The following is a 54,643-nucleotide window of genomic DNA, read 5'->3' as shown; positions in this document are numbered from 1 at the left end:
GCCGCGGCGATGCGCGCCCACGTCACTCAGATCGAGGTCGCCGAGCCGTACTTCGCGTTGTCCAACGCCCTCGCGCAGCCCCTTTTCACCACGGAGTACTACGAGTTGGTGGGCCATGAGCACACCGGTGCCCGCGAGACGGATCTGTTCCAAGGAGTGGCCCCATGACGACACCGGGCAAACAGTCGAGCGCACTCGCACAGCCCCTGAGCCTGCCCTCGGCCGGCCGGTCGGCCGCCTATCTCGGGCTGCTGGTGCTCGGTGCGGTCGTCGGCGTGGCGGGCGGTCTGGTGCAGGGCGCCTGGTTCCCCGGCGGACTGCTCCTCGCGCTCGCGGGCGCGGCCGGGCTCTTCCTGGGCGGTGCCCAGGTCACCGGGTCCCGCGCGGGGGCTCTCGCGCCCGCCGCCGGGTGGATGGTCGCCGTCGTGCTGCTCACCGCCAGCCGTCCCGAGGGGGACTTCCTGTTCGGCGCGGGCGCCGGCTCGTACCTGTTCCTCCTCGGCGGAATGGCCGTGGCTGTGATGTGCGCCACCCTCGCCCACGGGCGGCAACCCGGTCGCCCCGGCGCCCGACTTGGCAAGTGACGTACCACTTCGTCGCTGCGAGTCATGGGATGTCCCCCGGAAAACGCGGTGCGGACGTGGGGGTCCCGTGCGGGTTTCCCTCGCGGGCGCGGTCTACGTGGCGCAAGCGGCCAGTATGGTGGTGCGCGCCGCCGAGCCTCCCCCACGCTCTCGGCTTCGCTCGAGCAGGGGGGACCCCCACCTGTTGAGGTCGAAACAGGCGGTGGAGCCAACCGGGAGAACCTGCCTTGAGTCGTGAAACTGACAGCTCGTCCGCCGGGCCCAACGGGCGTGGCCCAGCCGCGTACCCGTCGGGGACGCCGCCGTACGGGACCCCCGTGGCTGCCGGGGACGGTGTCGACGCGAGCCGTCCGGCCTCGCCGTCGGAGGAACGCAAGACCGAGACCACACTGACGACCCGCATCCGGATCAACATCCCCGGATCCCGGCCCATTCCGCCGGTCGTCGTGCGCACCCCCGTCGCGGACGCCGACAGCGCGGCGGACGAAGCGGGCTCCGACACGCGGGCGATGAGCTCCGTGAGCGCGCTCAGCAGCTTCGACCCGCCCGCCGAGCCCGCCGCGCAGGCCGAGGAGAAGACGGCGACGAGCGACTGGTTCGCGCCGCGCAAGCCCGCGGCGGCCAAGGGCGCTCCGGGCAGTGGGTCGACCAACGGCGCCGGTATGCCCGGGGCTTCGGGCATACAAGGCGCGGGCGGCGCGTCGGGCGCGGGGGCGCCCGGCGAGGGCGCTGGTGCCGGCTCGCGGGGCGGCAACGGGGCGTTCGGCGGCCCGGGTGCGCCGAGCGGTCCCGGCGCGGGCGGCACGCGGCCAGGTGGTCCGGGCGCGAGCGGCGCGGGTGGCGCACGTCCCGGCGCTTCCGGTGCGCCGGGCGCACGGCCCGGAGAGCGCCCGGGCGCGAGCTCCTTCGGCGCACGCCCGGGCGGTACGAACGGCGCGGGGCTCCCGGGTGCCACCGGCGCCGGGCCCGTCGCGCCGGGGCACGGCGGCGGCACCGGCTCCTTCGACGTGTCCGACGCGGTGGCGGCCAGCACGGCCTCCTTCCCGGTGATCGGCGCCGACGAGAGCCCCGAACCCCGCCGCGACGACCTTCCGTACTTCTCGGAGCCGGGCCGACGCGGCCCCTCCGGCCCGACCAGCGGCCCCGTCACCGGCGACAGCACGGTCGCCTCGGGCCCCGGCGGGCCCGGCCTGACCGCTCCCGGTACGGGCCCCGGCGGCCCGGGCCTCCTGGCACCCGGCATCCAGAGCACCACCGGCGGACCGCTCGGCCCTGGAGCCCCCGGCGCGCCCGGAGCCGCCCCGGGCCAGGGCCGTCCCGGCGGCGGGCTCAGTGACGACACCGCGATCCTCACCCCGCAGAAGCCCGCCCCCGAACCGGGACCCCAGGGCTTCGGGGGCCCCGGCGGCAACGTCTCCGGGCACACCGTCACCAGCGGCATCCCCGTCGTCCCGTCGGGCGACCGCAGCGGTCCGTTCGGCGCGGGCTCCCCGTTGGAGGCGCCGACGCCGCACACGCCGCCGAAGCTGCCCGATCCGCCCAGGCAGCAGAACACCGGTGCCGCGAAGCCGGCCAAGAAGAAGGGCCGCAGCAAGCTGGTCCTCCTGGGCGGCGGCGTGGTCCTCGTCGCCGGTGTCGCCTACGGCGCCGGACTGCTCATGAACCACTCCGACGTGCCCAAGGGCACCACGGTGCTCGGCGTCGACATCGGTGGCGGCACCCGGGACGAGGCGGTCGAGAAGCTCGACGCCGCGCTGGGCGGCCGGACCGACAAACCCCTGCAGCTGTCGGTCGACGGCAAGTCGGTCCCCCTCAGGCCGGACCAGGCGGGCCTCCAGTTCGACAGCAAGGCCACCGTGGCGGCCGCCGCGACGAGCGACTACAACCCGGTGTCGGTGATCGGCTCGTTGTTCGGTCAGCATCGCGTGGTCCAGCCCGTCATGCCCGTCGACGAGGAGAAGCTGCAGGCCGCCCTGCAGCGGGTCGCGGGCGGCTCCGGGTCGATGGTCGAGGGCACGATCAGGTTCGAGTCCGGCCGGGCGGTCGCCGTGTACGGCAAGGCGGGCAAGGGGATCGACGTCGCCGCGTCCGTCGCGGCCGTCGAGGAGGCGTACCACACCCAGGTGGAGACCGGCTCCGGCACGCCCGTGCGGGTGGCCACCACGACCCGGCAGCCGACGGTCACGAACGCCGAGGTCGACCGGGAGATGAAGGAGTTCGCCGAGCCGGCGATGTCCGGCAAGGTGACGGTGCAGACGGACGCGGCGCACTCGCTCCGGATGAGTCCGCAGAAATCGCTGTGGAAGTTCCTGAGGGTGACGGCTGTCAACGGCAAGCTGGTCGACAAGCCCGACCTTGCCGCCCTGAAGGCGCTCTACGGCCAGGCGTTCGACGGCGTGCTCATCACGCGGGCCAACGGCCAGAAGACGCCCGTGACACCCCAGGACGTCTACGTCGCCCTGCGCCCGGCACTGCTGAGCAAGACCAACCGGGTAGCGGTCATCAACACGAACCCGAGCTGACGGCACCGCACACGGGGGGCGTCCGGCGACGACCGGGCGCCCCCCACGTCACGCCGCAGACATGACATCTGTCATGCCGGAGTGACGACACCCGGCACTGCCGTGCACGCCCCCGGCCCCGGGACGATGGGCCCATGACGACGACAGTGGCGGCCACCGACGTGGTGGTCGGGTTCGAAAAGGTGACCAAGGCCTACGGGGACGTACGGGCCGTGGACGGCCTGTCGCTCGAGCTGCACCCGGGGGAGACCGTGGCCCTGCTCGGGCCCAACGGCGCGGGCAAGTCGACCACCCTCGACCTGCTCCTCGGACTGAAGCCGGCCGACAGCGGCTCCGTGCGCGTGTTCGGGGCCGCCCCGCGCGAGGCCATCGTCGCCGGGCGCGTGGGCGGAATGCTCCAGAGCGGCGGCCTGATGGACGAGGTCACGGTCGCCGAACTGGTCAAGCTCGGCTGCGCTCTGCACCCGAGGCCGTACAAGGTCACCGACGTCCTGGCCCGCGCGGGCATCGCGCAGATCGCCGACCGCAAGGTCAACAAGCTCTCCGGCGGCCAGGCCCAGCGCGTCCGCTTCGCCCTCGCCACCGTGGGCGACAGCGACCTGATCGTGCTGGACGAGCCGACCACCGGCATGGACGTCTCCGCCCGCCAGGCCTTCTGGGCCACCATGCGCGAGCAGGCGGACCAGGGACGTACGGTCCTGTTCGCCACGCACTACCTGGAAGAGGCCGACGCGATCGCGGACCGCGTGCTCGTGCTGCACCGCGGGCGGCTCCTCGCCGACGGCACCGCCGCCGAGATCAAGGCCAAGGCCGGCGCCCGGCGCGTCCGCTTCGACCTGGAGGGCCCGATCGACGAGGCCCCGCTGCGCGCGCTGCCGTTCCTGACCGCCATAGACGTGTCCGGGCAGACCGTACGCATCCAGTCCTCCGACGCCGACGCGACCGTCCACGCGCTGTACGGGCTGGGCGTCTACCCCCGCAACCTCGAAGTCGCCGGGCTCGGGCTCGAGCAGGCGTTCGTCGCCATCACCGAGGCCGAGGAGGCCAAGCAGTCATGAACGCGCTCATCAGGCTGGAACTCAGCCGCGCCCTGCGCAATCGCAAGTTCCTGTTCTTCTCGGTGATCTACCCCTCGATCATCTACCTGATCTTCTCGAGCAGCTCCGGCTCCAGCCAGAAGGTCGGCGACACCGGCCTGACCGTCGCCACCTACCTGATGGTCTCCATGGCCTCCTTCGGCGCCCTGACCGCCGTCCTGATGGGCAACAGCGAGCGCATCGCCAAGGAGCGGGAGAGCGGCTGGGTACGGCAGCTGCGGCTGACCACCCTGCCGGGGCGCGGCTACGTCCTCGCCAAGACGGCCAGTGCCGCCGTCGTCAGCCTGCCGTCGATCGTCGTCGTCTTCGCGGTCGCCGCGGCCGTGAAGCACGTCCGCCTGGACGCCTGGCAGTGGCTCGCCCTCACCGGCGTCATCTGGGCCGGCAGCCTGGTCTTCGCCGCGCTCGGCGTCGCCATCGGGTACGTCGCCTCCGGGGACGCGGTCCGTCCGATCACGATGATCATCTACTTCGGGCTGTCGATTCTCGGCGGTCTGTGGATGCCGTCGACGACCTTCCCGCAGTGGCTGCAGGACATCGCCAAGTGGTTGCCCACCCACGCGTACGCTGCCCTCGGACAGGCCATCGAACAGAGCCAGGCCCCGCACGCCCGGGACATCGCCGTCCTGGTCGTCTTCTTCGCCCTCTTCGCGGGCGGCGCGGCCTGGCTGTACCGGAAGGACACGCTGAAGGCGTGAGTGCCATGACGGAAGACCGACTGCACGAAGGGGTCCGGGTCGAGCGGTTCATGCGCATGGGTGAGCCGCCCCGCAGCCTGGCCGAGGCGCTGCGCAAGCTGGTGTGGATCGTGCCCTGGCTGATCTTCCTCAGTTCGCCGGTGAAGGACCTGACCTCCGGCCACCACTCGGCCGCCGCCGACGCGGCCGGCTGGGTGGGGTTCGTGACCTTCGTCGGTGTCTACCTGGCGGTCGTCTTCCGGAACATGGGCCGGCCGTTCTCGGGACGGACCGTCGCCTCCCTGGTCGCCCTGCTCGCCGCGCTCGCCGTCGTCCTGTGCCTGGCCCTCGGCGGCAACTGGATCGGCCTCTTCGTGTACGTCGCCGTCACCTGCGGCGCGACCCTGCCGCTGCAGATCGCGTACTGGGTGATCCCGCTGAACAGTCTCACGATGCTGCTCGTCGGCCGGTACACCGGCGTGACCGGCATGTGGAACCTCCTGTTGATGGTGACGCTCCTGGGCTTCGCGATGACGGGCGTGCGGCAACTGGTGCGTACGACAGTGGAGCTGCGCAAGGCCCGCGCCACCGTCGCCCAGCTCGCCGCCAACGAGGAGCGGCTGCGCCTGGCCCGCGATCTGCACGACCTGCTCGGCCACTCCCTCTCCCTGATCACGCTGAAGAGCGAGCTGGCCGGCCGTATGCTCCCCGACCACCCCGAGAAGGCGGCCCAGCAGGTCGCCGACATCGAACGGGTCAGCCGACAGGCCCTCGTCGACGTGCGTGAGGCGGTCACCGGGTACCGGCGCCCGCGCCTGTCCGCGGAACTCGCGGGCGCGCAGGTCGCCCTCACGGCGGCCGGAGTCACCGCGGACATACCCGCGGAACCCGACCTCACCGGGGTCGCGGAGGAGAGAGAGTCCGTGCTCGCCTGGGCGCTGCGCGAGGCGGTCACGAATGTCGTACGGCACAGCGGCGCCGGCCGCTGCACGGTGGAGGTGCTGCAACGGCAGACCCTCGACGGGCCCATGCTGGAACTCTCCGTCGAGGACGACGGATCGGGAGGGGCGGGCAACGGCCCGGGCAACGGTCTGACGGGTCTGACCGAGCGTCTTCAGAAGGTCGGCGGCACGCTGGAGGCGGGGCGCGTCCGGCATGGTTTCCGGCTGGTCGCACGCGTGCCCGTGGGCGCCGCGGCCCGCGTAGGATCCGGGGCATGAGCCGTACGATCAAGGTCCTGCTCGCCGAGGACCAGTCGATGGTCCGCGAGGCGCTGGCCGCGCTGCTGGGCCTGGAGGAGGACATCGAGGTCGTCGCCCAGGTCGCCCGCGGTGACGAGGTGCTGTCGGCGGCGCGCGCTCATGAGGTGGACGTGGCACTGCTGGACATCGAGATGCCCGGCGCCACCGGGATCGAGGCGGCGGCCCAGCTGCAGCGCGAGCTGCCGGCGCTGAAGGTGGTCGTGCTGACGACCTTCGGCCGCCCCGGCTATCTGCGCTCCGCGATGGAGGCCGGCGCCGCCGCGTTCCTGGTGAAGGACGCCCCCGCCGCCCAACTCGCCGAGGCGGTACGGAAGGTGCTCGCCGGAGAACGGGTCATCGACCCCACGCTCGCGGCGGCCGCCCTGGCCGACGGCGCCAACCCGCTGACGGAACGCGAACGCGAGGTCCTGCGCGCGGCGGCGAACGGCGCGACCAACGCGGAACTGGCGGCGACGCTGCATCTGTCCCAGGGGACGGTCCGGAACTACCTGTCCACCGCCATACAGAAACTGGCGGTGCGAAACAGGGCGGAGGCCGTGCGAATGGCTCGTGAGAAGGGCTGGCTGTAGCCGCACCTCGTCAGTTGAGCATCGCTCGTGCAGCCCGGGCCTGCCCCCGCACCCGCTCCCCGGCCGCGTCATCGACGGCGGAAACGACGTCGGCGTAGGCATCCAGCTCCGCGGCCCCCCGCAGGAACTCCCCCCGCTGCACCAGAAGCTGCGCGTGCTCGTACCGCAACCGCGCCGGATGCGACGGCACCAGCAACGACAACTCCACCGCCCACAGTGCGACCTCCGACCGCTCGGGCCGTGCCGCGGCCCACGCCCGGATGTTGTTCAACACCCGCAGCACGACATCCAGCGGATCGGCAGGGGTGAGCATCGAAGGATCGAGCGGCGCCCCCGTGGCGCCGACGACCAGCATCTCGGCGTCACCGCCGGTCAGCACCCGGCCGCCGTCGAACGGATCGGCCAGCACCTGTTCCTCCGGCGGCCCGAACCCCACGACGAAGTGCCCGGGCAGTGCGACCCCGTACACCGGCGCCCCCGCCCGGCGCGCCACCTCGATCCACACCACCGACAGCAGGATCGGCAGCCCGTGCCGCCGCCGCAGCACCGCGTGCAGCAACGACGACTCCAGGCGCTCGTAGTCCGCGGCGGAGCCACGGAACCCGCAGCGGCCCCCGAGGACGTCCGCCAGCGCCTCGGCCCAGGCCCGCGGCCCGTCCGGACGGAACGGCACCAGCCCGGCCAGCCGGTCCAGCTCGATCTGCGCGGCGTCGATCCCGGCCTCGTCCAGCTCCCCGTCCGCCGCCGCGCCCACGAGCAGGCACAGCGTCGCGAGATCCGGCCGTTCGGACCGCGCCTCCTCGCCGAACCGCCGCCGCACCTCGGCGGCCCGCTCCGGCTCCGGGGGACGGGAGCCACGCATCACAACCTCGCACCCCTCACGTCACCGGTCCGCGAGAGCCCTCCGGCTCCCGGTAGTGGTGATATGCATGATGCGCCCCGAAACCCAGTCCCGCGTACAGGGCCCGCGCACCCTCGTTGTCCGTCTCCACCTGGAGCCAGGCCGCCGAAGCGCCCTCGTCCAGGGCCTGCCTGGCCAGCGCCGCCATCACGGCGGTGGCCAGGCCACGCCGACGCTGCTCCGGGTCGACCTCGACCGCCGCGAAACCGGCCCACCGCCCGTCCACCACGCACCGCCCGATCGCCGCCGGAGGGGCGCCCTGAGCTCCCGGCACCGTCGCGAACCACACCGAGGGCCCGCCGCCGAGCACCTTCAGAGCCACCTCGCTCAGCCCCTTGCGCTGGTAGCGGGCGAGCCACGCCTCGTCGGCCGTGCGGGACACCTCCACCCCGGGCGCCTCGCGGTCCGCGAGGGGCGCCAGGGAGCCGGTCCACAGCTCGGCGGTCACCTCCCGCGTCCAGCCGCGCGCCTCGAGCTCCGCGCACAGCAGTTCCTGCGTGCCCTCGGCTCCGGTCGCGAGCTGTATGTAGGCGGGCAGGCCACGCTCCGTGTACCAGCGCCGGACGGCCGTCAGGGCCTCGTCCAGCGGCAGCCCGGGGTCGCCGAGGGGCAGTGCCGAGTTGGCCCGCCGCGTGAACCCGGCGGCCGCCCGCAGCTCCCACTCACCGAGCCGCTCCCGCTCCACCGGCTGCCAGGCCCGGGCGGCGATCCGAACGAGCTCCTCGTAGGACGCCGCGGGACCCCTGCGACGCGCCGGAGCTGCGGGGACGACCTTGGCCGCGACCAGCGACGATTCCGCGATCCGGACGCTTTGGCCGTCCCGCCGTGTGATCAGCAGCACACCTTGATCCCATGATGTGAGAACTCCGACCGTGTCGGTGAACTTCTCACCCTCGGCGGCATGTTCGTTCCACCGCCGTACGGAGACGCGTTTTCCCACGTCAGCAGCGGTGATGCGGATCTCGAGCCGTCCGCCCGCAGAGATTTCCACAGGTCAGTTCACCCCTCCTGTTCGGATCATGCCCCGGAACGGAGATACTAGGTGCGGGCATCGACGACGCCGCGCTCCCGCGCGCCAGGCGGCGGAGCCTGAGGAGGCCCGCCAGCGCCCTACCGAGGAGGAACGACAGCGTGACCTACGTCATCGCAGAGCCTTGTGTCGACGTCAAGGACAAGGCGTGCATCGAGGAGTGCCCGGTCGACTGCATCTACGAGGGCCAGCGGTCCTTGTACATCCACCCGGACGAATGCGTCGACTGTGGGGCCTGTGAACCGGTCTGCCCGGTCGAGGCGATCTTCTACGAGGACGACACTCCCGAGGAGTGGAAGGACTACTACAAGGCGAACGTCGAGTTCTTCGACGAGCTCGGCTCGCCCGGTGGCGCCAGCAAGCTGGGGCTGATCGAGCGCGACCACCCCTTCATCGCGGCGCTGCCCCCGATGAACCAGTAAGCGGCCCGGAGGCCAATTGTTCCGGTCCCGTGCGGTGCCCGCCGGGCGCCGCACGGGACCGAGGCGTTTGGCGCACCTCCGTTCGCAGAGGGCGCCCGCCGTAGCAGAAAGTGAGCCCGATCCCGTGTCCGCAGTCTCCGACCGCCCTCCCGTCTCCCGCCAGCACCCTGCCAAGGAGTCGGTTCGCGACCGCCTTCCCGTCTTCCCCTGGGACAAGCTGGAGCCGTACAAGAAGACGGCCGCCGCGCACCCGGACGGGATCGTCGACCTGTCCGTCGGCACCCCGGTCGACCCCGTGCCCGAGCTGATCCAGAAGGCGCTGGTGGCGGCGGCGGACTCCCCGGGCTACCCGACCGTCTGGGGCACGCCCGAGCTGCGTGACGCGATCACGGGCTGGGTGGAGCGCCGCCTCGGCGCCCGCGGCGTCAGCCACCGGCACGTGCTGCCGATCGTCGGCTCCAAGGAACTCGTCGCCTGGCTGCCGACCCAGCTCGGGCTCGGCCCCGGCGACAAGGTCGCCTACCCGCGTCTGGCCTACCCGACGTACGAGGTGGGCGCACGCCTGGCCCGCGCGGACCACGTGGCCTACGACGACCCGACGGAGCTGGACCCGAGGGACCTCAGGCTCCTCTGGCTCAACTCCCCGTCGAACCCGACGGGCAAGGTGCTGGGCAAGGAGGAGCTGACGAGGATCGTCGCCTGGGCCCGCGAGCACGGCGTACTGCTGTTCTCCGACGAGTGCTACATCGAGCTGGGCTGGGAGTCCGACCCCGTCTCGGTCCTCCACCCCGACGTGAACGGCGGCTCGTACGACGGCATCGTGTCGGTCCACTCCCTCTCCAAGCGCTCGAACCTGGCGGGCTACCGCGCGGCCTTCCTCGCCGGTGACCCCGCGGTCCTCGGCCCGCTCCTGGAGATCCGCAAGCACGGCGGCATGATGACGTCGGCGCCCACACAGGCCGCCGTGGTGGCCGCGCTGGGCGACGACGCGCACGTCCGTGAACAGCGCGAGCGGTACGCGGCCCGGCGCACGGCCCTGCGCGCCGCCCTGCTGAAGCACGGCTTCCGGATCGAGCACAGCGAGGCGAGCCTGTACCTGTGGGCGACCCGCGACGAGTCCTGCTGGCAGACGGTGGCCCACCTGGCCGACCTGGGCATTCTGGTGGCACCCGGTGACTTCTACGGCGAGGCGGGCGAGAAGTTCGTACGGGTGGCCCTGACGGCGACGGACGAGAGGGTACGGGCGGCTGTGGACCGCCTGGCGTGACCGCGACGGCCGCGCAGCCCCCAGCCACGGGGCACGGTTTCGGCCAAGTTCAGCTGCAACAGACGGAGGGTCCAGGGAACACTTCCCTGGACCCTCAGCCGTACGACCGCCGGAGGCGTCAGCCCCCGAGCGGCAGCCCCTTCGGCAGCCCGCCCTTGGTCGCGCCCCCGAGCAGCCCGCCGGCCTGCCCCGCCGCGTCCCCGGCCACCTTCTGCGCGACCGGCGCCGCCGTCCCGACGACCTTCCCGCCGGTTCGGCTCACCGCCGGCACCGCCTTCCTGGCCGCCTGGCTTCCGGCCTTGACCGCGTGGCTGCCGGTGTCACCCGCGACCCCGGTGACCTGCTGCGCCGCACCGTCGGCCTTCTGGGCCGCGCCGTCGACGGCGGTGCCGACCTGCGCGGTGTCCAGGGCGGTGAGCCCACCGAGGTTCGGGGCGGCCGGCAGATCGGTGGTCGCCGCGCTGGCGGAGCCGGCCGCACCGACCACGGGCGCCGCTCCCGCCGCGATCAGCAGCGCGGCACGGGCGATCCGGTGGGTCAGGGGGAGGGACATGATGCTCCTTAGACGGGAGAGAACGGTGAAGTTTTCGACTGCGCCCGGGAGTTCGGCCGATTCGGCTGTTCATCGTTCCGGGCTCGGACGCAGTGACTACCGCTCGAAGCCCGCGAAGGTTGCGGTGAGCCGATGTAAAGAGTTGGCAATGCGTCGCATTATCAGGTGGGGATGAAATCGGGCAAACGGCAACCGGCCGGAAAGTCTGCCGAATCCTTACAGCCCTTTGTTTGCAAGGGGCTCGGCGCGTACGCCGAAGTCCGCGCAAAAAAGTGCGCGCCCCGTCGACGAGGCGCGCCGCGCATTACCCGCAGGAGTGAGAACTCGTACTGCTGCCCGGACTATCCCCCGGTGATGATGCGGACTTCGGTGTCCGACGCCTCCCCGTCGCCGGAGCCGGTCGTACGCCACTCGCCGGCGAAGCCTCCGCGCGACCACTCCCGGCCCGCGAAGGAGACGCGCGAGATGTGCAGCGCCGAGGAGTTGGCCACGGCCCAGTGCGCCAGCTCCCAGCCGCGCTCACGGGCAGTCCCCGAGGCGGTGGACCTCTTGGGCACCGGGATCGTCACCGCGTCGTCGGCGGCCCCCGTCGGCGTGCCCGTGGGAGACGGCGACGGCCGCCGGGGGACCACCTCCGCGCCGGCCGTCTGGAGCACGTCGCGCCCGAAGTCCCGTACCAGCGCGGCCCGCACCGCGTCGGGACCCCCGGTCGCCGTCGGCGCGGGACGCCCCTGGCAGGTCAGCGTGCCCGCCGCGCGGCCGGTCAGCGCGGCGGCGAGCAGCACGGCGTCCGGCTCGTGCTTCGCGTACGCCTCCGGATAGCCGCTGCGCTGCACCCGCTGCGCGGCGACCGTCAGCGGAAGACCCGTGTAGTCCGGCACCTTGGCCAGGTGCTCGTAGAACACGCCCGCCGCGTACGTCGGGTCCATGATCTGCTTCTTGGTGCCCCAGCCCTGCGACGGGCGCTGCTGGAACAGGCCGAGCGAATCCCGGTCGCCGTGTTCTATGTTGCGCAGGCCGGACTCCTGCAGGGCGGTCGCGAGCGCGATGGTCACCGCGCGTTCCGGCATGCCGCGGGTGGTGCCGATGGCGGCGATCGTCGCCGCGTTCACCGCCTGCTCCGGAGTGAACTCGTACGAGGCCCCGTCGTCCTTTCCGGAGACGACCCGGCATCTCGGCGCTGCCGAACCGGTGAGGTACTGGACGACGAGATAGCCCGCGAGGGCGAGCAGGACCACGAAGGCCGCCCCGAAACGGAGGAGGCGGCCACGTCGGACGGGAGTAGGGGACGGCTCTGACACGCCGTACAAGGTACTGGAGGTGAACAGCCGGTTGCCCGGCCCTGTGGACAACTCCTGCGGCAGGCGCGCACGGTCGGGCGCGCTAGGGTCGGGGACATGGCCGATACCCCGCTTGACCTCACGCTGGACGCCGCTCGGCTCACCGCGCGGCTCGTCGACTTCCCCTCCGAGAGCGGCACCGAGAAGCCTCTCGCGGACGTCATCGAGGCCGCGCTGCGCGCCCTGCCGCACCTGACGGTCGACCGGTACGGCAACAACGTGGTGGCCCGTACGGACCTGGGGCGGCCTGAGCGCGTCATCCTGGCGGGCCACATCGACACGGTCCCGATCGCGGACAACGTGCCCTCCCGCCTGGACGCGGACGGTGTGCTGTGGGGCTGCGGCACCTGCGACATGAAGTCGGGCGTCGCCGTTCAGCTCCGCATCGCGGCGACGGTCCCCGAGCCCAACCGCGACCTGACGTTCGTCTTCTACGACAACGAAGAGGTCGACGCACACCTGAACGGTCTGAAGCATGTGTCCGACGCCCACCCGGAGTGGCTGGAGGGCGACTTCGCGGTGCTGCTCGAGCCCTCCGACGGCCAGGTCGAGGGCGGCTGCCAGGGCACACTGCGTGTCGAGCTGAGGACCAGGGGCGAGCGGGCCCACTCGGCCCGCTCCTGGATGGGCTCGAACGCGATCCACGCGGCGGCTCCGATCCTGGCCCGCCTGGCCGCCTACGAACCGCGTCGCCCGGTCATCGACGGGCTGGAGTACCGGGAGGGCCTGAACGCGGTCGGCATCTCCGGCGGGGTGGCCGGAAACGTGATCCCCGACGAATGCGTCGTGACGGTCAACTTCCGATACGCGCCGGACCGCGGCGAGGAGGAGGCGGTCGCGCACGTCCGTGAGGTGTTCGCGGACTGCGGCGTGGCGGAGTTCCAGGTGGTCGACCACAGCGGGGGCGCCCTGCCGGGGCTGTCCCACCCGGCCGCGGCTGCGTTCATCGAGGCGGTCGGCGGCACCCCGATGCCCAAGTACGGCTGGACGGACGTCGCCCGTTTCAGCGCGCTCGGCGTCCCGGCGGTCAACTACGGTCCCGGCAACCCGCTCTTGGCGCACAAGCGGGACGAGCGGGTGGAGACCGCGAAGATCCTCACGGCGGAGGAGCGCCTGCGGGCCTGGCTGACGTCCTGATCTGCCGCCGGACGTGGGGGAGGGGCGTCCGAGCCGGACATGCCCACGTCCCTCCTCCGTAACCCGCGCGGATCTACGCTGGGGTGGAACCACCCCCGAGCGGAGGGAGCGCACATGCCTACCGGCAACCCCGAGGGGAAGAAGATCCCACCGGATGAGCAGCGGCTCGGTCCGGTGCTGCGCAGACGGGGCCAGGTGACGAGGAGCACGACGGACCAGCGGCTGCTGGACGAGCGCGCCCCCACCGACTGGGTCCACACGGACCCGTGGCGTGTCCTGCGCATCCAGTCGGAGTTCATCGAGGGTTTCGGCACGCTGGCCGAACTCCCACCCGCGATCAGCGTGTTCGGCTCGGCGCGGACGCCGGTGGACTCGCCGGAGTACGACGCGGGCGTACGGCTCGGGCGCGGCCTGGTGGAGGCGGGCTGGGCGGTGATCACCGGTGGCGGCCCGGGCGCGATGGAGGCGGCGAACAAGGGGGCCTGCGAGGCGAAGGGGATCTCGGTCGGCCTCGGCATCGAGCTGCCGTTCGAGCAGGGGCTGAACCCGTACGTCGACATCGGCCTGAACTTCCGGTATTTCTTCGTCCGCAAGATGATGTTCGTCAAGTACGCGCAGGGGTTCGTGGTCCTGCCGGGCGGCCTCGGCACGCTGGACGAACTGTTCGAGGCGCTGACCCTGGTCCAGACGCAGAAGGTGACACGCTTCCCGATCGTGCTGTACGGCACCTCGTACTGGGGCGGCCTGGTCGACTGGCTCAAGAGCACCCTGGTGGCCCAGGGCAAGGCCTCGGAGAAGGACCTGCTCCTGTTCCACCTCACGGACGACGTGGAGGAGGCGGTGGCCCTCGTCTCCAAGGAGGCGGGACGCTAGGCGCTGAGCCTGAACCGGGCGGCGGGTCGCCCGGTGGCGGGTACGCCCCCCGGCGCGTGGGTGCCGCCCCTGGGGGCTCCGCCCCCGGCCCTCTTTCGGCCTTCGGCCCGAAGACCGGAGGTGACTCGGCGGATGCCCGGCCGCGAGCCGGACGTGGCTGGTCGCGCAGTTCCCCGCGCCCCTTCAGGGGCGCGGCCCCCCTGGTCAGGGGTGCAGGGGGCGCAGCCCCGCCGCGCCGGGGTTCCAGGTGCGGAGCCGCCCCTGGTGGGGTCGAAGGGGCGGAGCCCCTGAAGGTCGGACGGGCAGGGGCGGCGGGGGCGAGGGACCTCCGTCAGGCCAGGCCCCGCCGCGCCACCGCCGGCGGCCGGTGGCCCGCGATCGACGCCACCATGTCCAGCACCTGCCGGGTCTCCGCCACCTCGTGCACCCGGTACACCTGCGCCCCCAGCCACGCCGACACCGCCGTCGTCGCCAACGTCCCCAACACCCGCTCCTTCACCGGCTTGTCCAGTGTCTCCCCGACGAAGTCCTTGTTGGACAGCGACACCAGCACCGGCCACCCGGTGGCCACCATCTCGTCCAGCCGCCGCGTCGCCTCCAGGCTGTGCCGCGTGTTCTTCCCGAAGTCGTGGCCGGGGTCGATGAGGACCGACTCGCGCGGCACCCCGAGAGCCACCGCCCGCTCCGCCAGCCCCACCGTCACCTTCAGAATGTCGGCCACGACGTCGTCGTACGTCACCCGGTGCGGACGCGTCCGCGGCGGCGCACCCCCGGCGTGCGTGCACACCAGCCCCACCCCGTACCGCGCCGCGACCTCCGCGAGCCGTGGATCGACCCCGCCCCAGGCGTCGTTCAGGAGATCGGCGCCCGCCTCGCACACGGCCTCGCCCACCTCGTGCCGCCAGGTGTCCACACTGATCACGACGTCCGGGAACCGCCGCCGCACCTCCGCGACGAAACCGACCGTCCGCCGGGCCTCCTCCTCGGCCGTGACCTCCTCGCCCGGCCCGGCCTTCACCCCGCCGACGTCGATGATCGCGGCGCCCTCGGCCACCGCCTGCTCCACGCGCGCGAGGGCGGGCTCGTCGCGGAACGTGGCCCCCTGGTCGTAGAAGGAGTCCGGGGTCCGGTTCACGATCGCCATGATCACCGGCTCGTGCTCGCCGAATTCCCGCCTGCCCAGCCTGAGCATCCCCTGTGACCTCTTCCAGTACGTTCCGTTCCTCGGCCGCCTGTGACCTTAATTGTCGGCGACGCATGGCACGATCTGACCCAGAGAGAAAGACAGACTCGACATCGGCACTTCCGCGTCGGCGCGCAGCGCGCCGGCACCGAGCGTGGGGACTTAAGTGATGCTCATGTTCTTGTTCCTGGTCGTCGCGCTCGCCGTCGTGGTCGCCGCGGTGACACTGGCCGTGGTGGGAGGCGGCGAGAGCACCCCGCTGCCGGAGGCGGCCCCCGAGCGGTTCGAAGACCCGCTCCCGCCGGACCGCCCCGTCGCGCGCGACGACGTGGAGGCCCTGCGCTTTCCGCTCGCCGTCCGGGGCTACCGCATGGCCGACGTGGACGACGCGCTCGGCCGCCTCGGCGCCGAGATCGCCGAGCGGGACGCCCGTATCGCCGACCTGGAGGCCGCGCTCGCCGGCGCCCGCGCCGCAGGACCGGCAGCGGACGAGCGGGCCGAAGGAGACCCCCGGTGAGCGGTGCGGCCGTCGCGGGGCCCGACGGCGTGCTGCGCTGCCCCTGGGCACTGTCCACCGAGGACTACGTGGCGTACCACGACGAGGAGTGGGGCCGCCCGGTCCACGGCGACGACGCGCTGTACGAGCGGCTGTGCCTGGAGGCGTTCCAGTCGGGTCTGTCGTGGATCACGATCCTTCGCCGCCGCGAGGGCTTCCGCGCCGCCTTCGCCGACTTCCGGATCGCCAAGGTGGCCGCGTTCACGGGCGCCGACCAGGAGCGTCTGCTCGCCGACCCGGGCATCATCCGCAACCGCGCCAAGATCGAGGCGACGCTCGCCAACGCACGCGTGCTGGCCGAGTGGGCCCCGGGCGAGCTCGACGAGTTGATCTGGTCGTACGCCCCCGACGGCGCATCCCGCCCGGCCCCGGCGACCCTGGCCGACGTTCCCGCGGTCACCGAGGAGTCGACAGCGCTCTCCAGGGCCCTGAAGAAGCGCGGCATACGCTTCGTCGGCCCCACCACCGCGTACGCGCTGATGCAGGCCTGCGGCCTGGTGAACGACCACCTCGCGGACTGCGCCGCCCGCGGCGACTGACTCCCGCCGATCGACCGGGGCGGCGCACGGCGACCTTGGTCGCAGACCTACCGGCCCAGGTACTTCGGCCTCTCCTTGTTCACGAACGCCTCTACCGCGATCGCGTGGTCCTCGGACGAGCCCGCCCGCGTCTGCAGCTCGTCCTCCTTCTCCAGGGTCTCCTCCAAGGAGTGGGTCAGCCCGTAGGCCACCGCCTCCTTGATCGCCGCGTACGCCACCGTCGGCCCCTCGGCGAGCGCCACGGCCACCTTCTCCGCCTCCGTCCGCAGCTCGTCGGCGGGGACAACCCGGTTCGCGATGCCGAGTTCCAACGCCTCCTGGGCGCCGATGCTCCGCGGGAAGAGCAGCAGGTCGGCCGCGCGCCCGGGACCGACCACGCGGGGCAGCGTCCAGGAGACGCCCGAGTCGGCCGTCAGCGCGACCCCCGCGAACGACGTGTTGAAGGACGCGGTGCCCGACACGATCCGGTAGTCCGCGGCCAGCGCGAATCCGAAGCCGGCCCCGGCCGCGACCCCGTTCACCGCGGCCACCACCGGCTTGGGCGCACCCGCCAGGGCCCGGACGATCGGGTTGTAGTGCTCCCGGACCGTGCTCATCGTCCGGCCCGAGCCGGTCTCCCGGTCGGCGGCCAGCAACCCGATGTGCTCCTTGAGGTCCTGCCCCACACAGAACGCCCGGTCCCCGGCGGCGGTGAGCAGGATCGCGCGTACGGAGCCGTCGTCCGCCGCGGACCGCACCGCGTCCCGGAGTGCGACCTTGGTCGCGATGTTCAGTGCGTTCATCGCCTCCGGACGGTTCAGCGTGATCGTCGCGAGTCCGTCGCTCACCTCGTAGAGCACGGTGTCGGCCATGGTGGTCCCCTCCGGTGTCGCGCCTCGGGCGTACCGGCCGGTACGCCCACGTCCGAAGGACAGCATGGCCGAGATCACCGTCCGAGGAACGGACCGGACGTGTGACCTGGGTCAAAGAATTCCCGCAGGGATCCGGTCGGCGGATGTCCGTGCGGGGGCGAAGTATCACAGTCACATCGGCGAATTGAGTGGTTTTGCTCGCGCGTGTTGCCCAAGCGATGCCGACTGATGTTGGTCATCGGGTCATGAGATGCGGGATAATGGCCTGGAAGCAATGTGTTCGATGCCGGTGTCGCGTGTCCTGTGAGGGATCGCGTGCCCTTCAAGGGGCCGTCGGCTGACGATGAGCTGGTTTCAGGAAGGGGAACGAGCATGGCGGCCATGAAGCCGCGGACGGGCGACGGCCCGCTCGAGGTGACCAAGGAGGGGCGGGGCATCGTCATGCGCGTTCCGCTCGAAGGCGGCGGTCGGCTCGTCGTCGAGCTGACCCCGGACGAGGCCGACGCGCTCGGCGACGCCCTCAAGAAGGTCGTCGGCTGACGCGGCAGACCCCGGATTTCAGCTGCCCCGGCATCGTACGCGGTGCCGGGGACCGCTTTTTCCAGGGGGGCTTCCGGGGGGTGCTTCGACCCGGACGGCCCGCCCGCCCCGCACCCACGGCCGTGCTCACCGCCTGACCGCGCACAGCAGTCCGTCCCCCACCGGGAGCAGCGAGGGCACGAGGTCGGGGCTCTCCCGCACCGTGCGCAGCAGCTCCCGCAGCCGCAGCACCTCGGTGGGCTGAGGCCCCGAGTCGACCGTACGGCCGTTGGCGAAGGCGCCCTCGAACACGACCAGCCCGCCGGGACGCAGCAGACGCAACGATTCCGCGAGGTAGTCGAGCACCTCGAGCCGGTCGCCGTCGCAGAACATGAGGTCGTAGCCGGCGTCCGCGAGCCGCGGCAGGACGTCCAGGGCGCGGCCCGGGATGAAGCGGGCCCGGTTGCTGGCGAAGCCGGAGGCTCGGAAGGCCTGGCGGGCGAACTGCTGGTGCTCCGGCTCCGGATCCACCGTGGTCAGCACGCCGTCCGGCCGCATGCCGTGCAGCAGATGGATCCCGGAGACACCGCATCCCGTTCCGATCTCCGCCACCGCCTTGGCGTCCACGGTGGCGGCGAGCATGCGCAGCGCGGCGCCCGTGCCGGGCGACACCGAGCGCAGCCCTGCTTCACGGGCCCGTTCCCGGGCCCAGCGCAGCGCGTCGTCCTCGGCGACATAGGCGTCGGCGAACGCCCAGCTCGTCTGCCGGTTGCCGGTAATGACCCTCTCCTGTCCCCGTGATTGCTTGGGCGTGACTGTATCCGTTGACGGCGGGAACCCGCAGATGGGACCGGGCGTTGAGGAGAGCGGGAAGAGGGCGCGGGGAAGGACCGGGACAGACGCGTGGACGTGGGTGCCGAGCAAGTGCTGACGCAGCCGTACCAGCGGGCATCAAATTCTCGTAAAACCGCTTATCCGGAGCTAACGGTCGAGGTGGCTATGGTAGGGGCTCCACTGGACACCACCAGAGCCGACAGGGGAGGTGCGGCTGCACCTGCGGATCGGAGAGGGGTGCTACGGCTCCTTCTCGGGTCATCGGGTGAGCCGAAATCCGTGACCGACATCGCTGACAACCACCACGCCGCCGACACCGCGCAGATCGCGACCTTCGCCACCGACGCGGACGCGCAGGCGTGGACTCCGCCCACCTGGGAGGAGATCGTCAGCACTCACAGCGGCCGGGTCTACCGCCTGGCGTACCGCCTGACCGGAAACCAGCACGACGCCGAGGACCTGACCCAAGAGGTCTTCGTGCGGGTCTTCCGTTCCCTGTCGACGTACACGCCCGGCACGTTCGAGGGCTGGCTGCACCGCATCACCACGAACCTCTTCCTGGACATGGTCCGCCGCAAGCAGCGCATCCGCTTCGACGCGCTCGGCGATGACGCGGCGGAGCGCCTGGCGAGCCGTGAGCCGACGCCGCAGCAGGTCCTGCACGACGCGCACTTCGACGCGGACGTCCAGCAGGCGCTCGACACGCTCGCGCCCGAGTTCCGCGCGGCCGTCGTCCTGTGCGACATCGAAGGGCTGTCCTACGAGGAGATCGCCGCGACCCTGGGCGTCAAGCTCGGCACGGTGCGCTCCCGGATCCACCGCGGCCGCTCGCAGCTGCGCAAGGCGCTTGCCCACCGGGCGCCTCAGGCCCGCACGGCCGAGCGCCGCTCCTTCGTGCCCCGCGTGCCCGCGCTGGGGGGAGGGGGCGCGACCGCGTGAGTGGATCCCGTCGCCCCACACCGGCAGAGCAGCACCTGGGAGACCGCCTCTCCGCCCTGGTGGACGGAGAGCTCGGTCATGAGACGCGCGAGCGCGTGCTGGCCCATCTGGCCACGTGCGCGAAGTGCAAGGCCGAGGCCGACGCCCAGCGCCGGCTGAAGAACGTCTTCGCCGAGGCGGCCCCGCCGCCGCCCTCCGAGAGCTTCCTGGCCCGCCTCCAGGGTCTGGGCCTGCCCGCGGGAGGTGACATCGACGGCGGTGGCACGCCGCTCGGCGGGGGAGCACTCGGCAGAAGACTCCAGAGCGGCGCCGGACTGCCCGCGCGGCCCGGCGTCTTCGGAGTGAGGGGTGAGACCTTCGGCTACGTCCCGTCGGGCCCGCACGCCGCGGCGCTGTCGCCCTCCGACAGCCGTGCCCTCCCCGGGGACCGCGTCCTCCCGGAGGACGGCGGCTTCCGCATCCATCCCGTCGGCCGGCAGGAGAGCGAGCGGCCGGCGTCCCGCGGGCGGCGTTTCGCGTTCGTCGCCGCCGGCGCCGTCTCGCTGGCCGCGCTGGCGCTCGGCGGCGTGTCCGGCGTGGGCGGTGACACCGGCGTGGAGGCGCGCGGCGGGTCCGGGGCCGAGAGCAACGTGACCCCGATGCGCTCACCGGGTACGGGCGGTGTCACGTCGCCCGAGGCACAGCGGCGGCGATCCACCGGAGCACTGCTCGGGCAGCGCGCACTGGACCGGACGCCCGTCGCGCCCACGCAGTCCTCGGCGCCGCTGCTGCCCGGAGTGCCCGCTCCCGGCATCCAGGACGTCTCCGAGATCCGCGCGCTGACCGCTCCCGTGGTGGCCGGGGCGGCGGCGATGTCCCCGCTCATACGCCCGCTCACCGAGACCGGACCGTTCACCCTGCCGACCGCCCCTCGGCTGATGGCCCCCGGCCTGCTGGCCCGCCCGGTGCCGTCCACGTCCCACACGCCCTCGCCCTCCTCCAGCTCCGGCCACTGAGCGGCCGCGCGCCCGCGCGGGGAACCTGGTTGAATCCGTGGTGCCCGCGTCCGCGCAAGCTGACCGGGCGCGGAAACCGCGGCACCGGGTGCCGCCGGCGGGTGTGGGGAGATCATGAACGAGGGGAAGCCGGTCCCTGCGGCGGGACCGGAGCAGGGGGCGAGCGGGGCCGGAGCGGCGCACCACGCCGAGGGGCCGACGAACGGCGGTACGGCGCCGGGCGGAGAGTCCGGCGGCGACTTCGAACTGCCCGCCCCCGCCGGGGTACGCCCCCACGGTGAGACCGACGCCGAGGGCGACTTCGAGCTGGAGCGCCCGGTCGTGGCGGGGACCGGGGACGCGGGCCATGGCCTCGCGAACCCCGCGACGGCCGACGGGGACGGCGACTTCGAGCTGGAGCGCCCGGTGGCCGTGGGCACGGCGCAGGAAGGTTCTGCCGGGCACAGCGACCCTCGGCAGAGCGGTGACGCGCCCGACGCACTCGACGGTCGCCCCAGGGCCCTTCACGATCCCGACCCCTACAACACCCCGCCCTACGGCGAACCGGGCCCCTGGGCGCCCGCCCCACCGGTCCAGCACCCGGCGGCGGCGTCCCCGCACGGCGCCGCCCCACGGAGCACGCCCGCGCCCTCGGACGCGCCCGTGCCCGGCATGACCGCGATGCCGGCGCCGCCCGCCGCACCGGTGCCGGGCGGCTCCACCGACCCGAGCGGTGTCCCCTCGTCCCCTTCCCCCTGGCAGAACTACGACCCGTGGGCGCCCCGCGCCCCCTTCCAGCAGAACGGCGTCGCGCTGCCCGGCGCGGAGCAGCGGCGACGGAGCGGCCGGAAGACGCTCGTCCTCGCCGGCGTACTGATCGCGCTCCTGTCCGGAGGGGTCGGCGGTGTCGTCGGCACCGCGTGGGAGCGGGACGGTGGCATCGGGGAGGTGCGGCTGCCGCAGGCGGGGAAGGAGCCCGCGGGGCGCGCCCCGGACAGCGTCGCCGGGATCGCCGCACGGGCGCTGCCCAGCGTCGTCACCCTGCACGTCAAGGGCACCTCCGAGGAGGGCACCGGGACCGGATTCGTCCTTGACGGGCGCGGCCACATCCTCACCAACAACCATGTCGTCCAACCTGCGGCAGCCGGTGGCGAGATAACGGTGACGTTCAACGGTGGCCAGAGTGCCAAGGCCACCGTCGTGGGCCATGACACCGGCTACGACCTCGCGGTCGTCAGGGTCACCGGCGTCCGCGGCCTCACCCCCCTGCCCCTCGGCAACTCCGACAACGTCGAGGTCGGTGATCCGGTCGTCGCCATCGGCGCGCCCTTCGACCTCGCCGGGACCGTCACCTCCGGCATCATCAGCGCCAAGGAACGGCCCATCACCGCCGGTGGCCAGAAGGGCGACGGCAGCGACGTGTCGTACGTCGACGCCCTTCAGACCGACGCCCCGATCAACCCCGGCAACTCCGGCGGCCCCCTCCTCGACGGCAAGGGCCGTGTCGTCGGAATCAACTCCGCCATCCGTTCGGCCGGCAGCGGATCCGACCAGAGCGGCCAGGCGGGTTCCATCGGGCTCGGCTTCGCCATCCCCGTCAACCAGGCCAAGCGCGTCGCGGAGGAGCTGATCAACACCGGTAAGGCCACCCACCCGGTGATCGGCGTCACGCTCGACATGAACTACACGGGAGACGGCGCCCGGGTCGGTGCCAAGGGCGCCGGCGGAGGCCCCGCCGTCACCCGGGGCGGTGCGGGCGACAAGGCCGGCGTCAAGCCCGGCGACGTCATCACGGAGGTCGACGGCGTGCGTGTCCACTCCGGGGAGGAGCTGATCATCAGGACCCGTGCCCACCGCCCCGGCGACCGTCTGGAGCTGACCGTGGTCCGCGGCGGCGCCGAACGGAGGATCACGCTCGTCCTCGGCTCGGCGGACGGCAGCTGACGCGAACCCCACAATGACGGGACGAAACCCGCCCCACAAGGCAAACAACCCGGAAAACCCATCGTGTACACGCGGCGGGTGTGCCGGGACAGTACCGGTACGGCAGGAACGGCGGGTACCGTGGATCCGGCCCGGACCACGGAAGACCCGCACAGACCACCGAGGGCCGAGGACCGAGGACATCGCAAGGAGCTTCAGGTGTTCAATGACATAGGACCGCTCGAGCTGGTCACGATCGTGGTCATCGCCGTGCTCGTCTTCGGTCCGGACAAGCTCCCCAAGATGATCCAGGACGTCGCGCGGACCATCCGCAAGATCCGTGAGTTCTCGGAGAGCGCCAAGCAGGACATCCGCAACGAACTGGGTCCGGAGTTCAAGGACTTCGAGTTCGAGGACCTCAACCCCAAGACGTTCATCCGCAAGCAGCTGGACAACGACGACCTGGGGCTGAAGGAGATCCGCAACGGCTTCGACCTGAAGAAGGAGATGGCCGAGGTCACGGACGCGGTCCACGGCCGCGAGTCCGAGTCGTCCACCTCCTCGTCGGCGTCCTCCGGCCCCACCGGCACCGTCGACATGACGAAGAAGCCCACGAGCACCGACCCCGACGAGCGCCCGCCCTTCGACGCGGACGCCACCTGAGCCCCGCCGGCCACGCCCGGCCCGGCGCCCGGCGTGCCCGCCTGACGTGACGCAGGCCATACGCCCACCGGCGTGCGTACGGCCGTATTGCGCCGCGCGGAGGGTGGTAAGCGCCGGGCGTTTCCCTGCTGTTCGGAGCGCTGTGGCTATGCTGCCCAGTTGTTGTGCGGACCGTTTGTGAGCGAGGACGCCCGTGGGGGGCGGGCCGCTCGGGTCCGACGAGAGCGAGGAGGCGTCCGGGCAGATGGAGACGACGAGTCGGGTGGACGCGCAGGCGTCGGCCGCGGAGGGCGGACCACAGCTCCCCTCCGCCCGCCGCACGGTCGACGGCTATCTCCGGGCACCCTTCCCGTGGTACGGCCTCGACGAGGCGTTCACGGGGCCGCGCTGGCTGATGCAGGTGGGCACCGCGGCCGACGGGACCGTGGAACACGGGTCCATCGGACACGGGGACGAGCCGTCCGTGCGCAACGAGGCCACCGAGGACAAGGAACGGTTCGCGGTCGTGGTCACCGTCGCCGAGAACCCCGTACGGCGCAGCCCGGACGGCACCGGCGTGCTGGAGGCCACAACGGTCTCGTCCGCGGCGTGGCTGGCGGGCGTGGGGCTGCTGTCGTTCACCTGGCCGGGCCAGATGGACCACACCCTGCGTGACGACTGGCTCGACCAGCAGACCGAGACGGCGTGGGTTCTCGCGGACGACCTGGCCGGGCCCGCGTGGTCGACGCTGTCCCTGCCGGTGGACGGGGTGCCGACGCCGTTCCACTACCGGGAGTCCGAGTTCGGCTGGGTGCTCGCGGGGGCGACGGAGGCCGGGGTGCACCTCGGGGCGTACGGCAGAGGCATGAGCGCGTACGGTTTGGCCTTCGCCGTGATCAAGGACATCACCGCCTACGCCGCTTAGCGGATGTACGACGCCGCGGCGCTCGGCCGGGCGTACGACGAGGGGGCGCCGTCGGTGTGACGGCGCCCCCTCGTCGTACGAGCCCTGGGACTAGAACTTGTTCCTCGGCGTGATTCCCAGCGACATGCCCGCCAGGCCCCGCTGCCGTCCCCCGAGCTTGCCCGCGATCGCGCGCAGGGCCGAGCCCGCGGGGGAGTCCGGGTCCGTGAGGACCACCGGCTTGCCCTCGTCGCCGCCCTCGCGCAGGCGGACGTCGATGGGGATGCTGCCGAGGACCGGGACCGTCGCACCCGTGGTGCGGGTGAGGCCGTCGGCGACCAGCTGGCCGCCGCCCGTGCCGAAGACGTCGACCATCTCGCCGCAGTGCGGGCAGGGCAGGCCCGACATGTTCTCGACCACGCCCACGATCTTCTGATGCGTCTGCACGGCGATCGAGCCCGCCCGCTCGGCCACCTCGGCGGCCGCCTGCTGCGGGGTCGTCACGACCAGGATCTCGGCGTTCGGGACCAGCTGGGCCACGGAGATGGCGATGTCGCCGGTGCCGGGCGGCAGGTCGAGCAGCAGCACGTCCAGGTCGCCCCAGTACACGTCGGCGAGGAACTGCTGGAGCGCACGGTGCAGCATCGGGCCGCGCCAGACGACCGGGGCGTTGCCCGGGGTGAACATGCCGATCGAGATGACCTTCACGCCGTTCGCGGACGGCGGCATGATCATGTTCTCGACCTGGGTGGGTCGCCCGTCCGCGCCCAGCATGCGCGGCACGCTGTGGCCGTAGATGTCGGCGTCCACGACACCGACCTTCAGGCCGTCGGCGGCCATCGCCGCCGCCAGGTTCACCGTCACCGAGGACTTGCCGACACCGCCCTTGCCGGAGGCCACCGCGTACACCCGGGTGAGCGAGCCCGGCTTGGCGAAGGGGACCTCGCGCTCGGCCTGGCCGCCGCGCAGCGCGGTCGCCAGTTCGCGGCGCTGCTCGTCGCTCATCACGTCGAGCGTGACGTCGACGCGGGTGACGCCCTCGACGCGCGAGACGGCCTCGGTCACGCGCTGCGTGATCGTGTCGCGCATCGGGCAGCCGGAGACCGTCAGGTACACGGTGACCGCGACCGCTCCGTCCGCGCCGATCTCCACCGATTTGACCATCCCCAGCTCGGTGATGGGTCGATGGATCTCGGGGTCGTTCACCGTCGCCAGCGCTTCGCGCACCGCGTCATCCGTAGCCATAAGGAGATGGTACGGCGCGGCGCGGTGGCCGCGGTAAGCCCGTCAACGGTCTTCTACGTCACGTCCGCGCGCCCGCTCCGCCGGGAATACGACATGCCCGTCGGAGCGCCGCCGGTCCTCCAGTTCCTTCATGAGGTCCTGCAGTTCCGACCGTATCCAGTCACGGGTGGCGACCTCGCCGAGGCCCGAGCGCAGCGCGGCGATCTCGCGGGTCAGGTACTCGGTGTCCGCGATCGACCGCTCGTTCTGCTTGCGGTCCTGCTCCAGGTTCACCCGGTCGCGGTCGTCCTGGCGGTTCTGGGCGAGCAGGATCAGCGGGGCGGCGTAGGAGGCCTGCAGCGACAGCACCAGTGTCAGGAAGATGAACGGGTACGGGTCCCAGCGCAGGTGGACCGGGGCGATGATGTTCCAGCCCAGCCACACGATGATGACCCCTGTCATCCAGACGATGAACCGCCCGGTGCCGAGGAAGCGTGCGATGCGCTCGGACAGGCGCCCGAAGGCCTCCGGGTCCCATTCCGGCACCAGGCGGACGCGGCGTGGCTGCGGCTGGTCGAGCCGGAGGCGCCGGGTGGCGGCGGTAGCGCCGGAGGGGAGCTTCTCGCGGTCAGGCGTCATGGCTGACCCCCTCCTCGTCCAGGTGGAACTCCGTCTCGCGCCAGTCGTCGGGGAGCATGTGGTCCAGTACGTCGTCCACGGTCACCGCGCCGAGCAGTGAGCCGGACTCGTCGACGACGGGCGCAGCGACCATGTCGTAGGCCGCGAAGAACCCGGCCACCACGGGCAGCGGCGCGTCGGGGGCGAGCGACTGCAGGTCGTCGTCGACGAGCGAGCTGACCAGGGTGTACGGCGGGTCCCGCAGCAGCCGCTGGAAGTGCACGGTCCCCAGGTACTTGCCCGTGGGCGTCTCGTCCGGCGGACGGCAGACGTACACCTGCGCGGCGAGCGCGGGGGACAGGTCGGGATTGCGGACCCGGGCGAGCGCGTCGGCGACGGTGGCGTCGGGCCGCAGCACGATCGGCTCGGTGGTCATCAGGCCGCCCGCGGTCTTCTCCTCGTACGCCATCAGACGGCGCATGTCGGCCGCGTCGGCGGGCTGCATCAGGCTCAGCAGCCGCTCCTTCTCCTCCTCCGGCAGCTCGGCGAGCAGGTCGGCGGCGTCGTCCGGGTCCATCGCCTCGAGGACGTCCGCGGCGCGCTCCTCCTTCAGCTTGCCGAGGATCTCGATCTGGTCGTCCTCGGGGAGCTCTTCGAGCACATCGGCGAGCCGGTCGTCGTCCAGTGCGGCGGCGACCTCCGCGCGGCGCTTGGGGGACAGGTGGTGCAGGACGTTGGCGAGGTCGGCGGGCCTGAGCTGTTCGAAGGTGGCCAGCAGGCTCTCGGCGCCCTGCCCGTGCTCCTCCAGGGAGAAACCGGTGACCGCCGACCACTCCACCGTCAGCGTCTCGCCCTTGCTGCGCCGGAACGTGCTGCCCTTCCCCCTGCGCACGAAGACCCGGTCGATCTCCCAGTCGCGGCGGGCCGGCAGCTGCTGCACGGACAGGTCGAGGACGGTGACCTCCTCCCCCGTCTCGACGAGGGTGACGTGCCGGTCGAGCAGCTCCCCGAAGACGAGCCGCTCGGTGGGCCGCTGCTCGAAGCGGCGCACGTTGAGCACGCCGGTGGTGATGACCTGGCCCGACTCGATGCCGGTCACCCGGGTCATGGGCAGGAAGATACGGCGGCGGGTGGCGAGTTCGACGACCAGGCCCAGCAGCCGCGGGGGGCGCCGGCCCACCCGCAGCATGACGACCAGATCGCGCACGCGCCCCACCTGGTCGCCGGTGGGGTCGAAGACGGCGACTCCGGCCAGGTGTGAGACGAAGATCCGAGGGGCGCTCGCGGCCATGCCCGCGCCTCCTTTTCCTGCCGTTTCGTCCGCTCGCGTGGGCTTCAGGCTAGCCCGTCCCGGTGCGCGGCGCCCTTGCGGGGGATGCGGATGGACCGGCTCGGGAAGGCCTCCCGGGCACCGGTACTCTGCGGTACGCCGATGAGGACCCCCGTATGAGAGGCAGCCCCGCCTGTGACCATCATTCCCCCGGGCCGTAACCGCAGGGCCGCGCTGGTGCGCGCGATGTGCGCGCTGGTCGTGGCGGGGGCGGGGCTCGCGGGGTGCGGCAGCGGGGACCCGGACGCCGGGACCAACGGGGTCGGCAAACTGCCCGCCGACAAGATCCAGAGCCGGACGCGTACGGCGGCCGAGTCGGCGCAGTCGGTCCATCTGTCCGGCACCGTGGTCAGCAACGGTGGCACGTACACACTGGACATGCGGCTGAAGGGGGAGGGCGGCAGCGGGTCGGTCACCTCGAAGAACGGAACGTTCCGCCTGTTGCGGGTGGGCAAGCACCTGTTCCTGAAGGCCGACGCGGCGTTCTGGAACCAGCAGGACGGCTCGGGGGACGGCGGGGGCTCGGCGGCCGCGGCGGGCAAGCTGGACGGGAAGTACGTGAAGGTGCCCTCGGAGGACCCGGCCTACCAGCGCTTCAGCGGCTTCACCGACAAGGACGTCCTGCTGGACGGGCTCCTCACGCTGCACGGCGCGCTGGCGACGGACGGCCACCACGAGCAGAACGGCATCCGCACGATCCGCATCACCGGCGACAAGGGCGCCGGCGGCAGCCTGGACGTCTCCCTGGAGGGAAGCCCGTATCCCCTGCTCCTGGTCCGCGCCGGCAACGCGGGGACGCTCCGCCTGTCGGAGTGGGGCAAGGACTTCACCTTGGCGGAGCCACCGAAGGAGCAGACGGTGGACTACGGGAAGCAGCTGCCGTCGTCGTAGCCGCCTCGAGTGCGGCAGCCGGCCGGCTACGGCTGTGGGCAGCCGCCCCGCTGCCACTGGGGGCGGTCAGCCGTGGCGCTTGCGCCGCAGCAGCCGCGGCAGTGCCGCCGGGATCGGGCGGCGGGTCGTGGCCGAGGTCGGGACCGGACGCGCGGCCTGGGAGTCGGACGGCAGCGGCACCGTCGTCCCCCGCGGCTCGAGGCGGAGCACCCGGCACTCCCGGCGCCACCGCTCCGGCATCTCCTCCCCGTCGGGCGCGTTCAGCCGCTTGCCCTTCAGCTCGGCGACCGCGCCCTCCCACTCGGGCGAGCCCGGCGCCAACTCCACCACCCTCGCGGGCCAGGTGACGATCCGGCCGCCCTTGTCCTTGCTGCGCACCGTGACGACCGCGTCCCCGCCGTCGACCAGGCCGGGCAGCGGCTGCTCACCGGGTCCGTCGCCCACCACGCACGCCGCGCCCTCGTGCCACACGTGCCACAACGCACGCGCGGCCGCGGCCGGCGCCGCGCCCTGGACCCAGATCAGCCCCGACTTCTTCGTGGCCTCCTCGACCAGGGCCCGCTCGAGCAGCTCGCTTGTCATGCGCCCAGCCTAGTCCGACTGGTCACAGCCATCCGTTCCGCTTCAGCATGCGGTGGATGCCCACACAGATGCCCACCGTGATGCCCATGATCGCCGGGTAGCCGTACTTCCAGTGCAGCTCGGGCATGTACGTGAAGTTCATTCCGTACACCCCGCACACCATCGTCGGCACGGCGATGATCGCCGCCCACGCGGTGATCTTCCGCATGTCCTCGTTCTGTGCGACGGACGCCTGCGCCAGGTTGGCCTGGAGGATCGAGTTCAGCAGTTCGTCGAAGCCCAGCACCTGCTCGTTGACGCGGGCGAGGTGGTCGGCGACGTCGCGGAAGTACTTCTGGATGTCCGGGTCGATCAGCCGCATCGGACGCTCGCTCAGCAGCTGCATCGGCCGCAGCAGCGGCGCCACCGCCCGCTTGAACTCCAGGACCTCGCGCTTGAGTTGGTAGATACGGCCGGCGTCCGTGCCTCGCGGCGTGCCCTTGCGGCCCGGCGAGAACACCTCGGTCTCCACCTCGTCGATGTCGTCCTGCAGCGCGTCGGCCACCGCGATGTACCCGTCGACGACGTGGTCGGCGATCGCGTGCAGCACCGCCGAGGGGCCCTTGGAAAGCAGTTCGGGCTCGTCCTGCAGCCGGTGTCGCAGCGTCCTGAGCGAGCCCTTCCCGCCGTGCCGGACCGTGATGAAGAAGTCCCGCCCGGTGAAGCACATGACCTCACCGGTCTCGACGACCTCGCTGTTGGCGGTCAGCTGGTCGTGGTCGACGTAGTGGACGGTCTTGAAGACGGTGAAGAGGGAGTCGTCGTACCGCTCCAGCTTGGGCCGCTGGTGCGCCTGCACCGCGTCCTCGACGGCCAGCGGGTGCAGCCCGAACTCGCGGGCGATACCGGCGAATTCAGCCTCGGTCGGCTCGTGCAGCCCGATCCACACGAACCCTCCGTCGCGCCGCACCAGCCGCATCGCCTCGTGCGGGGAGAGCGGCGCTTGCGTCTGGACGCGGACGCCGTCGCGGTAGACGGCGCAGTCGACGACGGCGGACGGGGTCGCGGGGTCACGCGTGGTGTCGTACGCGCCGTTGTCCTTCCGCGAGGTGCGGGACGGGCGGACCACGGCGCGCAGGTCACGGATCATCGACATGGCAGGGCTCCTTCGCAACGAGCAGCGAAAGGCCACGAAAAACGGGTGGAACTACCCGGAATGGGGACGTCCTGGCTGCGGAGGTTTGGCACGTCCACAAAGCGGGGAGCACCGCACCGTCACGGTGGCGGGCTTCGCTGCTGATTCAGCTACTGACTGAGATCAGACAGATCAGGCAAAGCGAAACGAAGTGCTCTTCCGTGGCGACGCGAACGCAAGACGCGAGAGGTGACAGCCGACGGGAGTCAGAACAGCTGCGTCAGCGGCTGGAAGAGCGGGTGGTACTGCACGGTCGACTTCGATCCATAACAGCCCCACCTCCTCCGGCCGGTCCCTGGTGAGGGACGATCCATACCCTGATTAGAGGGTGCCCCCTTGGGGGAGTCTCATGGGTACCGGGCCCGACGGGGTTTCCCCAGTGCCTTGAGGGCCTGGGAGGTGCCCCTACCGCGTGCTGCCCGAAACCACCGGCCAAGAGTATCAGCCGACAGAAGTGTCAAGGCGCCGCTTTGCCCGGTGCTGACGAGTTCTATGCTCGCCGCATGGTTGATGTTCTTCCTCTGGTCGAGGCCCGGTTGCGCACCGCGCTGGGCGAACCGGACGCGCGCGCCGCGGTCACCTTCCTCGGCACGGACCGTATCGAGGTGCTCCGCTTCCACGAGGGGGACATCGTCCGCTACGCCACCCTCGGCATGTCCGCACAGCCCATGGCGGACCCCACCGCGATGCTCGCCGACCCCGTCAAGGGGCCCCGCGCCGAGCTGGTCCTCTCCGTGCGCGGCGGCCTCGCCGACACCGACAAGGTGCTCCGTCCGCTCGCCGTGCTCGCCGCGTCCCCGCAGGTCGAGGGCGTGGTCGTGGCGCCCGGCGCCTCGCTGGAGGTGGGTGAACCGCTCTGGCCCGGCGCCCCGTTCACCTCCGTGCTGGTGGCCGAGCCCGGCGGCCTGGTCGAGGACCTGGAACTCGACGAGCCGCTGGATGCCGTACGGTTCCTGCCGCTGCTGCCGATGACCCCGAACGAGGCCGCCTGGAAGCGGGTGCACGGTGCACAGGCCCTTCAGGAACGCTGGCTGACGAACGGGACGGACCTGAGGGATCCCTCCCGCAGGTCCGTCCGGCTGGACTGAGGCGAGGGGTGAGCAAGCTCACCAACGCCCTCCTGGAAACGGTCACTTGGCAAAGACCGTGACTCCGTCCTCGGTCGCGTGCCTCGGTTCCAGCTCCTCGGCCTCGTCGGTGAGGGCCTTGCGCCGCACAAGGACCACGACCGCTCCGAGGAGCGCCGTCAGCGCTCCCGCCACGAACGGCATGTGGATGTCGCTCCACTCCTCGATCTTCGGCGCGAGATAGGGCGCGGCAGCCGCCGCGAACCACCGCACGAAGTTGTAGCCCGCGCTCGCCACCGGACGCGGTGCGTCCGAGACGCCGAGGGCCAGCTCGGTGTAGACCGTGTTGTTCACGCCGATGAACGCGCCGGACAGGATCGTGCAGACGATCGCGGTGGTGTGATCGCCGTAGCCGAGCACGGCCACGTCCGCCGCGAGCAGCACCAGCGAGCCGCCGAGCACCTTCAGCGAGCCGAACCGCTCCTGCATGCGCGGCGCCACGATCACCGAGAAGACCGCAAGCAGCACACCCCAGGCGAAGAACACGGCACCCGATTTGTACGGGGTCATGTTCAGCACGAAGGGCGTGAAGGCCAGCACGGTGAAGAACGTGTAGTTGTAGAAGAACGCCGAGACCGCCGCGGAGGCGAGACCGCCGTGGCCGAGCGCCTTGATCGGGTCCAGCAGCGAGGTCTTCCGCACGGGCCTCGGCTGCTCCTTCAGGAACACCGTGATGCACAGGAAGCCGATCGCCATCAGCGTCGCCGTGCCGAAGAACGGGTAGCGCCAGCTGATGTTCCCGAGCAGCGCGCCCAGCAGCGGGCCGCAGGCCATGCCGAGGCCGAGCGCGGACTCGTACAGCAGGATGGCCGCGGCACTGCCCCCGGCCGCCGCGCCGACGATCACGGCGAGGGCCGTGGAGACGAAGAGCGCGTTGCCGAGGCCCCAGCCGGCCCGGAAGCCGACGAGCTGGCCGACCGAGCCCGAGGTGCCCGCCAGGCCCGCGAAGACCACGACGAAGGCGAGGCCGAGCAGCAGGGTCTTGCGGCCGCCGATGCGGCTGGAGACGAAGCCGGTGACCAGCATTGCTACGGCTGTGATCAGGAAGTACGAGGTGAACAGCAGCGAGACCTGGCTGGGTGTCGCCTGTAGGCCCTTCGCGATGGAGGGCAGGATCGGGTCGACCAGTCCGATGCCCATGAACGCGACGACGGACGCTCCGGCGGTCGCCCACACGGCCTTCGGCTGCCGCAGGATGCTGCCGGCTCCCGCGTCGAACGGGTCCACGTCGGCTGCTGTGGCGGGCTCTCCTTCTGTGGTGCTCTTCATGCGTCTCCTCGCAGAGTCGTGGAGTCGATAGTTGGTGTATACACATATTAAGTTAGGTGGGCTAATTAGTGCAAGCAGCATCTAGCTGGCGCAGGTGAAGTGGGCGTGAGGGGTACACGCCGGACGGGTGATCGTCCTTGACGCGACGCGGGACGGGGAGGACCGTGGGGGCCTATGAGGGGCGAACCCAGTTGCCCGAAGTGCGGTGGCCGGGTCAGGGCTCCCGGACTCTTTGCCGACTCCTGGCAGTGCGATGTGCACGGCACCGTGCATCCGCTGCAGCCCGTGATCCCGCCCAGCGTCGAGGCCCTCAGCGTCGTGGTGCACCGCGCCCGGGTGCCGGTGTGGATGCCGTGGCCGCTGCCGGTCGGCTGGCTCTTCACGGGTGTGGCCTACGCGGGTGACGACCGCAGCGGGGGCCGCGCCACTGCCGTGGCCTGCTCGGGTCCGGGGCCGCTCGGCGGCATGGGCGAGCTGATCCTGGTCGCGGAGGAACTGGGGGTCGGGCTCGGTGCGCGGTACGCGGGCATCGACGGGCCGGACCCGGGTCCGTACCTGAACGTGGAGAAGCCGCCTCAGGTCAAGGTGCTCGCCGTCGGCCGTCCCACGCCGCTGTGGCATGTCTCGGGCGTCCCCGGCGACCGCGCGGTCTTCGCGGGCGAGGCGCGCGGCCTGTGGTTGTGGGCGGTCGTCTGGCCGGAACAGTCGGGTCTGCTGATGTACGACGAGATGGTCCTGACGGATCTGCGGGACGCGGGGGCGGAAGTCGATCTCCTGCCCATCGGGGCGTTGTCGCCGCGCCTGCTCGAGCCGTGACACGAGCCACCGGAGCGTGCGGGACGCCGTAGGGGGCGCAGACGCTGTGCGGGTGTGACAGAGGGCCCGGAACTGCCGTTATCCTTGAGCGTCCCCTTCCGTCCCGTCACCGCCTGGAGTACGTGTCGTGCGCATCGACCTGCACACCCACTCCACCGCCTCCGACGGTACGGACACCCCGGCCGAGCTGGTGCGGAACGCCGCTGCCGCCGGACTGGACGTCGTCGCGCTCACCGACCACGACACCACTCGCGGCCACGCGGAGGCGATCGAGGCGCTGCCCGCGGGGCTCACCCTCGTCACCGGCGCCGAACTCTCGTGCCGGTACGACGGCATCAGCATGCACATGCTGGCCTACCTCTTCGACCCCGAGGAGCCCGACCTGCTCGCGGAGCGCGAGCTGGTGCGGGACGACCGCGTGCCGCGCGCCCACGCCATGATCGCCAAGCTGCGGGAGCTCGGTGTGCCGGTCACCTGGGAGCAGGTGGCCCGCATCGCCGGTGACGGCTCGGTCGGACGGCCGCACATCGCCTCCGCCCTGGTGGAACTCGGCGTCGTCGGCAGCGTCTCGGAAGCGTTCACGCCCGAGTGGCTGGCCGACGGCGGGCGCGCGTACGTGCAGAAGCACGAGACCGACCCCTTCGAGGCGATCCGGCTGGTCAAGGCCGCGGGCGGAGTGACCGTCTTCGCGCACCCGGCCGCCTCCAAGCGTGGACGGACCGTGCCGGAGTCCGCCATCGCGGACCTCGCCGCCGCCGGGCTCGACGGCATCGAGGTCGACCACATGGACCACGATCCGGCGACCCGGGCCCGGCTGCGCGGCCTCGCCGCCGAGCTGGGCCTGCTGGTCACCGGCTCCTCCGACTACCACGGCAGCCGCAAGACGTGCGTCCTCGGCGAGTACACCACCGACCCGGAGGTGTACGGGGAGATCATCCGGCGGGCCACCGGCGCGTTCCCCGTACCGGGCACCGGCGGACCCCGCAACGCCTGATCCCGCCGTACCTCCCCTCTTCCCCCTCCTTTGAAGGCACCCGGCAGCCCGCCGCCGTGTCCAGCCGTCGCACGCCTCCGCGCGGCGACGGCATCCGGCGGCCGCGGGACGCCCGCCGCCGCATGCTCGTTGCTCGTCCGTACCTCATCGCAAGGCACCCATGTTCGACGTCGCCGTTTTCGGCTCCCTGTTCCTGACCCTGTTCGTGATCATGGATCCCCCCGGGATCACCCCGATCTTCCTCGCGCTCACCGCCGGCCGCCCCGCCAAGGTGCAGAAGCGCATGGCCTTCCAGGCCGTCTGCGTGGCCGGCGGTGTCATCGCCGTGTTCGGTGTGCTCGGCCACCAGATCCTGAACTACCTGCATGTCTCCGTGCCCGCGCTGATGATCGCGGGCGGGCTGCTGCTCCTGCTGATCGCCCTCGACCTGCTGACCGGCAAGACGGACGAGCCGAAGCAGACCAAGGACGTCAATGTGGCCCTGGTGCCGCTCGGCATGCCGCTGCTGGCCGGACCGGGGGCGATCGTCTCCGTGATCCTCGCGGTGCAGAAGGCGGACAGCCTGAGCACCCAGGTGTCGGTGTGGACGGCGATCCTCGCGATCCACGTCGTGCTGTGGCTGGTCATGCGCTACTCACTGCTGATCATCCGGGTCATCAAGGACGGCGGGGTGGTCCTCGTGACCCGGCTCGCGGGCATGATGCTCTCCGCGATCGCCGTGCAGCAGATCATCAACGGTCTCACCCGGGTCATCCACGGAGCCTGACTGCCCGGGCCCGGCGCCGCAACGCGCGGAGCCCCGTACGGCACGATGCCGTACGGGGCTCCGAAGTCGTCCACGTGTATACGCAGGTCGTATACGCAGAGTGTGTCGGTGCCGTTACGAGGCGGTCGTCTCGGCCGGGCGGATCCACAGCCGTTGCCCGATGGCCGCGGCCTGCTGCACGATCTGGTTGACGGAGGCGGCGTCCACGACAGTGGTGTCCACGGGGGTACCGTCGACATCGTCGAGTCGCATGATTTCGAAGCGCATGGGCTTCTCCCTTCGTCTGGTCATCCTCCTGCGGAGAACTACTGGCGAGCGGAGCGCGGAGCGTCTGTGCCCCTCTCCTGTGTGTAGTCAACGGGATGCTTGTTACAAACATTCCCTATGCTAAGGAAATTTTTCGAGTCTCTAACTACTGACCGGTAATCGACCGAGTCGGCGGTGGGATTGCGTTCATAGCGCACTGAATGGGATCGGTTGTGTTCGTAGCGTGACCGCCGGGAGAATGGAGGCATATGAACGACGACCTGGCGGCGCTCGGCGCCCGCATCGACCGAACGAACGAGCTGCTCCAGCGCATGCTCGCCGAGGTGGCGAAGACGCCCTCGACTCATGCGATCTTCGTCGACGCCGGCTACCTGTACGCCGCCGCCGGACGGCTCGTCGCCGGCACCGAGGACCGCCGGGCCTTCGACCTCGACGCCGAGGGACTGATCGACGCCCTCATCGACAAGGCGCGCCAGGTCTTCGCGGACAGCCGGTTGCTGCGCGTGTACTGGTACGACGGCGCCAGACGCCGCATCCACACGGCCGAACAGCAGACCATCGCCGAACTCCCGGACGTGAAGGTACGGCTCGGCAATCTCAACGCCAACAACCAGCAGAAGGGCGTCGACTCCCTCATCCGGACCGACCTCGAGTCACTGGCCCGGCACCGTGCCATCAGCGACGCCGCGCTCATCGGCGGCGACGAGGACCTGGTGTCGGCGGTGGAGGCGGCGCAGGGATACGGGGCCCGGGTGCACCTGTGGGGCATCGAGGCGCCCGAGGGACGCAACCAGGCGGAACCGCTGCTCTGGGAGGTCGACAGCCAGCGCACCCTGGAACTCGACTTCTTCAAGCCGTATGTGAGCCGCCGCACGGCCGCGACCTACGAACCCTCCTCCACGGCCCGCCCCACTCGCGACGACGTCCGGTTCGTGGGCGCGCAGGTCGCCGCCAAGTGGCTCGCCGAGCGCGGCCGGGACTCGCTGGCGGACCTGCTGCCCGGCCACCCGTACCTGCCCGGCTCCATCGACCAGGACCTGCTCGTGGAGGCGGAGGGTCTGCTGCAGTACTCGCTGCGCGGCCAGGCGGACCTGCGCCGCGCCCTGCGGGACGGCTTCTGGGAGCACCTGCAGGCGCAGTACTAGGCGGGGAGTCTCAAGGTCGGACGAGCCGGTCCCAGAAGGCGGCGAGGGCGCGGGCCGTCCCCTCCGGCTGATCCGTGTTGGGGGAGTGCTCCGCGTGCGGGACGACGGTGCGGTGAGCGCCGAGGCGGTCCGCCATGTCGTCCAGCAGCGGGACGGGCCAGGTGTCGTCGCGGTCGCCGGACAGAACGTGCACGGGCAGGCCGACAGTGGCGAGTTCGGCCACGCGGTCGGGTTCCTCGCACAGCTGGCGTCCTGTGGCGAGGAGCTGGGCGGGGCTGTTGCGGAGCCAGCGGCGGCGCAGGTCCTCCCCGTCGGAGAGCCCCTCGTCGAGGTCTCCGGCGTCGACGTCCTCCGGCGGTTCGAAGGCCTGGATGGCGTCCCAGACCCCGGCCATGTCGAGGACGGCGAGGGCGTCGTGCAGCAGCTTGACGCGCTGCTGCTGGGGGAGGGAGATCTGGGCGGGGCCGGAGGCCATCAGGGTGAGCGAGAGGAACGGGGAGGGGTCGTTGAGGACGGCGGCCCGGGCGATCTGGCCGCCGAGAGAGTGCCCGAGCAGGTGCACCGGCGCCCCGACGGCGTGCGCCTGCGCGATCACGTCCCGTGCCAGCTCGGCCTGCGCGTACGGTGCCTCGTCGTCCTTCGGTCCGGGGGACTCGTACTGCCCTCGTCCGTCGACGGCGAGGGTCCGGTATCCGGCCGCCGCGAGAAGCGGCTGCAGGAGGAGGAAGTCCTCCTTGCTGCCGGTGAAACCGGGCAGGAGCAGGGCGGTGCCCTTCACCCGCGCCGTCCCCGCGTCGGCCTCGAGCACGGCGAACTCCCCCCGCTCGGTGGCGAGTCGGCGCGCACGGACGCCGGGGGGCGGGGTGAAGCTGGGGGGACGGCTCATGGGGGTGAGGGTACCGGGCGGAGAGAACGCCGATGGCCCGCCCCTGTGTGTGACAGGTGCGGGCCATCGATCAATCAGTGCCGTGGCCTACCGCGGGTGTCAGCCCTCCACGGGCTCCGCGACCTTGCGCGTACGCCGTCGCGGCTTGGCCTCCGCGGCGGCGTCCGCCTGCGCCGGGATCTCCGCCTCCGCCGCGACGGCCTTCCGCGTACGGCGCCGGGGCTTGGCCTCGGGCTCGTCGGCGGCCTGCGCGGGAATCGCGGCCTCGACGGCCTTGCGGGTACGGCGCCGGGGTGCGACCTCGGCGGCGGCCTCCGCACCGTCCACGGCAGCCTCCGGGGCGGCCTCGGCGGCCTTGCGGGTACGGCGGCGAGGCTTGGCCTCGACGGCTTCGACGGTGTCGACAGCCGCCTCGGCGGCCTTGCGGGTACGCCGCGGCTTGGCCGGAGCCTCTGCCTGTGCCGCCACGCCGTCCACCGTCTCGACGCCGGCTTCGGCGGTCTTGCGGGTGCGTCGACGCGGCTTGGCCGGAGCCTCTGCCTGTGCCGCCACGCCGTCCACCGTCTCGACGCCGGCTTCGGCGGCCTTGCGGGTGCGGCGGCGGGGCTTGGCCTCGGTGGCTTCGGCGGTGTCGACGGCTTCCGTGGCCTCGGTCGCGGTGTCGGTGGCCGGTGCCGCTTCGGCGGTCTTGCGGGTGCGTCGACGCGGCTTGGCCTCGGTGGCTTCGGCCTCGGTCGCGGTGTCGGTGGCCGGTGCCGCTTCGGCGGTCTTGCGGGTGCGCCGACGGGGCTTGGCCTCGGTGGCCTCCGCGGTGTCCACGGCGGTCTCGGCGGCAGCCGGGGGCGCCTCCGCAGCGGCGGTGGCCTCGGACGCGACCGGGGCGGGCTCGGCCGTCTTGCGGGTGCGGCGGCGGCGCGGCTTCGTCTCCGTGGCCTCGACCGTCTCCACGGCCGTCTCCGCAGCCTTCGTGAACTCCGGCGCGGCCGGCTCCGCGGTCACCGGAGCCGCTGCCGCAACCTCCACCGGCGCACCGCCGCGCATGCGGCGGCGACGGCGGGGGGTACGGCGGTCCGCCGACTCGGCCTCCTCCGTCGCGGCCGTGTTCGTCGCGGCCGTGTTCGTCGCGGCCGTGTCCGTGGTGGCCGACGGGTCCAGCGGCGTACCGCTCCGCGTACGGCGCCGACGGCGCGGCGTACGCGCCGGACGCTCGCCCTCCGCGGACCCGCCCGGGGAGCGACGGCCGCGCGAGCCCCGGCCGCCCGTCTCGCCGAGGTCCTCGAGCTGCTCCGCCGCGAGCCCGGCTCGGGTCCGCTCCGAGCGCGGCAGGACGCCCTTGGTGCCCTCGGGGATGCCGAGGTCGGAGAACAGGTGCGGGGAGCTCGAATACGTCTCCACCGGGTCGTTGAAGTCCAGCTCCAGCGCCTTGTTGATCAGCTGCCAGCGCGGGATGTCGTCCCAGTCGACGAAGGTGATCGCCGTACCCTTGGCGCCCGCGCGGCCCGTACGGCCGACCCGGTGCAGGTACGTCTTCTCGTCCTCGGGGGACTGGTAGTTGATGACGTGGGTCACGCCCTCGACGTCGATGCCGCGCGCGGCAACGTCGGTGCAGACGAGGACGTCCACCTTGCCGTTGCGGAAGGCACGCAGGGCCTGCTCGCGGGCGCCCTGGCCGAGGTCGCCGTGGACCGCGCCGGAGGCGAAGCCCCGGCGCTGCAGCTGCTCGGCGATGTCGGCGGCCGTGCGCTTCGTACGGCAGAAGATCATCGCCAGTCCGCGGCCCTCTGCCTGCAGAATGCGGGCGACCATCTCCGGCTTGTCCAAGGAGTGCGCGCGATAGACGAACTGCTTGATGTTCGCGACCGTCGCGCCCTCGTCGTCCGGCGCGGTGGCACGGATGTGCGTGGGCCGGGACATGTAGCGACGCGCCAGGCCGATGACCGCGCCCGGCATGGTGGCCGAGAACAGCATGGTCTGCCGCTTGGCCGGCAGCATGTCGATGATCTTCTCGACGTCGGGCAGGAAGCCGAGGTCGAGCATCTCGTCGGCCTCGTCGAGCACCAGGCACTTGACGTGCTTCAGGTTCAGCTTCTTCTGCCCGGCGAGGTCGAGGAGCCGTCCGGGCGTGCCGACGACCACGTCGACGCCCTTCTTCAGGGCCTCCACCTGGGGCTCGTAGGCACGGCCGCCGTAGATCGCGGCGACCCGTACGTTCCGCACCTTGCCCGCGGTCAGCAGGTCGTTGGTCACCTGAGTGCACAGCTCGCGCGTGGGGACCACGACGAGCGCCTGCGGCGCGTCGGTGAGTGCCTCGGGCTTCGCGCGGCCCGCCTCCACGTCGGCGGGGACGGTGACGCGCTCGAGGAGCGGGAGTCCGAAGCCCAGCGTCTTACCGGTACCGGTCTTGGCCTGACCGATGACGTCGGTGCCGGAGAGGGCTACGGGGAGCGTCATCTCCTGGATGGGGAAGGGATTGATGATGCCGACGGCTTCCAGGGCCTCGGCCGTCTCGGGAAGGATTCCGAGTTCTCGAAAAGTCGTAGTCAGGGTGCTGCCTCTTCTGTGTGGGCGGCGCGAGGCGAGCGCGGGGGTCGTGACCGTGCCGGATGACGTCGGCCTGCTTGGGGACGGGCCTGTGGCACGGGACCACGCCGACGCTCCAGCGCTCGTACCGCTGAGGGTCCCTCCGTACGCGTACGCAAGGTGCCGTACGCCCGAGGAGGGCTGTCGGGTCGGAGCCGATCGGGCCACCGACCGGGCATCCTCATACATGCGGCCCGTCGAGATACGTCGTCCTCATAGACGTACGCACTCAGCAGGCGCATTACCACCATACCCCGGAATCGCGCACTCGCGGTGGCCGAATCGGTCACGTAGCCGTCGTCACACTGATTGACCAGGGACTTCCAGGCGGCGGTGAGCGGGCTATTGTGCGCTTCATGACGACGCCTGACAACGCTCCCGACAGCCACGAAGCCCCCGCCGGACCCACCGGAGTGGCCGCCCAGGACTGGGCGACCGCCTCCGCCGACCCGCAGTACCGTGCCGCGATCGTGGACCTGCTGGGCGCGCTCGCGTACGGGGAGCTGGCGGCGTTCGAACGGCTCGCGGAGGACGCGAAGCTCGCGCCGACGCTGACGGACAAGGCGGAGCTGGCGAAGATGGCGTCCGCCGAGTTCCACCACTTCGAGCGGATCCGGGACCGGCTGAAGGAGATCGGGGCCGAGCCCACGGAGGCGATGGAGCCGTTCGTGGCGGCGTACGACAGCTTCCACCGGCAGACGGCGCCCTCCGACTGGCTGGAGGGGCTCGTCAAGGCGTATGTGGGCGACTCGATCGCGAGCGACTTCTACCGTGAGGTCGCGGCCCGCCTGGACACCGACACGCGTGAACTCGTCCTGGCCGTCCTCGACGACACCGGGCACGCCGGTTTCGCGGTGGAGAAGGTGCGCGCCGCGATCGACGCGGAGCCGCGCGTCGGCGGCCGGCTCGCCCTGTGGGCGCGGCGGCTGATGGGTGAGGCGCTGTCGCAGTCCCAGCGGGTGGTGGCCGACCGGGACGCGCTGTCCACCATGCTGGTGGGCGGTGTGGCGGACGGCTTCGACCTCGCGGAGGTCGGCAGGATGTTCTCCCGGATCACTGAGGCCCACACGAAGCGCATGGCCGCGCTGGGACTGGCTGCCTGAAGCCGCCTGGCGCCGGCCGCCGGGGGTGCGCCGGGCCGGGGATGCCGTCCGTCCGGCCGTCACCGTACGGTTCGGGCGGCGGTCGGCCGTACGGCGCGCGCCACGCGCGTCTCACCACAGGTGTCCCGGCCGTCGCCGTCTGCGGCGGCCGGCTTCGGGTCGGCCCCGGCGGCGGCCCTCAGGCCGTCGCCGAGCGGCGGCGAAATCTTTCCGCGGGCCTCAGCAGCAGGGACAGCGACGCCGCCGCGACCACCAGCGCCCCGGCCAGGATCACCAGGAGACCCGAGGGACCCAGCGCGCTGTGGGTGAGGAACGCCCCGAAGAGCGACCCCGCCGCACCCGTCGACAGCACCAGGGCACGGCTGGGCAGCCGATGCGGCAGCCGGCGTGCGGCCACCCACGCCAGGGCGAGCCCGAGGACGGCGGAGCCGAGTGCTTCCAAGAACATGACGAGGTTCCCTCCCGCACGGCTGCTGCCTGGGCAAATCGGTCGTAGCCGGTATTACCCGCGGCGCGCGGAACACAATCATCCCCTGTGGGGCGGATGTGCTCCGTCTGTGTGTTCCCCGAGCGACATGATCCCCGAACGGCGCAAGGGGCCCGGCGGTACACCGACCGCCGGGCCCCTTGTGCTGCTCCGTCCGGAACTACAGCGCGCCGAAACCCACCTTGCGCGGGGTGGGCTCGCCGATCTCCACGTAGGCGAGACGCTCGGTCGGGACGAGGACCTTGCGGCCGTGCTCGTCCACCAGGGACAGCAGCTGCGACTTGCCGGCCAGCGCCTCGGACACGACGCGCTCGACCTCCTCGGCACTCTGCCCGCTCTCCAGAACGATCTCGCGGGGCGCGTGCTGCACGCCGATCTTGACCTCCACGGCTTTGTCCCTCCGACGGTCAGTGATGTGCGCGGCCGTCCGCGCCGTACCAGCACACATTAGCCCGGTGAGGGGACGTACACGCTCCGCTCCGGCACGCCAGGAGCGAACACCCGCCGGGAACAAAACAGCCGTACGGCCGCGCCCGGTGGTGTCCGGACGGGGCCGTACGGCGTCGATCGGTACCCGAGAGGTCAGTGGTGCTGTTCGCTCCCGTGCAGCGGGAAGCCCGCGATGCCCCGCCACGCCAGCGAGGTCAGCAGCTGCACCGCCTGGTCGCGCGGCACGCTGCGGTCGCTGTGCAGCCAGGAGCGCGCCACCACCTGGGCCAGGCCGCCGAGCCCCGAGGCCAGCAGCATCGACTCGGCCCGCGACAGACCGGTGTCCTCGGCGATCACGTCGCAGATCGCCTCCGCGCATTCGTGCGTGACCTTGTCGACGCGCTCGCGCACGGCCGGCTCGTTCGTCAGGTCGGACTCGAACACCAGACGGAACGCACCGCCGTCGTCCTCCACGTACGCGAAGTACGCGTCCATCGTGGCCCGCACGCGCTGCTTGTTGTCGGTCGTCGACGCCAGCGCGTTCCGCACGGCCTGCAGCAGGGCCTCGCAGTGCTGGTCCAGCAGGGCCAGATAGAGGTCGAGCTTGCCCGGGAAGTGCTGGTAGAGCACCGGCTTGCTGACGCCGGCGCGGTCGGCGATGTCGTCCATCGCGGCCGCGTGGTAGCCCTGCGCCACGAAGACTTCCTGCGCGGCGCCCAGCAGCTGGTTCCGTCGGGCACGGCGCGGCAGGCGCGTGCCTCGCGGGCGTGCCGCCTCTGTCTGCTCGATGGCTGTCACGCCGCCTCCCAAAATCGTCCACATGCGGTGTGCGCCGCGCCGCCATCGTACTTTTCGGTAACCCTGCTGTGCGCGGTGCGAACGCAGAATTTCACGGACCGGACGGTGGCGAAAGCCGTGCGGAACGCGCCATTTCCGGGCAGGGCGGGCGAACGGACGCCCCGGCACCGCATGGCGCGCGGTCGATCACGGCATGCACTCGTTCTGTTACCAGACGTGGTCGTCCTGCCTCACCGATCTGGCGACCCTCCGGGCGCTCACCGGTAGTCGTCCTCGTCGAGGGCGACGATGCGCGCCTGCTCCGCGAGGTCCGCCTCGTTGGCGCGCAGGATGTCGTCCTCGGACAGGGTCTCGTCCCGCTCGGGGGCCAGTTCGGCGTGCTGTTCGGCGGCGTCGTTCTCCGGGGCCTCCACGTCGAGTTCGGCGGCGTCGTTCGCCTCGTCCTCGAACGTGTCGGGATCAGTGGGGTCTACGGCCATGATGGGCTCCCTTCCTAGAACTCCTGGAACTCCTGGAACGTCCCTGAAGAGGCGGTGTCCATGTGCGGGTGCCCTGCTACGAGCCTAGGAGACACAGGATCCGGACGCTATGTGTGGTGTCAGGCTCCCGCGTGGTGCAGGGAACGCTTCCGGACGGGTGTCGCCCCACCCGATTCGACGGGCGGACCGCAGCCGTTGTGACAGCGAACACACGAACCACTGCGTGATCGTCTCGTAACATTGCCGCATGTCTTCGACCGAGTTGCCGTCCGTCGCGGCCGCCAATGTCCTCCCGAAGGTGGCACCCGTCAGGGTCGAGGAAGGCGAGCGGCTCAGGTCGGTGGCGCTGCCGGGGATCACGCTGACGGTGCGGTCGAGACCACCGCGGCACGAGGGGCTGCCGCCCGCGCTGTACGTCCACGGGCTCGGGGGTTCCTCCCAGAACTGGTCGGCGCTGATGGCGCTGCTCGACGGGCACGTCGACGGTGAGGCCGTCGATCTGCCGGGCTTCGGCGACTCGCCGCCGCCGGACGACGGCAACTACTCCGTCACCGGGCACGCGCGCGCGGTCATCCGCTATCTCGACGCGGCCGGACGCGGTCCTGTGCACCTGCTCGGCAACTCGATGGGCGGAGCCGTCGCCACACGCGTGGCGGCCGTCCGCCCCGATCTCGTGCGCACGCTCACGCTCGTCTCGCCCGCGCTCCCCGAGATCCTCATCCAGCGGGGCGCCGTCCCGACGGGCCTGCTCGCGCTGCCCGGGGTCGCCGCCCTGTTCACCCGGTACACCAAGGAGTGGACGGCCGAACAGCGCGTCCGCGGGGTCATGGCGCTGTGCTACGGCGACCCCGGACGGGTCACGCCGGAGGGCTTCCGCAACGCGGTCGAGGAGATGGAGCGGCGGCTGAGGCTGCCCTACTTCTGGGACGCGATGGCGCGTTCGGCACGCGGGATCGTGAACGCCTACACGCTGGGCGGACAGCACGGGCTGTGGCGCCAGGCGGAGCGGGTCCTCGCCCCGACGCTGCTCATCTACGGCGGCCGGGACCAGCTGGTGTCGTTCCGCATGGCCCAGCGCGCGGCCCGGGCCTTCCGCGACTCCCGCCTGCTGACCCTGCCCGAGGCCGGGCATGTCGCGATGATGGAATACCCGGACGTGGTGGCCGCGGCGTTCCGCGAACTCGTTGCGGACGCGGGCGAGTCGGGCGCGGGCTCGGCGAGCGGCGGTTCGGCGGCGACGGGCGGGACCTCCACCGGGACCTCCACCCAGGACACCGGGACCTCCCTGCAGGACGCGGCGAGGGACGACACCGGCACGGCGGACACGAGGAGCTGAGACGCGGCGTGGGACGACACAGCCGCAAGGGGCGGGGCGACGGCACGAGCGGTGACACGGAGGTGGGGCCGGGCATATCCGCGGCGGAGGGTTCGCCACGGGGCGCGGCGGTCGGCGGCATGCGTCGTACGGCCGACAGGACGCCGGCGCGAGGCGTTCCGGGGTTCGCCGACGGCACCCCCGCCCATGGCGTGCCCCGCCTTCCCGACGACGCCCCTCAGGCCCGCGGCGGTCATCCCGAGCATCGCGAAGGCGGCGGTGCCTGGGGAGACTTCGGTGCTGGTGCGGCCCGGGACGTGCCGCGCCAAGGTGCCGTGCCCCGTATCCCGCGGCAGCGGTCGCAGCCCGGCCCCCGTCAGGAGTACCTCGACGCGTTCGACGAGGACGAGGGCGAGGACGTCTTCACGCCGCGCCGCACCGCTCGCGCCCCGCACGCGCCCCTGGCCGACGAACGCCACCCCGGCGCGCAGACCCAGGAGGCCGCGTCGCCCACCGGGGCCGGTGAGTCCGCATCCGGCAGGGACGGCAGGGGACGCTCGTACGCCGGGATCGTGGCCGCCGCCGTGACCACCGTGCTCGCGGTCGTCGTCGCCGGTCAGTTCCTCGCCGGACAGCACCGCGCCGCCGCACCGTCCCGGGCGGCCACCGACCAGGCCCGCGAGACCTCCGGCCCGGTCGCCGGCCCCACCGCCCCCGTCTCGCCCGGCGCCGTGCCGCTGACGTACGAGCAGGCGATGGACAGGACGTACCCGCTCAGCGCCACGCTGAAGGGACCCGGCACGTTCACAGCGGTCCCCGGCACCGCCAAGGCACCCGGCACCGGGCGGAAGTACACCTATCGCGTCGACATCGAGAAGGGCCTGGGCCTGGACGGCGAACTCTTCGCCCAGGCCGTGCAGAAGACCCTCAACGACGAGCGCAGCTGGGCGCACAACGGCGCCCGCACCTTCGAGCGCATCCACTCCGGCAAGCCGGACTTCGTGATCACGCTGGCCAGCCCCGGCACCACCGCCGCCTGGTGCGCGAAGTCGGGCCTCGACACCACGGAGGACAACGTCTCCTGCGACTCCGCCTCCACCGAACGCGTGATGATCAACGCCTACCGCTGGGCGCAGGGCTCGACGACGTACGGTGACGAAATTCACGCCTACCGTCAGATGCTGATCAACCACGAGGTCGGCCACCGCCTCGGCTACGGCCATGTGACCTGCGACAAGAACGGCGAGCTCGCCCCGGTCATGCAGCAGCAGACCAAGTTCCTCGACCACGACGGAATCCACTGCCGTCCCAACCCCTGGCCGTACCCCGGGAGTTGACGGGCGCAGCTCTCGTCACATTGACACGCGCTGAAACTTCGTTCATATTGCTGCCCATGTCGCCCCGTCATGCCACCCGTCGCGCCGCCATCGAGCTGGCGCTCATCGGCGTGACCGCGCTCTGCGTGGCCGACATCCACTGTCGCTGACGTCCGCCTCAGGCGTTCGCGTCGCGACTTCCTTCCCTTCCGCGACCCGTCGGCATGTGCCGACCGGTGCGCGTTTTTTCGACGACCCGGCGCCGAGGCAGACGTCTGACCAGTTCTGTCTCACATTTCCACCAATCCGTCTCGCTATGCGAGACGATCCCGAGAGGTCGTCATTCCGATGCGTCAACCGTCCGTCATAGCGCGCCGTGTGGCAGCGGCATCCGTCAGCCTGGTCGTGGCAGCGGGCGCCGCCGCCTGCGGGCCGAAGGACAACGGTGTCAAGGCTTCCGGTGGCGACTCCACGCCGCACAAGGGCGGCACGCTGACCGTCCTGAACTCCGATCCGCAGCAGGACTTCGACCCTGCCCGCCTGTACACCTCCGGCGGCGGCAACGTCCCCTCCCTCGTCTTCCGCACGCTCACCACCCGCAACCGCGCGAACGGCGCGGCCGGCGCCAAGGTCGTCCCGGACCTCGCCACCGACACCGGGCGCCCGAGCAAGGACGCGACCGTGTGGACGTACACCCTGAAGACGGGGCTGAAGTACGAGGACGGCACGCCGATCACCTCGGCCGACATCAAGTACGGCATCGAGCGCTCCTTCGCCCCCGAACTCTCCGGCGGCGCCCCCTACCTGAGGGACTGGCTGGTCGGCGCGGCGGACTACCAGGGCCCGTACAAGGACAAGAAGGGCCTCGACGCGATCGAGACCCCGGACAGCCGGACCATCGTCTTCCACCTGAACAAGCCCGAGGGCGAGTTCCCGTACCTGGCCACCCAGACCCAGTTCACGCCCGTCCCGAAGGCCAAGGACACCGGTACGAAATACGAGGAGCACCCGGTCTCCTCGGGCCCCTACAAGGTCGTCCAGAACCAGAACGACGGCGAGCGGCTCATCCTGGAGCGCAACACGTACTGGTCGGGTGACGACCAGCGCAAGGCCTACCCGGACAGGATCGACGTACGCTCCGGGCTCGACTCCTCGGTGATCAACCAGCGGCTGTCGGCGTCCCAGGGTGCGGACGCCGCCGCGGTCACCACGGACACCAACCTCGGCCCGGCCGAACTGGCCAAGGTGACCGGCGACAAGGAACTGGCCTCCCGCGTCGGCACCGGTCACTTCGGCTACACGAACTACATCGCGTTCAATCCGACCATCAAGCCGTTCGACAACGTCAAGGTGCGGCAGGCGATCTCGTACGCCATCGACCGGTCGTCCGTGATCAACGCGGCGGGCGGCTCCTCGCTGGCCGAGCCCGCCACCACCTTCCTCCCGAACCAGAAGTCCTTCGGCTACACGCCGTACGACCCCTTCCCGGCAGGGGCGACCGGCAACCCGGCCAAGGCCAGGGAGCTGCTGAAGGAGGCCGGTTACCCGAACGGACTCACGATCACCCTCACGCACTCCAACGACAAGAACTTCGAGACCAGCCCGGAGATCGCGACCGCGGTCCAGGACGCCCTGAAGAAGGCCGGTATCACCGTCAAGCTGCAGGGTCTGGAGAACAACGACTACAAGGACAAGATCCACAGCGTCAAGACGGAGCCCGGCCTCTTCCTGGCCCACTGGGGCGCCGACTGGCCCTCCGGCGGCCCCTTCCTGGCCCCGATCTTCGACGGCCGGCAGATCGTCAGGGACGGCGCGAACTTCAACACCGGCCTGCTGAACGACAAGTCCGTCAACGCCGAGATCGACGCGATCAACAAGCTGACGGATCTCGGCGCGGCCGCCGAGCGCTGGGGCGCACTGGACAAGAAGATCGGCGAGCAGGCCCTGGTCGTGCCGCTGTTCCACCCGGTCTACAAGCGTCTGTACGGCAAGGACGTCAGGAACATCGTGATCAGTGACTGGACCGGTGTTCTGGACATCTCGCAGGTCGCGGTGAAGTAGCGCCGTGAGCGAGGCACTTGTCGCCGTCGAGGCCGCCGGGACGGACGCATCCGTACCGGCGGCCTCGGGGGCCCGTCTGTTCTGGCGGCGGCTGCGCGCCCAGCGCGCCGTCCTCGTCGCGGCGGCCGTCGTCGCGCTGCTCGTCCTGGTCGCGCTCGCCGCGCCGCTGCTCACGGCGCTCGAGGGCCAGGACCCGACCACATACCATCCGACGCTCATCGACTCGGCGCGCGGCGGCGTCCCCGTAGGGTCGTTCGGCGGCATGAGCGACGACCACTGGCTCGGCGTCGAACCGCAGACCGGACGCGACCTGTTCGCACGGCTCGTGTACGGCGCGCGGGTCTCGCTCGGCGTGGCACTCGCCGCCACGGTGGTGCAGGTCCTGCTCGGTGTCGTCATGGGCATCGCGGCCGGACTCGGCAACCGCTGGGTCGACCTGGTCCTGAGCCGGATCACCGACATCTTCATCTCCATGCCGCTGATGATCATGGCGCTCGCGCTGCTTGCGATCGTCCCGAGCAGCTTCCCGCGGCCCGTACTCGTCGCGCTCATCGTCGGCCTGGTCTCCGGCTGGGGCCCGCTGTCGAAGATGGTCAGAGCCCAGACCCTCACGCTCAAGGGGCTCGACTACGTCTCCGCCGCCCGGCTCAGCGGCTGGAGCACCGTCCGGGTCGCCCGCCGTGAGCTGCTGCCCGGCCTGGCCGCGCCCGTCATCACGTACGCCGCGCTCCTGGTGCCGCAGAACATCTCCGTCGAGGCCGCCCTGTCCTTCCTCGGCGTCGGTGTGAAGCCCCCGACGCCGTCGTGGGGGCAGATGCTCACCGCCGCCGACGTCTGGTACCAGGCCGCCCCGCAGTACCTGCTGCTGCCCGCCGGCGCGCTCTTCCTGACCGTGTTCGCGCTCACCGTCCTCGGTGACGGGGTGCGCACCGCGCTCGACCCGCGCGCGGCCTCGCGTCTGCGCGTCGGAACCGGGCGCAAGCGCGAGGCCAGGGCGGACGCGGCCGCACGGAAGGAGGACCGGGCATGAGCGGCTTCGGCGGTTTCGTGCTGCGCCGTGTCGTCGGCGCGCTGGTCACCCTGTTCGCCCTCTCGCTGATCATCTACGTCGTCTTCTACGTGACCCCCGGCAACGTCGCCCAGATCACCTGCGGACCGCGCTGCTCGCCGGAACAGGTGCACCAGGTCGCCCAGCAGTTGAAACTCGACGACCCGCTGTACGTGCGCTACTGGCACTTCCTCCAGGGCCTGTTCGCCGGCCAGGACTACTCGACGGGCACGTCCGTGGAGCACTGCCCGGCGCCCTGCCTCGGCCTCTCGTACCAGAGCGACCAGCAGGTCACCGAGATCATCCTGGGGAAGCTGCCGGTCAGCTTCTCGCTGGTGCTCGGCGCGATGGTGATCTGGCTGCTCCTGGGCATCGGCACCGGTGTGCTGTCCGCCTGGCGGCGCGGCAGGGTCACCGAGCGGGCGCTGACCGCGATCACGCTCGCCGGCGTGGCCACACCCGTGTTCGTCATCGGCCTGATCCTGATGATCGTCATCTGCGGTCAGCTCGAACTGCTGCCCTTCCCGCAGTACGTCGACTTCACCGACGATCCCGAGCAGTGGGCGTGGAACCTGCTGCTGCCCTGGCTCTCGCTCGCCCTGATCGAAGCCGCCAACTTCGCCCGGCTGACCAGGGCCTCGATGCTGGAGACGCTGGCCGAGGACCACATCAGGACGTTCCGCGCCTACGGGGTCGGCGAGCGCTCGGTCATCGCGCGGCACGCGCTGCGCGGAGCGTTCGCGTCCGTCATCTCCCTGAACGCCGTCACCTTCGGCTCGGCCGTCGGCGGCGCGGTGCTCACCGAGACGCTCTTCGGACTGCCCGGCATCGGACAGGAACTGGTCCAGGCGGTGAAGGTCGTCGACCTGCCGGTCGTCGTCGGCATGGTCCTGGTGATCGGTTTCTTCGTGGTCCTGGCCAACGCCGTCGCGGACGTCCTGTACGCGGTGGCCGACCGACGGGTGGTACTCGCATGAGCCTGGTGGAAGTCACGGACCTGACCGTCGAGTTCGGCTCCCTGCGCGCCGTCGACGGCCTCTCCTTCCGGCTGAACGAGGGCGCCGCCCTGGGTCTCGTCGGCGAGTCCGGCTCCGGCAAGTCGACCGTCGCCTCCGCGCTCCTCGGTCTGCACCGCGGTACGGGCGCCCGGGTGACCGGCTCGATCCGGGTCGCCGGCACCGACGTCGGGCAGGCGTCCGACGACGACCTGCGGAGGCTGCGCGGCGGCAGGGCCGCGATGGTGTTCCAGGACCCGCTCTCGTCCCTGGACCCGTACTACGCGATCGGTGACCAGATCGCCGAGGTGTACCGGGTGCACACGCGCGCGTCCCGGCGTGCGGCACGCACGCGTGCCGTCGAGGTGCTGGACCGGGTGGGCATCCCGGACGCCGCACGACGTTCCCGCTCGCGCCCGCACGAGTTCAGCGGCGGAATGCGCCAGCGCGCCCTGATCGCCATGGCACTCGCCTGCGAACCAGACCTGCTGATCGCCGACGAACCCACCACCGCGCTGGACGTGACGGTCCAGGCCCAGATCCTCGACCTGCTGCACACCCTGCGCAAGGAGACCGGGATGGGGCTGCTCCTCGTCACGCACGACGTGGGCGTCGCCGCGGAGAGCGTCGACGAGGTGCTCGTCATGCGGCACGGCAGGGCCGTCGAGCACGGCGCTGTCGCGACCGTGCTGGGAGAGCCCCGTGAGGAGTACACCCGCGAACTGCTGGGCGCGGTGCCGCGTGTGGACGCGCCGCGGGTCGAGGAGAGCGCCGCGTCGGACGAGGTCGTCGTCGAGGCGGTGGGACTGCGCCGCGAGTTCGGCCGCGGCAAACGGAAGTCGGCGGCCGTCGACGGCGTCTCGCTGACCGTTCGGCGCGGCGAGACGCTCGGCATCGTGGGCGAGAGCGGCAGCGGCAAGACCACCCTGGGGCGCATGCTGGTCGGGCTGCTGGAACCCACGGCCGGCGAGGTCCGCCGTGGGGGCACCGCGCGGACAGGGGTCGATCCGGCCGTGCAGATGGTCTTCCAGGACCCCGCCTCCTCCCTCAACCCCCGGCGCAGCGTCGGCGAGTCCATCGCCGACCCGCTTCGGGCGCGCGGGGAGTCCGACGAGCGGCGCATTCGGGGGCGCGTGAGCGAACTGCTGGAGCGAGTGGGCCTCGACCCGGCGCAGTACGACCGGTACCCGCACGAGTTCAGCGGCGGCCAGCGCCAGCGCGTCGGCATCGCGCGGGCGCTCGCCGCCGAACCGCGCGTCATCGTCTGCGACGAGCCGGTCTCCGCACTGGACGTCACCACCCAGGCGCAGGTTGTGGCCCTGCTCGCCGAGTTGCAGCGCGAACTCGGGCTGGCGCTCGTGTTCATCGCGCACGACCTCGCCGTCGTGCGCCAGGTCAGCGACCGGGTCGCGGTGATGCGGCGTGGCCGCATCGTCGAGTACGGCGGCACCGACGAGGTGTACGAGTCGCCCAGGGACCCGTACACCAAGCAGCTCCTCGCGGCCGTCCCCGCGCTGGACCCGGCGGTCGCGGCCGAACGGCGCACGGCCCGCAGGGAGCTCACCGCCGCGTGACCCGGCCGTACGGCCGAAAGTGAGCCATCAGCCGGTCTCCGGGCGAATGACGGGAGTTCGACGACAGGGCCTAGCGTGATCGAACGCTGCCTGTGCGGGAAAGTTACGCCCGTTCACCCCTTTTGGTGGCGCGACGGACAACCGTCCGTCGCGCCACCGCCCCGTCCGCGTACGTTCGTCCCGCTGCGGGCCGCCGGACGACGGCGGCTCCCTACGGGAGATCGGGGGTGCACACGTGCGCATCGGACTGCTTACGGAGGGTGGCTATCCGTATGTGAGCGGTGACGCCAGGCTCTGGTGCGACCGGCTCGTGCGCGGACTTCGGCAGCACGAGTTCGACGTCTACGCGCTCTGCCGCACCGAGCGGCAGGAGGCCGATGGCTGGATCCCGCTGCCGCCGCACGTCGGCCGGGTACGCACGGCGCCCCTGTGGACATCGCAGGACGACGGGGTCGCGTACGGCCGCCGGGCGCGGCGACGGTTCACCGAGGCGTACGGGGAGTTGGCCGCCGCACTGTGCGCGGCACCGGAGCCAGGGGCGCCGCAAGGGGGGTCCGAAAAGGTCGGCCCCGAGGCGGACCGTTTCGGCAGCGCCCTCTACGCGCTCGCCGAACTCGCCCGCGACGAGGGCGGACTGGCCCGCGCGCTGCGTTCCGAGGCCGCCGTACGCGCGCTGGAGGGCGCCTGCCGCGCGCCGGGTGCCCTCCGGGCGGCACGCGCGGCGGGCGTCCCCGACCTGCTGGAGGTGGCGGCACACGTCGAACGGGCCCTGCGTCCCCTCTCGCTCGACTGGTACGGGGACGACGGACTCGGCTCCGTCGACCTCTGCCACGCCACGTCGGGCGCCGCCGCGGCCCTGCCCGGGCTGCTCGCCGGGCACTTCGCCGGCATCCCGCTGCTGGTCACCGAGTACGGAGTACGGCTGCGGTCGCACTACCTCGGCACGACGTACGAGACGCGCCCGGTGCGCGCGCTGCTCGCCTCCTTCCAGCGCCTGCTGGCTGCCGAGGTCTACCGGCGGGCCGCCTGCGTCACGCCCGGCAACGCCCACGCCCGGCGCTGGCAGGAGCGGTGCGGCGCCGACCGCGCCAAGGTGCGCACCGTCTACCCCGGCATGGAGGCGTCCCGCTTCACGGAGGTGGGCGAGGCCGCCGACCGTGCCGACCCGAACACCCTGGTCTGGGTCGGCCGTGTCGAACCCGCCAAGGACCTGGTCTGCCTGCTCCACGCCTTCGCGGAGATCCGCAAGGCGGAGCCGAAGGCCAGGCTGCGTGTCGTCGGGACCGCGGCGGACGCCGAGGGGGCGGAGTACCTCGGACAGTGCAGGACCCTGGCCGCGCAGCTCTTCCCGGACGAGGCGGAGGGCGTGCACGCCGTCGGCGACAACCCGGTGTCCTTCGAGGAGATCGGCGGCCCGGAGGTGCCCGACCTGGCGGAGGCCTACGCGGCCGGGGCGGTCGTCGTCCTGTCGAGCGTCGTCGAAGGGTTTCCGATCAGCCTGGTGGAGGCCATGTTCTGCGGTCGCGCGACGGTGTCCACGGATGTGGGCGCGGTGGTGGAGGTCATCGGCGGCACCGGGCTCGTGGTCCCGCCGCGCAACCCACGGGCGCTCGCGGAGGCGTGTCTGGCGCTGCTGCGCGACCCCGCGCGCCGTGAGCGCCTCGGCGCGGCCGCCCGCGCACGAGCCCTCGAACTGTTCACCGTCGAGCAGAACGTGGCGGCATTTCACGGCATTTACCTGGAGATCGTCTCCCACGCGCCGGTACGGCGGGTCGTGCTGGACGACACGGGCGAGCCCCTGCCCTTCGGGGCGCCCGCCGAGGCCCATCTGCCCGGCCGCTGGACCGAGCCCCGGCTTCCCGGCGCCCGACCCCGCTGGGCATGCGCGCAGGACGCCGCGTGGGCACCCGTACGCGCCGCCATGCGGCCGCACGCAGCTGTTCCGGCAGCGGAGGGCGCGCGATGAGAGACGTGAGAGACGTGGGCGAACGGGCCCGCTCCGACGCCTGGGACACAAGGCCCGAGGAATGGGACCTGGGGGCGGAGGGCGCGTACGCGAGCGCGCAGGGGACGACGGAGGCGCGCCCGGGGGCCGTCGCGGCGGACCGTGCGCCCCAAACCGTCGCGGCGGAGGCTGCGCCCCGTACGGCCGGTGCCGTGTGCGACGCGGGCGCCGGGAGCGCGGACCCCGCCCGCAGGCCCCCCGCCCGCCGAGGCGCCGCCGACCCCGTGAAGGCGCTCATGCACCGGCACCGCGAGCTGTGCGAACGGGCCGTCGACCCGCTGGAGATCGCGGCCGGGCTGGAGGCCCACGGACTGACCGACCGGGCCGCCGCCCGCTACCGGCACCGGGACGTCTTCTCGCTCGCCGAGGAGATGTACGCGCGCGTATCCCGCGACGACGACCGGCCGTCACCGCGCCACGCTCCTACGGGCAATCCGCGCGAGCACCGGGCGTGGGCCGCCCTCGCCCTGGTCCCGGGCGCCCTGTGCACCGCCGCCGTACTGGGTCTGCGAGCCACCGAGGGCCGGGCCCACCTCGCCGTCGCCGTACTCGGCGCCCCGGCCGTCACGCTCGGCCTGCGCGTGGCATTCGGCCGTGGGCCGCTGCACGCCCCCGCCCACGGCACCTCAGCCGCCGCCCGCGTGTGGACGTGCTGGCTGCTCGCCTACGCCCTCCTCGGCGACGGCCTGCTGCGCGCCGCCTTGGACGGCGGCCCCGACAGCCCCTGGCCCCTGGCTGCCGCGCCCGTACTCGCCCTCGCTCTGGCCTGCGGCCCGGCCGCCTGGTGCGCCCGCCTCTTCTCCGTCCACGCCCGCCGCAGACTCGCCGCGAGCCGCGGCCTCGAGGAGTTCGCGGCCTCCGTCACCCCGCTGTTCCTCGGCGTGTTCGCACTCTTCCTGGCCGCCCTCGCCGCACTGCTGGCGCTCACCGGAGCCCTCCTCGGCGAAACCGCCGTCCCGGTCGGAGCCGGTGCCCTGGGCGCACTCCTGCTGCTCGCCCGGCTGCTCGCCGTCCACGGCGCCGGGCGGGCCCCGACCGTCGTCCTCGGCATCGCGTCCGCCGTCGAGGCGACCGCCCTGGCCACGGTCTTCGCCGCCCGGCTCCCCGGCTGCTCCACGCTTATCACGCCGGTCGAGACCCTGACCGACGCCTGGGGCGCCGACGCCGTGCCGGCCCTCGTCTGCGCCCTGGCCGCCCTGACCCTGCTGATCCACGCGATCCGCACCCTGACCCGGGCCTCGGCCCACGCCAGGCCGCCCGGATCAC

Annotated in this window: 55 protein-coding genes (2 of these 55 only partly in view); 35 read left to right on the top strand and 20 right to left on the bottom strand. The window is 71.9% G+C overall.

The features are described from left to right. The 7 genes from mshB to ACFYZE_RS11125 all read left to right on the top strand — a co-directional run. Positions 1-168: the 3' end of an N-acetyl-1-D-myo-inositol-2-amino-2-deoxy-alpha-D-glucopyranoside deacetylase gene (gene mshB / locus ACFYZE_RS11155; RefSeq protein ID WP_388991093.1), read on the top strand. 717 nt of this gene lie to the left of the window's left edge; only the last 168 of its 885 coding nucleotides appear in the window; its start codon lies off the left edge, out of view; the stop codon is at positions 166-168. Then, complete coding sequence (locus tag ACFYZE_RS11150) at positions 165-584, top strand: DUF6113 family protein (protein WP_388991091.1); 420 nt, start codon at positions 165-167, stop codon at positions 582-584. Before mshB ends, ACFYZE_RS11150 begins: the two co-directional genes overlap by 4 nt. A 227-nt stretch (positions 585-811) precedes the next feature. Continuing rightward, positions 812-3,106: a hypothetical protein gene (locus ACFYZE_RS11145; protein WP_388991089.1), complete on the top strand. Its 2,295-nt coding sequence runs from the start codon at positions 812-814 to the stop codon at positions 3,104-3,106. 134 nt (positions 3,107-3,240) lie between these two features. Beyond that, positions 3,241-4,164, top strand: a complete 924-nt coding sequence (locus tag ACFYZE_RS11140; protein ID WP_388991087.1) for an ABC transporter ATP-binding protein — start codon at positions 3,241-3,243, stop codon at positions 4,162-4,164. Beyond that, positions 4,161-4,901, top strand: coding sequence for an ABC transporter permease (locus ACFYZE_RS11135; RefSeq protein ID WP_388991085.1), 741 nt, complete (start codon positions 4,161-4,163; stop codon positions 4,899-4,901). Before ACFYZE_RS11140 ends, ACFYZE_RS11135 begins: the two co-directional genes overlap by 4 nt. Before the next feature lie 5 nt (positions 4,902-4,906). Beyond that, positions 4,907-6,100, top strand: coding sequence for a sensor histidine kinase (locus ACFYZE_RS11130; RefSeq protein ID WP_388991083.1), 1,194 nt, complete (start codon positions 4,907-4,909; stop codon positions 6,098-6,100). Then, complete coding sequence (locus tag ACFYZE_RS11125; RefSeq protein WP_388991081.1) at positions 6,097-6,711, top strand: response regulator transcription factor; 615 nt, start codon at positions 6,097-6,099, stop codon at positions 6,709-6,711. The genes ACFYZE_RS11130 and ACFYZE_RS11125 overlap by 4 nt, the downstream gene beginning before the upstream one ends. A 10-nt stretch (positions 6,712-6,721) precedes the next feature. On the opposite strand, the gene ACFYZE_RS11120 is transcribed toward ACFYZE_RS11125, so the two are convergent. Then, entirely contained in the window at positions 6,722-7,573 is an 852-nt protein-coding gene (locus tag ACFYZE_RS11120) for a transglutaminase-like domain-containing protein (RefSeq protein ID WP_388991079.1), read from the bottom strand. Positions 7,574-7,589: 16 nt separating this feature from the next. Continuing rightward, positions 7,590-8,603, bottom strand: coding sequence for a GNAT family N-acetyltransferase (locus ACFYZE_RS11115; RefSeq protein WP_388991077.1), 1,014 nt, complete (start codon positions 8,601-8,603; stop codon positions 7,590-7,592). 140 nt (positions 8,604-8,743) lie between these two features. Here ACFYZE_RS11115 and fdxA point away from each other — a divergent pair, with 140 nt between their 5' ends. Together fdxA and ACFYZE_RS11105 are read left to right on the top strand one after the other, a co-directional pair. Next, positions 8,744-9,064, top strand: a complete 321-nt coding sequence (gene fdxA, locus ACFYZE_RS11110; protein ID WP_043443616.1) for a ferredoxin — start codon at positions 8,744-8,746, stop codon at positions 9,062-9,064. 124 nt (positions 9,065-9,188) lie between these two features. Further along, on the top strand, positions 9,189-10,331 hold the full coding sequence (locus ACFYZE_RS11105) for a bifunctional succinyldiaminopimelate transaminase/glutamate-prephenate aminotransferase (protein ID WP_388991075.1): 1,143 nt from the start codon (positions 9,189-9,191) through the stop codon (positions 10,329-10,331). 118 nt (positions 10,332-10,449) lie between these two features. On the opposite strand, the gene ACFYZE_RS11100 is transcribed toward ACFYZE_RS11105, so the two are convergent. Beyond that, positions 10,450-10,884 carry an ATP-binding protein gene (locus ACFYZE_RS11100; protein WP_388991073.1) on the bottom strand — a complete coding sequence of 145 codons (435 nt, stop codon included), beginning with the start codon at positions 10,882-10,884 and terminating at the stop codon, positions 10,450-10,452. Positions 10,885-11,225: 341 nt separating this feature from the next. Further along, positions 11,226-12,185 carry a heavy metal transporter gene (locus tag ACFYZE_RS11095; RefSeq protein WP_388991071.1) on the bottom strand — a complete coding sequence of 320 codons (960 nt, stop codon included), beginning with the start codon at positions 12,183-12,185 and terminating at the stop codon, positions 11,226-11,228. Positions 12,186-12,281: 96 nt separating this feature from the next. Here ACFYZE_RS11095 and dapE point away from each other — a divergent pair, with 96 nt between their 5' ends. After that, on the top strand, positions 12,282-13,361 hold the full coding sequence (dapE, locus tag ACFYZE_RS11090) for a succinyl-diaminopimelate desuccinylase (protein WP_388991069.1): 1,080 nt from the start codon (positions 12,282-12,284) through the stop codon (positions 13,359-13,361). 114 nt (positions 13,362-13,475) lie between these two features. Beyond that, the gene (locus ACFYZE_RS11085) at positions 13,476-14,234 is read left to right on the top strand and encodes a TIGR00730 family Rossman fold protein (protein WP_388991067.1); all 759 of its coding nucleotides are present in this window, start codon (positions 13,476-13,478) and stop codon (positions 14,232-14,234) included. Positions 14,235-14,565: 331 nt separating this feature from the next. Here the strand turns inward: ACFYZE_RS11085 and folP are convergent, their stop codons facing one another. Continuing rightward, positions 14,566-15,426: a dihydropteroate synthase gene (gene folP, locus ACFYZE_RS11080; protein WP_388991065.1), complete on the bottom strand. Its 861-nt coding sequence runs from the start codon at positions 15,424-15,426 to the stop codon at positions 14,566-14,568. Between the two features lie 160 nt (positions 15,427-15,586). On the opposite strand from folP, the gene ACFYZE_RS11075 reads away from it, so the two are divergent. Together ACFYZE_RS11075 and ACFYZE_RS11070 are read left to right on the top strand one after the other, a co-directional pair. Continuing rightward, positions 15,587-15,934 (top strand): DivIVA domain-containing protein, encoded by a 348-nt coding sequence (locus ACFYZE_RS11075; RefSeq protein WP_388991063.1) that lies wholly within the window; start codon positions 15,587-15,589, stop codon positions 15,932-15,934. After that, positions 15,931-16,512, top strand: coding sequence for a DNA-3-methyladenine glycosylase I (locus ACFYZE_RS11070; protein ID WP_388991061.1), 582 nt, complete (start codon positions 15,931-15,933; stop codon positions 16,510-16,512). The genes ACFYZE_RS11075 and ACFYZE_RS11070 overlap by 4 nt, the downstream gene beginning before the upstream one ends. A 47-nt stretch (positions 16,513-16,559) precedes the next feature. On the opposite strand, the gene ACFYZE_RS11065 is transcribed toward ACFYZE_RS11070, so the two are convergent. Next, positions 16,560-17,363, bottom strand: coding sequence for an enoyl-CoA hydratase/isomerase family protein (locus ACFYZE_RS11065; RefSeq protein WP_388991059.1), 804 nt, complete (start codon positions 17,361-17,363; stop codon positions 16,560-16,562). Between the two features lie 372 nt (positions 17,364-17,735). On the opposite strand from ACFYZE_RS11065, the gene ACFYZE_RS11060 reads away from it, so the two are divergent. Then, a complete protein-coding gene (locus ACFYZE_RS11060; RefSeq protein ID WP_003966491.1) occupies positions 17,736-17,903 on the top strand; it encodes a DUF3117 domain-containing protein in 168 nt (55 codons plus the stop codon). Positions 17,904-18,029: 126 nt separating this feature from the next. Here ACFYZE_RS11060 and ACFYZE_RS11055 read toward each other — a convergent pair whose 3' ends face one another. Beyond that, the gene (locus ACFYZE_RS11055; RefSeq protein WP_388991459.1) at positions 18,030-18,728 is read right to left on the bottom strand and encodes an O-methyltransferase; all 699 of its coding nucleotides are present in this window, start codon (positions 18,726-18,728) and stop codon (positions 18,030-18,032) included. A 225-nt stretch (positions 18,729-18,953) separates the two neighbouring features. Here ACFYZE_RS11055 and sigE point away from each other — a divergent pair, with 225 nt between their 5' ends. From sigE to ACFYZE_RS11030, 5 genes are all read left to right on the top strand, one after another. Next, the gene (gene sigE, locus ACFYZE_RS11050) at positions 18,954-19,655 is read left to right on the top strand and encodes an RNA polymerase sigma factor SigE (RefSeq protein ID WP_388991057.1); all 702 of its coding nucleotides are present in this window, start codon (positions 18,954-18,956) and stop codon (positions 19,653-19,655) included. Next, complete coding sequence (locus ACFYZE_RS11045; RefSeq protein WP_388991055.1) at positions 19,652-20,650, top strand: anti-sigma factor family protein; 999 nt, start codon at positions 19,652-19,654, stop codon at positions 20,648-20,650. Before sigE ends, ACFYZE_RS11045 begins: the two co-directional genes overlap by 4 nt. A 114-nt stretch (positions 20,651-20,764) precedes the next feature. Beyond that, the gene (locus ACFYZE_RS11040; protein WP_388991053.1) at positions 20,765-22,573 is read left to right on the top strand and encodes a trypsin-like peptidase domain-containing protein; all 1,809 of its coding nucleotides are present in this window, start codon (positions 20,765-20,767) and stop codon (positions 22,571-22,573) included. A gap of 198 nt (positions 22,574-22,771) precedes the next feature. Further along, positions 22,772-23,215 (top strand): sec-independent translocase, encoded by a 444-nt coding sequence (locus tag ACFYZE_RS11035; protein WP_388991051.1) that lies wholly within the window; start codon positions 22,772-22,774, stop codon positions 23,213-23,215. A gap of 244 nt (positions 23,216-23,459) precedes the next feature. Then, positions 23,460-24,119: a hypothetical protein gene (locus ACFYZE_RS11030; protein ID WP_388991049.1), complete on the top strand. Its 660-nt coding sequence runs from the start codon at positions 23,460-23,462 to the stop codon at positions 24,117-24,119. A gap of 90 nt (positions 24,120-24,209) precedes the next feature. Here the strand turns inward: ACFYZE_RS11030 and ACFYZE_RS11025 are convergent, their stop codons facing one another. From ACFYZE_RS11025 to ACFYZE_RS11015, 3 genes are read right to left on the bottom strand one after another with little or no spacing between them, the layout of a single operon-like run. Continuing rightward, a complete protein-coding gene (locus ACFYZE_RS11025) occupies positions 24,210-25,343 on the bottom strand; it encodes an Mrp/NBP35 family ATP-binding protein (RefSeq protein WP_388991047.1) in 1,134 nt (377 codons plus the stop codon). A gap of 42 nt (positions 25,344-25,385) precedes the next feature. Next, on the bottom strand, positions 25,386-25,961 hold the full coding sequence (locus ACFYZE_RS11020; protein WP_388991045.1) for a DUF1003 domain-containing protein: 576 nt from the start codon (positions 25,959-25,961) through the stop codon (positions 25,386-25,388). After that, positions 25,951-27,231, bottom strand: coding sequence for a magnesium transporter MgtE N-terminal domain-containing protein (locus tag ACFYZE_RS11015; protein ID WP_388991043.1), 1,281 nt, complete (start codon positions 27,229-27,231; stop codon positions 25,951-25,953). The genes ACFYZE_RS11020 and ACFYZE_RS11015 overlap by 11 nt, the downstream gene beginning before the upstream one ends. A 174-nt stretch (positions 27,232-27,405) precedes the next feature. Here ACFYZE_RS11015 and ACFYZE_RS11010 point away from each other — a divergent pair, with 174 nt between their 5' ends. Beyond that, the gene (locus ACFYZE_RS11010; RefSeq protein ID WP_388991041.1) at positions 27,406-28,161 is read left to right on the top strand and encodes a hypothetical protein; all 756 of its coding nucleotides are present in this window, start codon (positions 27,406-27,408) and stop codon (positions 28,159-28,161) included. Between the two features lie 66 nt (positions 28,162-28,227). Here the strand turns inward: ACFYZE_RS11010 and ACFYZE_RS11005 are convergent, their stop codons facing one another. Together ACFYZE_RS11005 and ACFYZE_RS11000 are read right to left on the bottom strand one after the other, a co-directional pair. Next, positions 28,228-28,743, bottom strand: a complete 516-nt coding sequence (locus tag ACFYZE_RS11005) for a hypothetical protein (protein WP_388991039.1) — start codon at positions 28,741-28,743, stop codon at positions 28,228-28,230. 22 nt (positions 28,744-28,765) lie between these two features. Continuing rightward, on the bottom strand, positions 28,766-29,878 hold the full coding sequence (locus ACFYZE_RS11000) for a magnesium and cobalt transport protein CorA (protein ID WP_388991038.1): 1,113 nt from the start codon (positions 29,876-29,878) through the stop codon (positions 28,766-28,768). 542 nt (positions 29,879-30,420) lie between these two features. Between ACFYZE_RS11000 and ACFYZE_RS10995 the strand changes: the two genes are divergently transcribed. Then, the gene (locus ACFYZE_RS10995; RefSeq protein WP_388991036.1) at positions 30,421-31,005 is read left to right on the top strand and encodes a suppressor of fused domain protein; all 585 of its coding nucleotides are present in this window, start codon (positions 30,421-30,423) and stop codon (positions 31,003-31,005) included. Between the two features lie 42 nt (positions 31,006-31,047). On the opposite strand, the gene ACFYZE_RS10990 is transcribed toward ACFYZE_RS10995, so the two are convergent. Further along, positions 31,048-32,313, bottom strand: coding sequence for an MFS transporter (locus tag ACFYZE_RS10990; protein WP_388991034.1), 1,266 nt, complete (start codon positions 32,311-32,313; stop codon positions 31,048-31,050). Between the two features lie 174 nt (positions 32,314-32,487). Here ACFYZE_RS10990 and ACFYZE_RS10985 point away from each other — a divergent pair, with 174 nt between their 5' ends. From ACFYZE_RS10985 to ACFYZE_RS10975, 3 genes are all read left to right on the top strand, one after another. Beyond that, a complete protein-coding gene (locus ACFYZE_RS10985) occupies positions 32,488-33,129 on the top strand; it encodes a DUF6758 family protein (protein WP_388991033.1) in 642 nt (213 codons plus the stop codon). A gap of 127 nt (positions 33,130-33,256) precedes the next feature. Next, the gene (locus tag ACFYZE_RS10980) at positions 33,257-34,123 is read left to right on the top strand and encodes a PHP domain-containing protein (RefSeq protein ID WP_388991031.1); all 867 of its coding nucleotides are present in this window, start codon (positions 33,257-33,259) and stop codon (positions 34,121-34,123) included. A gap of 160 nt (positions 34,124-34,283) precedes the next feature. Beyond that, the gene (locus ACFYZE_RS10975; RefSeq protein WP_388991029.1) at positions 34,284-34,889 is read left to right on the top strand and encodes a MarC family protein; all 606 of its coding nucleotides are present in this window, start codon (positions 34,284-34,286) and stop codon (positions 34,887-34,889) included. A gap of 114 nt (positions 34,890-35,003) precedes the next feature. On the opposite strand, the gene ACFYZE_RS10970 is transcribed toward ACFYZE_RS10975, so the two are convergent. Further along, positions 35,004-35,156: a hypothetical protein gene (locus ACFYZE_RS10970; RefSeq protein WP_200419162.1), complete on the bottom strand. Its 153-nt coding sequence runs from the start codon at positions 35,154-35,156 to the stop codon at positions 35,004-35,006. A 248-nt stretch (positions 35,157-35,404) separates the two neighbouring features. Here ACFYZE_RS10970 and ACFYZE_RS10965 point away from each other — a divergent pair, with 248 nt between their 5' ends. Further along, positions 35,405-36,301, top strand: a complete 897-nt coding sequence (locus tag ACFYZE_RS10965) for an NYN domain-containing protein (protein ID WP_388991027.1) — start codon at positions 35,405-35,407, stop codon at positions 36,299-36,301. 10 nt (positions 36,302-36,311) lie between these two features. On the opposite strand, the gene ACFYZE_RS10960 is transcribed toward ACFYZE_RS10965, so the two are convergent. After that, positions 36,312-37,187, bottom strand: a complete 876-nt coding sequence (locus tag ACFYZE_RS10960; RefSeq protein ID WP_388991026.1) for an alpha/beta fold hydrolase — start codon at positions 37,185-37,187, stop codon at positions 36,312-36,314. A gap of 99 nt (positions 37,188-37,286) precedes the next feature. Beyond that, a complete protein-coding gene (locus tag ACFYZE_RS10955) occupies positions 37,287-39,638 on the bottom strand; it encodes a DEAD/DEAH box helicase (RefSeq protein ID WP_388991024.1) in 2,352 nt (783 codons plus the stop codon). Between the two features lie 485 nt (positions 39,639-40,123). Here ACFYZE_RS10955 and ACFYZE_RS10950 point away from each other — a divergent pair, with 485 nt between their 5' ends. After that, entirely contained in the window at positions 40,124-40,870 is a 747-nt protein-coding gene (locus ACFYZE_RS10950; protein WP_388991022.1) for a ferritin-like fold-containing protein, read from the top strand. 178 nt (positions 40,871-41,048) lie between these two features. Here ACFYZE_RS10950 and ACFYZE_RS10945 read toward each other — a convergent pair whose 3' ends face one another. The 4 genes from ACFYZE_RS10945 to ACFYZE_RS10930 form a co-directional block, all read right to left on the bottom strand. Next, positions 41,049-41,318, bottom strand: coding sequence for a hypothetical protein (locus ACFYZE_RS10945; RefSeq protein WP_388991020.1), 270 nt, complete (start codon positions 41,316-41,318; stop codon positions 41,049-41,051). 199 nt (positions 41,319-41,517) lie between these two features. Further along, positions 41,518-41,745, bottom strand: coding sequence for a DUF3107 domain-containing protein (locus tag ACFYZE_RS10940; RefSeq protein WP_103843673.1), 228 nt, complete (start codon positions 41,743-41,745; stop codon positions 41,518-41,520). Positions 41,746-41,939: 194 nt separating this feature from the next. After that, a complete protein-coding gene (locus tag ACFYZE_RS10935; protein WP_388991018.1) occupies positions 41,940-42,584 on the bottom strand; it encodes a TetR/AcrR family transcriptional regulator in 645 nt (214 codons plus the stop codon). 257 nt (positions 42,585-42,841) lie between these two features. After that, entirely contained in the window at positions 42,842-43,063 is a 222-nt protein-coding gene (locus ACFYZE_RS10930; protein ID WP_388991016.1) for a hypothetical protein, read from the bottom strand. A 247-nt stretch (positions 43,064-43,310) separates the two neighbouring features. On the opposite strand from ACFYZE_RS10930, the gene ACFYZE_RS10925 reads away from it, so the two are divergent. From ACFYZE_RS10925 to ACFYZE_RS10885, 9 genes are all read left to right on the top strand, one after another. After that, the gene (locus tag ACFYZE_RS10925; RefSeq protein ID WP_388991014.1) at positions 43,311-44,399 is read left to right on the top strand and encodes an alpha/beta fold hydrolase; all 1,089 of its coding nucleotides are present in this window, start codon (positions 43,311-43,313) and stop codon (positions 44,397-44,399) included. Between the two features lie 119 nt (positions 44,400-44,518). Then, the gene (locus ACFYZE_RS10920) at positions 44,519-45,715 is read left to right on the top strand and encodes a DUF3152 domain-containing protein (protein ID WP_388991457.1); all 1,197 of its coding nucleotides are present in this window, start codon (positions 44,519-44,521) and stop codon (positions 45,713-45,715) included. Positions 45,716-45,771: 56 nt separating this feature from the next. Continuing rightward, positions 45,772-45,864, top strand: a complete 93-nt coding sequence (locus ACFYZE_RS10915; RefSeq protein ID WP_388991012.1) for an Ms4533A family Cys-rich leader peptide — start codon at positions 45,772-45,774, stop codon at positions 45,862-45,864. Between the two features lie 178 nt (positions 45,865-46,042). Then, positions 46,043-47,755 carry an ABC transporter substrate-binding protein gene (locus tag ACFYZE_RS10910; protein WP_388991010.1) on the top strand — a complete coding sequence of 571 codons (1,713 nt, stop codon included), beginning with the start codon at positions 46,043-46,045 and terminating at the stop codon, positions 47,753-47,755. Between the two features lie 4 nt (positions 47,756-47,759). Beyond that, the gene (locus tag ACFYZE_RS10905; RefSeq protein WP_388991008.1) at positions 47,760-48,785 is read left to right on the top strand and encodes an ABC transporter permease; all 1,026 of its coding nucleotides are present in this window, start codon (positions 47,760-47,762) and stop codon (positions 48,783-48,785) included. Next, a complete protein-coding gene (locus ACFYZE_RS10900) occupies positions 48,782-49,780 on the top strand; it encodes an ABC transporter permease (protein WP_388991006.1) in 999 nt (332 codons plus the stop codon). The genes ACFYZE_RS10905 and ACFYZE_RS10900 overlap by 4 nt, the downstream gene beginning before the upstream one ends. Next, entirely contained in the window at positions 49,777-51,372 is a 1,596-nt protein-coding gene (locus tag ACFYZE_RS10895) for a dipeptide ABC transporter ATP-binding protein (protein WP_388991004.1), read from the top strand. The genes ACFYZE_RS10900 and ACFYZE_RS10895 overlap by 4 nt, the downstream gene beginning before the upstream one ends. A 235-nt stretch (positions 51,373-51,607) precedes the next feature. Then, the gene (locus ACFYZE_RS10890; RefSeq protein ID WP_388991002.1) at positions 51,608-53,338 is read left to right on the top strand and encodes a DUF3492 domain-containing protein; all 1,731 of its coding nucleotides are present in this window, start codon (positions 51,608-51,610) and stop codon (positions 53,336-53,338) included. Then, positions 53,335-54,643, top strand: partial view of a hypothetical protein gene (locus ACFYZE_RS10885; RefSeq protein ID WP_388991000.1) — the 5' portion only. Its footprint extends 5 nt past the window's final position; the window shows 1,309 of its 1,314 coding nt (coding positions 1-1,309); its start codon is at positions 53,335-53,337; the stop codon falls past the right edge of the window. The genes ACFYZE_RS10890 and ACFYZE_RS10885 overlap by 4 nt, the downstream gene beginning before the upstream one ends.

Origin of the sequence: Streptomyces sp. NPDC001796, assembly GCF_042892355.1 — a bacterium.
In the GTDB taxonomy this organism is placed as follows: domain Bacteria; phylum Actinomycetota; class Actinomycetes; order Streptomycetales; family Streptomycetaceae; genus Streptomyces.
The sequence above is the reverse complement of the archived record's forward strand: the minus strand, read 5'-3'. Positions and strand labels throughout refer to the sequence as shown.

What these genes read in the sequence shown, in the direction of transcription:
- ACFYZE_RS11000 (WP_388991038.1), bottom strand. Translation starts at nt 29,878, where the DNA reads ATGTCGATGATCCGTGACCTGCGCGCCGTGGTCCGCCCGTCCCGCACC.
- ACFYZE_RS11040 (WP_388991053.1), top strand. Translation starts at nt 20,765, where the DNA reads ATGAACGAGGGGAAGCCGGTCCCTGCGGCGGGACCGGAGCAGGGGGCG.
- ACFYZE_RS11075 (WP_388991063.1), top strand. Translation starts at nt 15,587, where the DNA reads ATGCTCATGTTCTTGTTCCTGGTCGTCGCGCTCGCCGTCGTGGTCGCC.
- ACFYZE_RS11065 (WP_388991059.1), bottom strand. Translation starts at nt 17,363, where the DNA reads ATGGCCGACACCGTGCTCTACGAGGTGAGCGACGGACTCGCGACGATC.
- ACFYZE_RS10995 (WP_388991036.1), top strand. Translation starts at nt 30,421, where the DNA reads ATGGTTGATGTTCTTCCTCTGGTCGAGGCCCGGTTGCGCACCGCGCTG.
- ACFYZE_RS11150 (WP_388991091.1), top strand. Translation starts at nt 165, where the DNA reads ATGACGACACCGGGCAAACAGTCGAGCGCACTCGCACAGCCCCTGAGC.
- ACFYZE_RS10955 (WP_388991024.1), bottom strand. Translation starts at nt 39,638, where the DNA reads ATGACGCTCCCCGTAGCCCTCTCCGGCACCGACGTCATCGGTCAGGCC.
- ACFYZE_RS10900 (WP_388991006.1), top strand. Translation starts at nt 48,782, where the DNA reads ATGAGCGGCTTCGGCGGTTTCGTGCTGCGCCGTGTCGTCGGCGCGCTG.
- dapE (WP_388991069.1), top strand. Translation starts at nt 12,282, where the DNA reads ATGGCCGATACCCCGCTTGACCTCACGCTGGACGCCGCTCGGCTCACC.
- ACFYZE_RS10920 (WP_388991457.1), top strand. Translation starts at nt 44,519, where the DNA reads ATGCGTCGTACGGCCGACAGGACGCCGGCGCGAGGCGTTCCGGGGTTC.
- ACFYZE_RS11100 (WP_388991073.1), bottom strand. Translation starts at nt 10,884, where the DNA reads ATGTCCCTCCCCCTGACCCACCGGATCGCCCGTGCCGCGCTGCTGATC.
- ACFYZE_RS11130 (WP_388991083.1), top strand. Translation starts at nt 4,907, where the DNA reads ATGACGGAAGACCGACTGCACGAAGGGGTCCGGGTCGAGCGGTTCATG.
- ACFYZE_RS11135 (WP_388991085.1), top strand. Translation starts at nt 4,161, where the DNA reads ATGAACGCGCTCATCAGGCTGGAACTCAGCCGCGCCCTGCGCAATCGC.
- ACFYZE_RS10895 (WP_388991004.1), top strand. Translation starts at nt 49,777, where the DNA reads ATGAGCCTGGTGGAAGTCACGGACCTGACCGTCGAGTTCGGCTCCCTG.
- ACFYZE_RS11120 (WP_388991079.1), bottom strand. Translation starts at nt 7,573, where the DNA reads ATGCGTGGCTCCCGTCCCCCGGAGCCGGAGCGGGCCGCCGAGGTGCGG.
- ACFYZE_RS11085 (WP_388991067.1), top strand. Translation starts at nt 13,476, where the DNA reads ATGCCTACCGGCAACCCCGAGGGGAAGAAGATCCCACCGGATGAGCAG.
- ACFYZE_RS11060 (WP_003966491.1), top strand. Translation starts at nt 17,736, where the DNA reads ATGGCGGCCATGAAGCCGCGGACGGGCGACGGCCCGCTCGAGGTGACC.
- ACFYZE_RS11020 (WP_388991045.1), bottom strand. Translation starts at nt 25,961, where the DNA reads ATGACGCCTGACCGCGAGAAGCTCCCCTCCGGCGCTACCGCCGCCACC.
- ACFYZE_RS11015 (WP_388991043.1), bottom strand. Translation starts at nt 27,231, where the DNA reads ATGGCCGCGAGCGCCCCTCGGATCTTCGTCTCACACCTGGCCGGAGTC.
- ACFYZE_RS10915 (WP_388991012.1), top strand. Translation starts at nt 45,772, where the DNA reads ATGTCGCCCCGTCATGCCACCCGTCGCGCCGCCATCGAGCTGGCGCTC.
- ACFYZE_RS11005 (WP_388991039.1), bottom strand. Translation starts at nt 28,743, where the DNA reads ATGACAAGCGAGCTGCTCGAGCGGGCCCTGGTCGAGGAGGCCACGAAG.
- ACFYZE_RS10950 (WP_388991022.1), top strand. Translation starts at nt 40,124, where the DNA reads ATGACGACGCCTGACAACGCTCCCGACAGCCACGAAGCCCCCGCCGGA.
- ACFYZE_RS10965 (WP_388991027.1), top strand. Translation starts at nt 35,405, where the DNA reads ATGAACGACGACCTGGCGGCGCTCGGCGCCCGCATCGACCGAACGAAC.
- ACFYZE_RS11140 (WP_388991087.1), top strand. Translation starts at nt 3,241, where the DNA reads ATGACGACGACAGTGGCGGCCACCGACGTGGTGGTCGGGTTCGAAAAG.
- ACFYZE_RS11030 (WP_388991049.1), top strand. Translation starts at nt 23,460, where the DNA reads ATGGAGACGACGAGTCGGGTGGACGCGCAGGCGTCGGCCGCGGAGGGC.
- ACFYZE_RS10910 (WP_388991010.1), top strand. Translation starts at nt 46,043, where the DNA reads ATGCGTCAACCGTCCGTCATAGCGCGCCGTGTGGCAGCGGCATCCGTC.
- ACFYZE_RS10925 (WP_388991014.1), top strand. Translation starts at nt 43,311, where the DNA reads ATGTCTTCGACCGAGTTGCCGTCCGTCGCGGCCGCCAATGTCCTCCCG.
- ACFYZE_RS11125 (WP_388991081.1), top strand. Translation starts at nt 6,097, where the DNA reads ATGAGCCGTACGATCAAGGTCCTGCTCGCCGAGGACCAGTCGATGGTC.
- ACFYZE_RS10975 (WP_388991029.1), top strand. Translation starts at nt 34,284, where the DNA reads ATGTTCGACGTCGCCGTTTTCGGCTCCCTGTTCCTGACCCTGTTCGTG.
- ACFYZE_RS11025 (WP_388991047.1), bottom strand. Translation starts at nt 25,343, where the DNA reads ATGGCTACGGATGACGCGGTGCGCGAAGCGCTGGCGACGGTGAACGAC.
- ACFYZE_RS10930 (WP_388991016.1), bottom strand. Translation starts at nt 43,063, where the DNA reads ATGGCCGTAGACCCCACTGATCCCGACACGTTCGAGGACGAGGCGAAC.
- ACFYZE_RS10970 (WP_200419162.1), bottom strand. Translation starts at nt 35,156, where the DNA reads ATGCGCTTCGAAATCATGCGACTCGACGATGTCGACGGTACCCCCGTG.
- ACFYZE_RS10985 (WP_388991033.1), top strand. Translation starts at nt 32,488, where the DNA reads ATGAGGGGCGAACCCAGTTGCCCGAAGTGCGGTGGCCGGGTCAGGGCT.
- folP (WP_388991065.1), bottom strand. Translation starts at nt 15,426, where the DNA reads ATGCTCAGGCTGGGCAGGCGGGAATTCGGCGAGCACGAGCCGGTGATC.
- ACFYZE_RS10945 (WP_388991020.1), bottom strand. Translation starts at nt 41,318, where the DNA reads ATGTTCTTGGAAGCACTCGGCTCCGCCGTCCTCGGGCTCGCCCTGGCG.
- ACFYZE_RS10990 (WP_388991034.1), bottom strand. Translation starts at nt 32,313, where the DNA reads ATGAAGAGCACCACAGAAGGAGAGCCCGCCACAGCAGCCGACGTGGAC.
- ACFYZE_RS10960 (WP_388991026.1), bottom strand. Translation starts at nt 37,187, where the DNA reads ATGAGCCGTCCCCCCAGCTTCACCCCGCCCCCCGGCGTCCGTGCGCGC.